General features: G+C 61.5%; 41 protein-coding genes, 2 tRNA genes and 2 pseudogenes (2 of these 45 cut by a window edge). 17 read left to right on the top strand and 28 right to left on the bottom strand.

Features of this window, described 5'->3' with window-relative positions; genetic code table 11:
- On the bottom strand, nucleotides 1-26 hold the 5' end (the start) of the coding sequence (gene dnaK / locus BW09_RS04230; protein WP_140463885.1) for a molecular chaperone DnaK. 1,867 nt of this gene lie to the left of the window's left edge; only the first 26 of its 1,893 coding nucleotides appear in the window; it begins with the start codon at nucleotides 24-26; its stop codon lies off the left edge, out of view.
- 404 nt (nucleotides 27-430) lie between these two features.
- Between dnaK and BW09_RS04225 the strand changes: the two genes are divergently transcribed.
- Nucleotides 431-2,350 (top strand): ABC transporter ATP-binding protein, encoded by a 1,920-nt coding sequence (locus tag BW09_RS04225; protein WP_140463887.1) that lies wholly within the window; start codon nucleotides 431-433, stop codon nucleotides 2,348-2,350.
- 94 nt (nucleotides 2,351-2,444) lie between these two features.
- Here the strand turns inward: BW09_RS04225 and ilvC (BW09_RS04220) are convergent, their stop codons facing one another.
- The 6 genes from ilvC (BW09_RS04220) to gtfA all read right to left on the bottom strand — a co-directional run bounded on the left by ilvC (BW09_RS04220) (nucleotide 2,445) and on the right by gtfA (nucleotide 12,731).
- Nucleotides 2,445-3,497 carry a ketol-acid reductoisomerase gene (gene ilvC, locus BW09_RS04220; protein ID WP_094667944.1) on the bottom strand — a complete coding sequence of 351 codons (1,053 nt, stop codon included), beginning with the start codon at nucleotides 3,495-3,497 and terminating at the stop codon, nucleotides 2,445-2,447.
- A gap of 813 nt (nucleotides 3,498-4,310) precedes the next feature.
- Nucleotides 4,311-5,363 (bottom strand): ketol-acid reductoisomerase, encoded by a 1,053-nt coding sequence (gene ilvC / locus BW09_RS04215; RefSeq protein ID WP_044089467.1) that lies wholly within the window; start codon nucleotides 5,361-5,363, stop codon nucleotides 4,311-4,313.
- A 670-nt stretch (nucleotides 5,364-6,033) separates the two neighbouring features.
- A complete protein-coding gene (locus tag BW09_RS04210) occupies nucleotides 6,034-7,422 on the bottom strand; it encodes an MFS transporter (protein WP_181162085.1) in 1,389 nt (462 codons plus the stop codon).
- A 425-nt stretch (nucleotides 7,423-7,847) separates the two neighbouring features.
- Nucleotides 7,848-8,981 (bottom strand): LacI family DNA-binding transcriptional regulator, encoded by a 1,134-nt coding sequence (locus BW09_RS04205; protein ID WP_140463889.1) that lies wholly within the window; start codon nucleotides 8,979-8,981, stop codon nucleotides 7,848-7,850.
- A 154-nt stretch (nucleotides 8,982-9,135) separates the two neighbouring features.
- On the bottom strand, nucleotides 9,136-10,791 hold the full coding sequence (locus tag BW09_RS04200; RefSeq protein ID WP_140463891.1) for an MFS transporter: 1,656 nt from the start codon (nucleotides 10,789-10,791) through the stop codon (nucleotides 9,136-9,138).
- Nucleotides 10,792-11,207: 416 nt separating this feature from the next.
- Nucleotides 11,208-12,731 (bottom strand): sucrose phosphorylase, encoded by a 1,524-nt coding sequence (gene gtfA / locus BW09_RS04195; RefSeq protein ID WP_140463893.1) that lies wholly within the window; start codon nucleotides 12,729-12,731, stop codon nucleotides 11,208-11,210.
- A 641-nt stretch (nucleotides 12,732-13,372) separates the two neighbouring features.
- Between gtfA and BW09_RS04190 the strand changes: the two genes are divergently transcribed.
- The 3 genes from BW09_RS04190 to BW09_RS04180 are packed head-to-tail and all read left to right on the top strand — an operon-like array spanning nucleotide 13,373 to nucleotide 16,233.
- The gene (locus BW09_RS04190) at nucleotides 13,373-14,659 is read left to right on the top strand and encodes an adenylosuccinate synthase (protein ID WP_140463895.1); all 1,287 of its coding nucleotides are present in this window, start codon (nucleotides 13,373-13,375) and stop codon (nucleotides 14,657-14,659) included.
- Nucleotides 14,660-14,668: 9 nt separating this feature from the next.
- On the top strand, nucleotides 14,669-15,862 hold the full coding sequence (locus BW09_RS04185; RefSeq protein ID WP_140463897.1) for a CrcB family protein: 1,194 nt from the start codon (nucleotides 14,669-14,671) through the stop codon (nucleotides 15,860-15,862).
- Nucleotides 15,862-16,233 carry a CrcB family protein gene (locus BW09_RS04180; RefSeq protein ID WP_181161771.1) on the top strand — a complete coding sequence of 124 codons (372 nt, stop codon included), beginning with the start codon at nucleotides 15,862-15,864 and terminating at the stop codon, nucleotides 16,231-16,233. The genes BW09_RS04185 and BW09_RS04180 overlap by 1 nt, the downstream gene beginning before the upstream one ends.
- A gap of 70 nt (nucleotides 16,234-16,303) precedes the next feature.
- Here BW09_RS04180 and BW09_RS04175 read toward each other — a convergent pair whose 3' ends face one another.
- The 9 genes from BW09_RS04175 to BW09_RS04135 form a co-directional block, all read right to left on the bottom strand.
- Nucleotides 16,304-17,164, bottom strand: coding sequence for a YwqG family protein (locus tag BW09_RS04175; RefSeq protein WP_181161770.1), 861 nt, complete (start codon nucleotides 17,162-17,164; stop codon nucleotides 16,304-16,306).
- 618 nt (nucleotides 17,165-17,782) lie between these two features.
- Nucleotides 17,783-18,850 (bottom strand): class II fructose-bisphosphate aldolase, encoded by a 1,068-nt coding sequence (gene fbaA / locus BW09_RS04170; protein WP_044089490.1) that lies wholly within the window; start codon nucleotides 18,848-18,850, stop codon nucleotides 17,783-17,785.
- 215 nt (nucleotides 18,851-19,065) lie between these two features.
- Nucleotides 19,066-20,028: a DMT family transporter gene (locus BW09_RS04165; RefSeq protein ID WP_140463904.1), complete on the bottom strand. Its 963-nt coding sequence runs from the start codon at nucleotides 20,026-20,028 to the stop codon at nucleotides 19,066-19,068.
- A gap of 161 nt (nucleotides 20,029-20,189) precedes the next feature.
- Nucleotides 20,190-20,263, bottom strand: a tRNA-Gly gene (locus BW09_RS04160).
- A 263-nt stretch (nucleotides 20,264-20,526) separates the two neighbouring features.
- Nucleotides 20,527-21,468, bottom strand: coding sequence for a zinc metalloprotease HtpX (gene htpX, locus BW09_RS04155; protein WP_181161769.1), 942 nt, complete (start codon nucleotides 21,466-21,468; stop codon nucleotides 20,527-20,529).
- A 238-nt stretch (nucleotides 21,469-21,706) separates the two neighbouring features.
- Entirely contained in the window at nucleotides 21,707-22,765 is a 1,059-nt protein-coding gene (locus tag BW09_RS04150) for a serine hydrolase (RefSeq protein ID WP_140463432.1), read from the bottom strand.
- Nucleotides 22,766-23,521: 756 nt separating this feature from the next.
- Nucleotides 23,522-25,009: an FAD-dependent oxidoreductase gene (locus BW09_RS04145; RefSeq protein WP_375137553.1), complete on the bottom strand. Its 1,488-nt coding sequence runs from the start codon at nucleotides 25,007-25,009 to the stop codon at nucleotides 23,522-23,524.
- 268 nt (nucleotides 25,010-25,277) lie between these two features.
- Complete coding sequence (locus tag BW09_RS04140; RefSeq protein ID WP_258184986.1) at nucleotides 25,278-27,758, bottom strand: HAD-IC family P-type ATPase; 2,481 nt, start codon at nucleotides 27,756-27,758, stop codon at nucleotides 25,278-25,280.
- Nucleotides 27,759-28,461: 703 nt separating this feature from the next.
- Nucleotides 28,462-30,609, bottom strand: coding sequence for a S1C family serine protease (locus BW09_RS04135; protein ID WP_140463429.1), 2,148 nt, complete (start codon nucleotides 30,607-30,609; stop codon nucleotides 28,462-28,464).
- A 514-nt stretch (nucleotides 30,610-31,123) separates the two neighbouring features.
- Between BW09_RS04135 and tgt the strand changes: the two genes are divergently transcribed.
- Together tgt and BW09_RS04125 are read left to right on the top strand one after the other, a co-directional pair.
- The gene (tgt, locus tag BW09_RS04130) at nucleotides 31,124-32,434 is read left to right on the top strand and encodes a tRNA guanosine(34) transglycosylase Tgt (protein WP_140463427.1); all 1,311 of its coding nucleotides are present in this window, start codon (nucleotides 31,124-31,126) and stop codon (nucleotides 32,432-32,434) included.
- Between the two features lie 226 nt (nucleotides 32,435-32,660).
- Nucleotides 32,661-32,743 (top strand) — tRNA-Leu (locus BW09_RS04125).
- Between the two features lie 292 nt (nucleotides 32,744-33,035).
- Here BW09_RS04125 and BW09_RS10865 read toward each other — a convergent pair.
- On the bottom strand, nucleotides 33,036-33,212 hold the full coding sequence (locus tag BW09_RS10865) for a hypothetical protein (protein WP_181162093.1): 177 nt from the start codon (nucleotides 33,210-33,212) through the stop codon (nucleotides 33,036-33,038).
- Between the two features lie 413 nt (nucleotides 33,213-33,625).
- Here BW09_RS10865 and BW09_RS04120 point away from each other — a divergent pair, with 413 nt between their 5' ends.
- Complete coding sequence (locus BW09_RS04120; protein WP_140463425.1) at nucleotides 33,626-34,147, top strand: very short patch repair endonuclease; 522 nt, start codon at nucleotides 33,626-33,628, stop codon at nucleotides 34,145-34,147.
- Between the two features lie 118 nt (nucleotides 34,148-34,265).
- Nucleotides 34,266-35,132 carry a hemolysin III family protein gene (locus BW09_RS04115; protein ID WP_140463423.1) on the top strand — a complete coding sequence of 289 codons (867 nt, stop codon included), beginning with the start codon at nucleotides 34,266-34,268 and terminating at the stop codon, nucleotides 35,130-35,132.
- An 834-nt stretch (nucleotides 35,133-35,966) separates the two neighbouring features.
- On the opposite strand, the gene BW09_RS04110 is transcribed toward BW09_RS04115, so the two are convergent.
- Nucleotides 35,967-37,208, bottom strand: coding sequence for an ATP-binding protein (locus BW09_RS04110; protein ID WP_140463438.1), 1,242 nt, complete (start codon nucleotides 37,206-37,208; stop codon nucleotides 35,967-35,969).
- A gap of 165 nt (nucleotides 37,209-37,373) precedes the next feature.
- On the opposite strand from BW09_RS04110, the gene BW09_RS04105 reads away from it, so the two are divergent.
- From BW09_RS04105 to BW09_RS04090, 4 genes are all read left to right on the top strand, one after another.
- Nucleotides 37,374-38,861 (top strand): Sau3AI family type II restriction endonuclease, encoded by a 1,488-nt coding sequence (locus BW09_RS04105; protein WP_140463421.1) that lies wholly within the window; start codon nucleotides 37,374-37,376, stop codon nucleotides 38,859-38,861.
- Nucleotides 38,862-39,027: 166 nt separating this feature from the next.
- Nucleotides 39,028-40,299 carry a DNA (cytosine-5-)-methyltransferase gene (gene dcm / locus BW09_RS04100; RefSeq protein WP_140463419.1) on the top strand — a complete coding sequence of 424 codons (1,272 nt, stop codon included), beginning with the start codon at nucleotides 39,028-39,030 and terminating at the stop codon, nucleotides 40,297-40,299.
- A gap of 240 nt (nucleotides 40,300-40,539) precedes the next feature.
- On the top strand, nucleotides 40,540-41,115 hold the full coding sequence (locus BW09_RS04095) for a nucleotidyltransferase domain-containing protein (protein WP_140463417.1): 576 nt from the start codon (nucleotides 40,540-40,542) through the stop codon (nucleotides 41,113-41,115).
- Complete coding sequence (locus tag BW09_RS04090) at nucleotides 41,115-41,492, top strand: DUF86 domain-containing protein (protein ID WP_140463416.1); 378 nt, start codon at nucleotides 41,115-41,117, stop codon at nucleotides 41,490-41,492. The genes BW09_RS04095 and BW09_RS04090 overlap by 1 nt, the downstream gene beginning before the upstream one ends.
- A gap of 321 nt (nucleotides 41,493-41,813) precedes the next feature.
- On the opposite strand, the gene msrB is transcribed toward BW09_RS04090, so the two are convergent.
- Nucleotides 41,814-42,842, bottom strand: coding sequence for a peptide-methionine (R)-S-oxide reductase MsrB (msrB, locus tag BW09_RS04085; RefSeq protein ID WP_044089502.1), 1,029 nt, complete (start codon nucleotides 42,840-42,842; stop codon nucleotides 41,814-41,816).
- A gap of 110 nt (nucleotides 42,843-42,952) precedes the next feature.
- Here msrB and BW09_RS04080 point away from each other — a divergent pair, with 110 nt between their 5' ends.
- Complete coding sequence (locus BW09_RS04080) at nucleotides 42,953-43,261, top strand: hypothetical protein (RefSeq protein WP_258184985.1); 309 nt, start codon at nucleotides 42,953-42,955, stop codon at nucleotides 43,259-43,261.
- Nucleotides 43,262-43,418: 157 nt separating this feature from the next.
- Here the strand turns inward: BW09_RS04080 and yddG are convergent, their stop codons facing one another.
- The 9 genes and pseudogenes from yddG to BW09_RS04035 all read right to left on the bottom strand — a co-directional run bounded on the left by yddG (nucleotide 43,419) and on the right by BW09_RS04035 (nucleotide 54,475).
- Nucleotides 43,419-44,366, bottom strand: a complete 948-nt coding sequence (gene yddG / locus BW09_RS04075) for an aromatic amino acid DMT transporter YddG (protein WP_140463414.1) — start codon at nucleotides 44,364-44,366, stop codon at nucleotides 43,419-43,421.
- A gap of 350 nt (nucleotides 44,367-44,716) precedes the next feature.
- Nucleotides 44,717-45,241 (bottom strand): Hsp20/alpha crystallin family protein, encoded by a 525-nt coding sequence (locus BW09_RS04070; RefSeq protein WP_044089505.1) that lies wholly within the window; start codon nucleotides 45,239-45,241, stop codon nucleotides 44,717-44,719.
- 372 nt (nucleotides 45,242-45,613) lie between these two features.
- A complete protein-coding gene (locus BW09_RS04065; RefSeq protein ID WP_238566980.1) occupies nucleotides 45,614-46,795 on the bottom strand; it encodes a toxic anion resistance protein in 1,182 nt (393 codons plus the stop codon).
- Nucleotides 46,796-46,864: 69 nt separating this feature from the next.
- The gene (locus BW09_RS10860; RefSeq protein ID WP_044089506.1) at nucleotides 46,865-47,971 is read right to left on the bottom strand and encodes a substrate-binding domain-containing protein; all 1,107 of its coding nucleotides are present in this window, start codon (nucleotides 47,969-47,971) and stop codon (nucleotides 46,865-46,867) included.
- Nucleotides 47,968-48,765: a hypothetical protein gene (locus BW09_RS04050; protein ID WP_258184984.1), complete on the bottom strand. Its 798-nt coding sequence runs from the start codon at nucleotides 48,763-48,765 to the stop codon at nucleotides 47,968-47,970. Before BW09_RS04050 ends, BW09_RS10860 begins: the two co-directional genes overlap by 4 nt.
- A pseudogene (locus BW09_RS11270) lies at nucleotides 48,765-49,364 on the bottom strand (VWA domain-containing protein); the annotation flags it as partial. The gene BW09_RS04050 and the pseudogene BW09_RS11270, both read right to left, overlap by 1 nt.
- 132 nt (nucleotides 49,365-49,496) lie before the next feature.
- Nucleotides 49,497-50,447, bottom strand: a pseudogene (locus tag BW09_RS11265) (substrate-binding domain-containing protein); the annotation flags it as partial.
- Between the two features lie 174 nt (nucleotides 50,448-50,621).
- Nucleotides 50,622-51,713: an alpha/beta fold hydrolase gene (locus tag BW09_RS04040; protein WP_140463410.1), complete on the bottom strand. Its 1,092-nt coding sequence runs from the start codon at nucleotides 51,711-51,713 to the stop codon at nucleotides 50,622-50,624.
- A gap of 26 nt (nucleotides 51,714-51,739) precedes the next feature.
- Nucleotides 51,740-54,475, bottom strand: a complete 2,736-nt coding sequence (locus BW09_RS04035; RefSeq protein WP_140463408.1) for a prolyl oligopeptidase family serine peptidase — start codon at nucleotides 54,473-54,475, stop codon at nucleotides 51,740-51,742.
- 215 nt (nucleotides 54,476-54,690) lie between these two features.
- Here BW09_RS04035 and BW09_RS04030 point away from each other — a divergent pair, with 215 nt between their 5' ends.
- The 4 genes in view from BW09_RS04030 to BW09_RS04015 are tightly spaced (at most 33 nt apart) and all read left to right on the top strand, a layout consistent with a single transcriptional unit that may run on beyond the window.
- Nucleotides 54,691-55,392 carry a DUF3662 and FHA domain-containing protein gene (locus tag BW09_RS04030; protein WP_044089509.1) on the top strand — a complete coding sequence of 234 codons (702 nt, stop codon included), beginning with the start codon at nucleotides 54,691-54,693 and terminating at the stop codon, nucleotides 55,390-55,392.
- A gap of 33 nt (nucleotides 55,393-55,425) precedes the next feature.
- Nucleotides 55,426-55,959 (top strand): FHA domain-containing protein, encoded by a 534-nt coding sequence (locus tag BW09_RS04025; RefSeq protein ID WP_140463406.1) that lies wholly within the window; start codon nucleotides 55,426-55,428, stop codon nucleotides 55,957-55,959.
- Nucleotides 55,960-55,963: 4 nt separating this feature from the next.
- Nucleotides 55,964-57,619, top strand: a complete 1,656-nt coding sequence (locus BW09_RS04020) for a PP2C family serine/threonine-protein phosphatase (RefSeq protein ID WP_140463404.1) — start codon at nucleotides 55,964-55,966, stop codon at nucleotides 57,617-57,619.
- Nucleotides 57,616-57,671: the 5' portion of an FtsW/RodA/SpoVE family cell cycle protein gene (locus BW09_RS04015; RefSeq protein ID WP_258184982.1), read on the top strand. 1,687 nt of this gene lie beyond the right edge of the window; 56 of the gene's 1,743 nt are visible here — the first part of the coding sequence; the start codon lies at nucleotides 57,616-57,618; the stop codon falls past the right edge of the window. The genes BW09_RS04020 and BW09_RS04015 overlap by 4 nt, the downstream gene beginning before the upstream one ends.

The following is a 57,671-nucleotide window of genomic DNA, read 5'->3' as shown; positions in this document are numbered from 1 at the left end:
AAATCGATACCAACTGCACGTGCCATAATGTGTGCTCCTTTTGTTCTTGTTATTCGTTCTTACGTTCTTCGCTCAAGTTCCTCGGGGAATCGTTCTGCGGATTCCCGGTCGGTTCTCGAACCTTCCAAACTTGAGCCTACATCACTCAACTTCCCGAAGGCAAGTTCTATTCCCAAATTCCCCACAAAAAGTTGAGCGTGTCGCACTCAGGTTTTGAGCGGCGGCAGCGATGTTCCATCAGAGGGGCCAGAAAAAGCACAGTCAATTCCGCTGACAGCCCATTCCGCAAGCAACAGACAACACTGAAACGCGCCCGCTGCGCACCTCGCCGTGCGCCTCGACACAACACTACTAAACCGGTTTTTCTTTTGCATGATTCTTCGATACGCTTGATACGGCATCGCACGCCACGACGTTCAAAGAGGATCTCATGCCCATCGGCAATACCAAGCAAACCAGCGGCCCAACCCCGCGCACCACGGACCATGGCCCAGCGAACCATAGCACCACGGACCACAGTCCAGCGGACCACGGCACCGCCGCGCACACCGCCTCACGCACAGCGGACGTACCACCGGACACGCCCTGGTCGTTCACCGAATACATCAACACCTACCGCAAGCACGCAGGCCACCCCGTGCACATCCTGCTGAGTTTCTTCCGCGGCTCCGGCCGACAGCTCACCGTCGCCACGCTCGCGCTGGTCGCCAAGCAGTCGCCGTGCTGGGTGCTGCCGATCGTCACCAGCAACATCATCAACATCATCACCTATCGTGACCAGCACAACCTCAACGAACTGTGGATCAACCTCATCGTCGCGTTCGTATTCATCTCGCAGAACGTGCTGAGCACCTGGACCGTGGCGCTGCAGCTCGGGCGTGTCAACCGCAACATCGAGCGCAAACTGCGCGGCAGCCTCATCGTCAAGCTGCAGCAGCTGTCCATCCGATTCCATAACGAGACGCAGTCGGGGCGACTGCTCTCGAAAGTCATGCGCGACGTCGAAAACGTCGAAGTGCTTATCGACCAGACATACCGCAACCTGCCGATCATCGCGCTCGACATCACCATCGCCGTCGTGGTCACGGCCATGCACAGCCCGACCGTACTGCTGTTCTTCCTGCTCACCGTACCGGCCGCCGTCATCGCGATCTACGCATTCCGCAAGCCGATCCGCGAACCGAACCGCGACTTCCGCTCCCAGATGGAGCAGACGCAGGCCGCCGTGGCCGAAATGCTCGAGATGATTCCGGTCACACGCGCGCATGGCCTGCAGAACGTCGAGATCGACCATATGAGCAAGCGGCTCAACTACATCCACGACACCGGCCTGCGGCTCGACGTGGTCAATGCGCTGTTCGGCTCGACCGGCTGGGTGCTGTTCCAGCTGTTCCAGCTCGGCTGCCTGGCCTTCACCTCATACCTCGCGCTGAACGGGCGCATCCCGATCGGCGACGTGGTGCTGTTCCAAACGTATTTCGCCCAGATCGTCAACTCGATTTCGGCGCTGATCAACATGTATCCGATCATGACCAAGGGCATGGAGTCGATGTCGTCGATCGGCGAGATCCTGCAGGAGAACGACGTGGAGCACAATACGCGCGACGTGGAGCCCTCGCAGTTGCGCGGCGACGTCGAATACCGCAACGTGAACTTCCGCTATAGTCCCGATTATCCGCTCGTACTGCATGATTTCTCACTCAAAGTGCCGGCCGGGCAGTCGCTGGCGTTCGTGGGCGATTCCGGCTCGGGCAAGTCCACGTTGCTCAAGCTGCTGATCGGCTTCGGCGAGCCGGAAAGCGGCTCGGTATTGGTCGACGGCATCGATCTGAAGGATATGGATCTGGACGCCTACCGCCGGCAGATCGCGGTCGTGCCGCAGAACACGATCCTGTTCTCCGGTACGCTGCGCGACAACATTGCGTACGGACTGGGCCATGTCAGCGACGAGCAGGTCGAGCAGGTGGTACGCGAGGTCGGCCTGGACGATGTCGTCGCCGCGCTGCCCAATGGCCTGGATACGCAGCTCGGCGAGCATGGCGGCACCCTGTCGGGCGGGCAGCGCCAGCGCATCGCGATCGCCCGGGCGCTGATTCGCAAGCCGCGCATCATCATCTTCGACGAGGCGACCAGCGCGCTCGATTCCGCTTCCGAAAAACAGGTGCAGCACGCCATCGAGCATATGATGGGCCAATGCACCACGTTCATGGTGGCGCATCGCCTGTCCACGATCCGCAACGCCGACCGCATCGTGGTGATGGAGCATGGGGCCATCGTCGAGGAAGGCACCTATGACGAGCTGATGGCCGCGCGTGGCAAGTTCTACCAGCTCAAGCGCATGCAGGAGTAGCCGCGTAGCCGCATGTGGGCGAATAAAAAGGGGCCGCTCCCTGATGCATCGGAGTTGCATCGGAGCGGCCGCCCTTATCGCGCTTTAGCCTCGCTCACTGGACCTGGGCGCGAGCGATCTTGCCGGTGAAGGAGTTGGCCTCGTCGGCGTCCTTCACACCGTCCTTGTTCCAGGAGAACATGGCGCGCAGCTTCGGGCCGACGGTCTCGATGCGCTCGTTGGAGTACTTCTCCTGCAGCTCCTTGAAGTGCGGGGCGCCGGCGTCCTGATCGTCGATGAACTCCTTGGCGAAGGAGCCGTCCTGAATGCGCTGGAGGTGGTACTCCATGCGCTTGCGGCAGTCCTCGTTGATGACGGTGTTGGTGTAGTCGCCGTACTGGGCGGTGTCGGAGCAGGACCAACGAGCCTTGTTCAGGCCGCCTTCGTTCATCAGGTCGACGAGCATCTTGAGCTCGTGGCAGACCTCGAAGTAGGCGATCTCCGGCTGGTAGCCGGCGTCGGTGAGGACCTCGAAGCCCATCTCAACGAGCTTGTTCACGCCGCCCATGAGCACGTTCTGCTCGCCGAACAGATCGGTCTCGGTCTCCTCCTTGAACGTGGTCTTGATGGCACCGGCGCGCAGAGCGCCCAGGGCCTTGGCGTAGGCGAGGGTCAGCGCCCAGCCGTCGCCGCGCGGATCCTGCTCGACGGCCACGACCACCGGGACGCCACGGCCGGCGGCGTACTCACGACGCACGATGTGGCCCGGGCCCTTCGGAGCGACCATGAACACCGGATGGTCCTCGGTCGGCTTGATGTAGCCGTAGTGGATGTTGAAGCCGTGGGCGAAGGCGACGGCCGCGCCCGGCTTGATGTTGGGCTCGATGTCGTTGGCCCAAATCGTGCGCTGGTACTGGTCGGGGGCGAGGATCATGATGACGTCGGCCTCGGCGGCGGCCTCGGGCACGGACTTGACTTCGAGGCCCTGCTCCTTGGCGAACTCGACCGACTTGGAGGTCGGGCGAAGACCGACGACCACGTCGACACCCGAGTCGCGCAGGTTCAGCGCGTGGGCGTGGCCCTGGGAGCCGTAACCGATGATGGCGACCTTCTTGCCGTCGAGCACGGAGAGGTCAGCGTCGTTGTCATACCAGATTTGTGCAGCCATGTAAGCACTCCTTGTACTGCTGGCGCACCGGCCCGGAAACTTGCGGCCGGTATGCGGTTGTGTTGTGGTGGTTGCGCGTATGCGGTTGTGCATAGATGCGCGTTTGGGGCGTCCGAGCCAAACCCGGACTGTCTCAAGCGTGGCGGGTGTCGCCTTGTGGGCGCGACTCGCAAAACTGAGGTCTATCCTATCGAGAATCCGGCGGTTTCCCGCCGCCGTCCCACAACGTGAGCTGGGTCACGAATCGACTTTTGCGCGATTATGGACAATGTCTTACAGTTCGGACGATTCGCGCTAGAACGATACGAGATGCCGTACCACGCCAGTGCACAATACGGGAAAATGCAGCCGCGTGGCACGGCACCCCATAGCCCACCACGCCAATCCGCCAAAATATGCGCCACAGCAGCGCAGTAGGGAGTAATTATGCGCTGGCGTGGCACACTCCCCTGCCACACCAGCGCAGGAAGGCCGAAATTGAATCGCCGTGGCACGGAGAAAATGATCCATCGCATTGTTACTCGAACAGGGAGCTCGGCGTCGCATAATGCGCGCAGACACAGCCGGTCACAACTCCAACACGCACTACGCAGCCGCGTCCGCCGATACGAAAAGCCGCCATCCCATTGCGGAATGGCGGCTTTTCATTGCAATCACGCTAGCGTCCCGCCAGAACTGCGTTGACAACATGACTACCCCTCAGTCCCGCTTCGCGAGACAGCTCCCCTGACAAGGGGAGCCGGGAAATACGGTCAACGAATTTCTGACGCAGGATACTAGGCGAGAGCAGACTCGCGACTTACGCGGTTAAAATCACTGAACCTGAGTACGAGCGATCTTGCCGTTGAAGGACTCGGCCTCGTCCTGATCCTTGGCCTCGGCGTTGTTCCAGGAGAACATGGCACGCAGCTTCGGGCCGACGGTCTCGAGGTGCGGGTGGGAGTACTCCTCCTGCAGCTTCTTGAACTTCGGGGCGCCAGCGGCCTGGTCGTCCATGAACTCCTTGGCGAAGGAGCCGTCCTGAATGCGCTTGAGCTGGTACTGCATGCGCTTCTTGGTCTCCTCGGTGATGACCGTGGAGGTGTAGTCGCCGTACTGAGCGGTGTCGGAGCAAGACCAACGAGCCTTGTTCAGACCGCCCTCGTTGGCGAGGTCGACGAGCATCTTCAGCTCGTGGAACACCTCGAAGTAGGCGATCTCCGGCTGGTAGCCAGCCTCGGTCAGCACGTCGAAGCCCATGTCGCACAGGTGGTTGATGCCGCCCATGAGGACATCCTGCTCGCCGAACAGATCGGTCTCGGTCTCCTCGGTGAAGGTGGTCTTGATGGCGCCGGCGCGCAGAGCGCCGAGAGCCTTGGCGTAAGCCAGGCACAGCGGCCAGGTCTTGCCGTCCGGGTCCTGCTCGACAGCGACCACGACCGGGACGCCACGGCCGGCGGCGTACTCACGACGCACGATGTGGCCCGGGCCCTTCGGGGCAACCATGAACACCGGGTGATCCTCGGAAGGCTTGATGTAGCCGTAGTGGATGTTGAAGCCGTGGGCGAAGGCCAGGGCGGCGCCCGGCTTCAGGTTCGGCTCAACGTCCTTCTTGTAGACGGCGGCCTGGTACTGATCAGGCAGAAGGATCATGACGACGTCGGCCTCAGCGACGGCTTCCGGGACGGACTTGACTTCCAGGCCCTGCTCCTTGGCGAACTCCACGGACTTGGAGGTAGGACGCAGGCCGACGACCACGTCGACACCGGAATCACGCAGGTTCAGCGCGTGAGCGTGACCCTGAGAGCCGTAGCCCAGGATGGCGACCTTCTTGCCATCGAACACGGACAGATCGGCGTCCTTCTCGTACCAGATAGTTGCTGCCATTTTTGGCGCTCCTTTATATCTATTGTTGATTTATGGGTTGAGTATCAATGTGTTCTGCTGTGGCGCAGAACCCTACGTGGTTTTTCCTTGTGGGCTTTTCCGAGAGTTAGGTTTAGTCCTGCACCTTCGGAAAAGCTGTGCAAGGGTTCACTACGTGGGATGAATTTTCAGTTATGGATTTTCAGTTATGAAAGACGGTTATGAATGCGGGAATCGTTGCGCAAAGTCGGGCGTCTCTCCCAGTCAGCTCCGCCGACTTACCAGGCTCCCCTTGTCAGGGGAGCTGGCACCGAAGGTGCCTGAGGGGTAGTACACGAGGAGCAATACAAACAACAATCAAGCAATCCAGCTAGTCTCTCCCCCAGTCAGCTCCGCTGACAGCCCGTCCTGCAATAAGGGACGCGCTACGCGCGGCAGTCTGCTGGCTCGCCTGTCGGCTCGCACGTTGCCTACAAACAGCTCCGCTGTTTGCTTCACGGCAACGTCCCATCAGAGGGGGCCAAGAAAGCACAGTCAACTCCGGAGCAGAGCCGGAAACCAGCCGTGGATTTCACTTGGTGAAATCCACGTCCGTGCTGGGCCGTCAAGCAGAAGCCCAGTGGGCTTCTGTAGGCCCAGTGAGCGATTGCAACCGACAGGCAATCGCGAAGCCGAAGGATAGCCGTGGATTTCACTTGGTGAAATCCACGTCCTTGGTTTCCTTGCACGTCAGCACGGAGACCAGGCAGCACACGGCCATCACACCGAGGTAGAGGCCCACGGAGTGGACGCCCCAGTTGTGGGACAGCCAGGTGGCGATGGTCGGCACGAAGGCGGCACCCACGATGGCGGCCAGGTTGTAGCCGATGCCGGAGCCGGAGTAGCGCACGTTGGCGTCGAACAGCTCAGGCAGGAAGGCACCGATCGGGCCGAAGGCGATGCCCATCAGCGCGAAGCCAATGCACAGGAAGGCCATGTTGGCGGCGAAGTTCTTCTGGCCCACGAGCTGACCGTCCAGCAGGAACGGGAAGAGCAGAGCGAAGACCACGAGCGCGCAGGAGGAGAAAGTGAGCACGCGACGGCGGCCGAGCTTATCCGCGTACAGGCAGGAGAGCACGATGAACAGGGCGAACACGCAGATGGAGATCATGAGCATGAGCAGGTACTCCTGGTTGGTGAAGCCCAGGTTGCCGCCGCCGTTCTCGGTGTCCTTGGTGCCCCATGCGAGGGACCAGGTGGCGAGCGTGTAGAACAGCGTGTAGGTCACGGCCACAAGGAAGGTGGCCTGCAGCACCTGACGCCAGGACTTGCGGAACACTTCGGTCAGCGGGGACTTGACGACCTTCTTCTGGGCCTGTGCCATACGGAAGACCGGGGTCTCCTCCATGTGCACGCGGACGACGAGTCCGACGATCACCAGCACTGCGGAGAGCAGGAACGGCACACGCCAGCCCCAGGAGAGCATGGCGGCCTGGTCGTTGAAGGATTCAAGGACGAAGTAGGTGCCGTTGGACAGGAAGAAGCCGATCGGGGCGCCCAGCTCCGGGAAGGAGCCGTAGAGCGCGCGCTTGTCTTCAGGCGCGTTCTCGGTGGCCACCAGAGCGGCGCCGGACCATTCGCCGCCCAGACCGATGCCCTGGATGAAGCGCAGGAGACACAGGATGGCGACGGCGAACACGCCGGCCTGCTCATAGGTGGGCAGGCAGCCGATGAGGAAGGTGCCCACACCCATGGTCATGAGGCTGACGACCAGCGTGGTCTTGCGACCCATGCGGTCGCCGAAGTGGCCGAACACCAGCGAGCCCAGCGGGCGGGCGATGAACGCGATGGCGAAGGTCAGAAGGCTCATCAGCAGGGCGACGGTCGGGTTGGCCTTGTCGGAGAAGAAGATGTGCGGGAAGTAGTTCGCCGCGGCGGTACCGTAGGCGTAGAAGTCATAGAATTCGATGGCGGTGCCGACCATGGATGCGGCGATTACGGTCTTGACCGAATCGCGAACCATGGCAGCGGCCTTGCCAGCCGCTTCGCTTGCTGCACCGGCGGTCTGCTCCAAGCCGGTCTCTTCGAGAGCTGCAGTCATTATTGCTCCTGTTGGTTCTCACCCTGCATCATCACAAACCTCGCGAGGGTGAAGTGTTTCACGTTGCTGTATTGGGTTGTTGCTGTTATCGTCCGCTGGAGTTCCATTTCGCGGGGATTGTCGTAAGCCTTGTGAGCGCAACAAAAAAGCCCCGCACATTGCAGGGCCATCACCGATTGTGTCGGTATCCTCAGCCCTGCCTTCGTTGACGGGGCTTCAAGCATCATGCCGAATTAGTCCGCCAGCGAAGACGGGCTAATAATTCGTGCGGATACAAACGCAGAAGCATTGAATCCAGTCATCGCGTGGCCTCCTTTCGGTGTTACTCGGGTTCGTTCGACCCGAACTGAAACTAGAAGATAGGTTCGTCAGCCCCATCAATCCAGCAGGGGTTCACATAATGAACATCGCATCATGAACATCGGCTACCGGGTGGTTTCGCCGGGGATGAAGGTCACGGGGATGACCACGCCCGGTTCCGCAGATCGGTTCGCCGGCTCGGCAGCATCGTCTTGTTCGACACCAGCGGCGCCGGTGACATTGGCGGCGCCGGCAGCATCGGCGACCACCAAGGAATCCACCGAGGAATCCGCCGACTCCCCGCGCCGCTCCCGCTTGGATGTATCGAAAGCCTCGATCTGCTGGTCCATCTGTTCGGCGAGCGCCGCGGCGATGGCCGGGAAATCCTGACGGACGACGGTGAGTTTCTTGCCGGCGAGATCGGCGGCAAGCGTGCCGTCATAGGCGATGATCTGCAAATCGCCGGGTACTGCGATGCCTCTGCGACCGGCTTCCTGCAATGCCACGGATGCCACCACATCGGAGCCGATGATGGCGTCCACATCCGGATAGCGCTCGAAAAAAGCGGCTGCTGTGGCTTCATGGGCCACGACGTCGGTGACGGACCCGGCCTCCACATAATCGCAGGCGATGCCGGCCTCCGCCAGCATATGCTCCACGGTGAGGTGATAGCGGACCGTGGGGAACGTCATGCTCTGCGTGAACTGGGAGCGCGGGCCGCCGACGAGCACCGCGTGACGCACGCCGGAATCGATCAGCTGTCGCGCGATCATATGGCCGCCGGCCTCATGGTCGGAGTGGACGGCGGGTATGCCGGTGCCGAGAATGCGATCGAACGCTACGATCGGCCTGCGGATGGACGTCCAGTAATCCGGCTGGTGTTCGGTGTGTGCGGCCATGATGATGCCGTCCATCATGTGCCGTTGCAGCATGTTCACGTATTCGCTCTCGCCGGTGGCGACATCGGCGGTGGAGCAGAGCATCGTCTTCAATCCCCGCTTGGCGAGCTCGCGCTGCATATGCGCGGTGAGTGTGGCGAAGAACGGATGGAGGATGGTCGGCACGATGATGCCGATGGTATTGGTGCGATTGCGGTACAGGTTGCGCGCCAGCTCATTGGGAATGTAGTTGAGCTGATGCATGGCCGCCTCGACCCTGGCACGCATGTCATCCGACACGTATCCCGCGTTGTTGACCACCAGCGACACCGTACTGACGGACACCCCCGCCTGCTTGGCTACGTCGCGCATACCTACCATTGTTCGCCTCCATCGGTTCATTCATCGCCCTGCGCATCGCGTCAATCACCCTACGATACGCAAGCGGGGGCGTGCATCTGCTGCACACCCCCGCATTGTTCGCACTGAAACACCAGTGTACTCGAACCGGTTTTACGATTATGGATTATTCGGATTATTCCTTGTCCCCGGCTCCGCGCAGCGTCACGATGCCGGCCAACAGCACCATCACGATAGCCGAGGGGAACAGCAGGTAATAGCCGAAGGAATGCGAGAACGCATTGACCAGAATGGCGCCGATGATGGCCGCGAGCGCCAATCCCGCGGAATTGGCGAGCGCGTAGACGCCGAGGTCGCGCCCGGCAGTGCGCGGGTCGGGTAGCGAATCCATCACCATTTCGAGGCCGAGCGCATCGTACAGGCCGAACGCGAAGCCGGAGATCAGCGCGAACAGCAGCATGCCATTCTCGCGCGCGGCACCGGTGGACCATGCGCCAAGACCCCACGCCAACGCCAAGCCGACCGCATACGTCAGGCATGCGGCGGCCACCACCACGGGCGTGGCGATGCCACGCGACTCAATCGCCTCGGAAATCGGCGCCGCCGACCAGGAGGCGAGCGCGGCACCGATCAGCGTGGCTACCGCCATGCCGGCGATCAGGAAGCCTGCGGGAATGGTCAGCGGCGCGGACGTGAACAGCACCGGCTTGCCGTACACCCAGAAGCGCACCAGATACCACAGGAACACACTGGTCAGTCCCACGCCGGCCATCATGCAGGTGCGGGCCGTGAACGCCAAGGCGAAGGCGGGGGATCCAGCCGGCGGACGCAGCTGGTCAAGGACTTCACCGCTGCTGAATCGCCTGCGCGGCATCTCCTCGCTGGAGGGTTCGCGCGGCAGAATCAGCGCCGCGGCGATGCCGGAAATCGCAAACACCCAGGCAATCGCCTTGAACGGCGCGGACGAACCGAACATCACACCGAATGCGCCGACCAGCACGCCCAGCGTCTGCGCCAGCATCACCCCGATGCCATGCCACCGTTCGATGCGCGGACGGAACTTGTCCGGCACACGTTCGCTGATGGCGGCGGCCAGCGGCGCGGACAGCATCGCGTAGGCGAACTGCATCATCGCCCAGAAGAAGCACAGTACCACCATGCTGGTGTCCTGTCCCAGAATCAGCGTGATCAGCGCGCACAGCAATCCGCCGGCCACCATCCACGGCGTGCGGCGGCCAAGCGGGGTGCGCGTGCGATCGGACAGCGCGGAGACCAGCGGCGTGAACAGGGCGGCGGCCACCACACCGACAATCACCAGCACCGCCAACGGCATGGCCAGTTCGGTGGCCACAGGGAAGGGGCGTCCGGTGGCAGGGTTGATGACGACCTCCAGCATGGCGGTGTCATAGTGGAAAAGCCTGGCCACCGCATTGGGCATGGCGATGGTGTTGAGCGCCACCCATGGGGTGCCGACCAGCATCGAGGCCGCGAAAAAGCCCCAGTTGAGTCGGCTGACCTCGCGCGCGCCCGGCTTTTCGCCGTTGGCTGCGACTACGGGGTCGCGCATGTCGAGATACGCGGACGCCATGTCGGGCGCGGGGGCGTCCACGCTGGCCGCTGCGGCTGCGGCTGCGGCAGACGAGGCCACGGAAGCGGGGGCGGCTGTCACCAGGCGCACGGCCTGGGCTTCCGGCTGATCGGCGGACGCCTCGGGCGGAAGACGATTGCTCTTGATGGCCAGTCGCGCCACCGCCGCCTTGTCTTCGGGGCTGAGGGCCTTGTCCAAGTCCGGGCGATCGTCGATTCCCGGACGCACATATGGGTTCAGCATGGCTTGTTCCTTCTTCTGCTCGTGTTCTGGCTCGTGTCTTGGCTCGTGCTTCTGCTTTGCTCGTCCGCGGTATCGTACGATGCACGATTGCTCCTGCGGCACGGGCCTCCCATGCAAAAACCGCCCGCACGCACTGGCTTCAGTGCACTGCGGACGGTTTGCTTTCCATGAACATAGTGTACGCCGGGAGCGCTACTTGACTCCCTTGATCTGCATGATGAGGAAGGCGGCGATCAGCACCACCCAACAACACCACCCACAACACCCAGCAACACCCAGCGCAAGAAATCCGGGACGAACGGGATTATTATCCAGATTTCTTGCGCCAACGAATGCGCCAACGAATGGAAGGACAGCAAATACAATCAACGAACTAATGGCGCAGCATACTAGAACCCCAATGGGAACCGATGCGACTAGCGGCTCACCACTGGCGGGTTGTTGAGGAGGTCGTGGGTCTCGTGGTCGCCGGCGGCGTCGGTCCACGCGAGACTTGCAACCGGGGTGGTGTTGTCAACGCCAAGTCCGCGGCCGGGCTCGAACGTGAGCTCCGCCCGGCTGCCGCCATCGGCCGCAGCCCAGCGGAAGGTGATGGACGTGTCGCCATCGGCCTCATAGCTGAACTCGCCGTCGAACGCGGGCAGTTCGTTGCGGAATCGAGCCAGCGCGTTCAGCGCGCGCACCACCGGACGCTCGAGGTTCTCGTCGATTTCGGCGACGGAGTAATAGTGGCGGTTGATGTCGCGGCCGTTATTCGTCTTGCGCAGCAGCTCCATATCGTTGCGGCCTGCGAGCGCACCGACGTAGTAGACCTGCGGCACGCCGGGCAGGAAGAACTGCACGGCGCGGGCGGCCAGATAATGCTGGTCGTTGCAGCCGAGCGCGGAATAATACGTGGAATTCACCTGGTAGAGGTCGAGGTTCGACGCGGCGGCACCGGTGGCGGCCTGCGACTCGCCGTGGGTGTTGGCGTGAATGGTCTTGACCATGTTGTCCACATCCTCGTCGGGCACAAGGCCCTTCAGGGAGCGGTCGAGCTGGTCGGAGCCGATGTCGATGACGCCGATGCCGTCGTGCGTGTCGAGCACGGTGACGGCGTTGTTCGGGCGGATCTCGGTCCAGTGGGCCACCGGCTCCACGTGTCCGGTGAACAGGGAGTGCAGGAGCAGCGGCGGCAGCGCGAAGTCGTAGACGCGGTCGACCTTGGAGGCGATCTCCACCTGCTTCTTGTAGTAGCTGTGCACCTCGATGAGGATCTCAAGTCCGCGCTTGACGCCCTCCTCGCGCAGGCGGGAGATGAGCTTGAAGGTCTTCGGGGTCATGAAGCAGCTGGTGCCGGCTTCCTTGGCGCCGTAGCCGACGGCGTCGAGACGGATATAGCTCACGTGGCTGGCGGCCATCTGGTCGAAGATGGACATCAGGTATTCCCAGCCCTTGTCGGAGTCGGTGTCGATATCCACCTGCTGCGGGGTGAAGCTGACCCACACCAGTCGTGTCTTGCCGGCGAACTTGTAGTGGGTGAATGGCAGGCCCGGACGCGGACGGTAGATGCCGGCGAGGTCCTCCTCGGTGGCGCCGTTCGGGAACACGGAGCTCATGGTGAGGAACATCGGGTAGTACTCGGATTCCTCGCCCTTGGCCAACACGTCCTGGAATTGCGCGGATTCCCAGCTCATGTGATTGACGATGGCGTCGACCATGATGTCGTGGGTCTTGGAGAGCTCGGCGACGTCGCCCCAGGAGCCGAGACGGGAATCGACTTTGGTGTGGTCGATCGGGTCGAAACCAGCGTCCGCGCCATCGTACGGGGTGAAGAACGGCAGGATGTGGACGCCATTGTAGACGCCGGCGAAGCGGGTGCGCAGAACGTCGGTCATGCCGGCGATGGTGCCGCCGCCGAGGCGATCCGCGTACGTGATCAGCTGGACTTTGTTTTTCATGGGCAACTCCTGTGTTGTGCAGTGACACTCTGTATCGAACCGGTTCGATACTATCGACGGATGCAACCCGCAGTCCAATCGAATGGCGTGTCGAACGGGTTTGAGATTGGCGTTCAATTCGACGACCGAGACAAGCCTCGCGATGGACATAAGAAACCACGCCCGAATAGGAAGACGGAGGTCGTGGAGGAAACATCCGACGGCTCCGACGCCGGACGTTCGTGTTACTGGGGTCACCGATCACCAATGTCGAAACTCAGCCGTCGATGGCGGTCGATTGCCACCGGCGCCGGCGGGGCGACCGATGTCGCAACCATCGGCGCCAATGCGCGGCAACAAGCGGCGCCGATATGCCACGTCGTAAGTACGTTGATTAATTCACTATCCCTCAGCCCCACCCCCGCAAAGCAGGACTGAGGGGTAGTCTCGTGCAGCACACGAAATCACGAACGCAGGCCACTTGCGGGCGAACCGGCTGAGCAACGTCATACGACCGTCTCCCGCGTGACGTCCGAATAGCAACGAAACAATGGAACATGCCGCGCCCAGGGTAGAGGCCGTACGGTAACCTAGTCCCCGGCGGAAACGTACAAACTTCTTGTGCGCAACCCATTGCGCAACGTGCTAGCGGGGAGGCAGGCATGCCTGGAATTGTTCTTATTGGCGCCCAGTGGGGCGATGAGGGTAAAGGCAAGGCGACCGATCTGATCGGCACCAAGGTGGACTATGTGGCCCGCTTCAACGGCGGCAACAATGCCGGCCATAGCGTCGTGGTCGGCAACGAATCGTACGCACTGCACCTGCTGCCCTCCGGCATAATCAACCCGAATCTGACCCCGGTGATCGGCAATGGCGTGGTGGTCGATCCCGAGGTGCTGTTCCAGGAGATCGACGGCCTTGAGGCCCGCGGCATCGACTGCTCGCATCTGAAGGTGAGCGAGGCCGCGCACATCATCGCCCCTTACCACCGCACGCTCGACAAGGTCACCGAGCGCTTCCTCGGCAAGCATAAGATCGGCACCACCGGCCGTGGCATCGGCCCGGCCTACGCGGACAAGATCAACCGCGTCGGCATCCGCGTGCACGACCTGTTCAACGCGCAGCACCTGCACGACAAGGTCGAGGCCAGCCTGCACCAGAAGAACCAGATGCTGGTCAAGCTGTACAACCGTCGCCCGATTGACGTGGACCAGACCACCGACGAGCTCCTGAAGCTCGGAGAACGCCTCAAGCCGTACGTGGCCAACACCGGCTTGATTCTGAACAAGGCGCTGGACGAGGGCAAGACCGTGCTGTTCGAGGGCGCGCAGGCCACCATGCTCGACGTGGACCACGGCACCTATCCGTTCGTCACCTCCTCCAACCCGACCGCCGGCGGCGCCTGCACCGGCACTGGCGTCGGCCCCACCAAGATCACCCGCGTGGTAGGCGTCTCCAAGGCGTACGTGACGCGCGTGGGCGAGGGCCCGTTCCCCACAGAACTGTTCGACGAGTCCGGCGAATGGCTGCGCCAGCAGGGCCACGAATTCGGCGTGACCACCGGCCGTCCGCGTCGCTGCGGCTGGTTCGACGCCGTGGTGAACCGTTACGCCTCCCAGGTCAACGGCCTGACCGACATCGTGCTCACCAAGCTTGACGTGCTCACCGGCCTCAAGGAGATTCCGATCTGCGTGGCCTATGACGTGGACGGAGAGCGCTACGACGACATGCCCACCGATCAGGCCGCATTCGCCGCCGCCAAGCCTATCTACGAGACCATGCCCGGCTGGGATGAGGACATCTCCTCCTGCCACACGTTCGACGAGCTGCCCGCCACCTGCCAGGCCTATGTGAAGCGTCTGGAGGAGATCAGCAACTGCCGTATCTCCGCGATCGGCACCGGTCCGCAGCGCGATCACATCATTTCCATCCACTCGCTGATCGACTGATTTCCACTCATGGCCGAATCGACCCGAGCGGACGGTGTATCGGAACCGCAGCCCAATACGATGGAGATTTCGGCGGCTCAGGTGCGCGCGCAGTCCACGCCGGTGCCGCAGGGGGCCGCTGCGGCCGCCAATCCGCCGCAGATTCCGCTCGCGCCGATGAAGAAGATCCAGGCCCGCTTCAATCCGCTGGCGGACATTATGGTCTATTGCGTTGTGTTCCTAGGCGGTGCGCTCGGCACTGCCATGCGCTACGGATTGAGCTTGGCACTCCCGCCGACCGCCCAGTCGCAAGGATTCTGGCAATCCTTCCATGTCCCGACGTTCACGGCGAACATGGCCGCCTGCTTCATTTTCGCCGGCCTGTCCGCGTATCTCTCGCAGGCGATCTGGATGCGCAAACGCACGCGTCAACTCGCTTCGCGCGGGTTCGGCATGGGCATGTGCGGCGGGTTCTCGACATTGTCCGCACTAGCCATCGAGGAGCTGCTGTCGCTGCAGGATGGCCACGTCCTCGGCGCGGTGTTCTATCTGCTGGCCAGCTTCGCCGGCGGCCTGATCGTCGCCGCATGCGGCACCAAACTGGGTCTCATGCTGACCGCCAGCAGAACAGGACGCATTGCCGCCGAGGCCTTGCAACGCCAGCAGTCGCAAGGCGGTTCGGGGCGTCACGTCACAGTCGGCGAGACGGTGATTGTGGCTGACGCCGGAAGCACCGGGATGCCGGCCGGCGGATTCAACGCTGGTGCAGCCGACGGATTCAGCGCGGAATCGCACATGGATACGGTCATTGGCGGCGCTGGTGCTTCCAGTGCAACCAATGCAACCCGTACTGTTGGCGCAACTGGCGAAGCTGACACCGGTGTCAGTGCCATTGCCGATGCTGGCACCGGTGCTGATACCAGCGGAGTCGCGAATACCGCTGGCACTGCGTTCTCTGCGCAGTCGGCGGTGGATGCGCCCGCCATGCTTGGCGCATCCGCTGTTTCACCTCAAGCTTCGGAGACGGAACCGGCGGCGGCTTCCGTCTCCACCGCCACTGACGCCACGGGTCTTACCGCATCGCCCTATGTGCCATCGACGGCGGCCACCTCGTCCGTTCCAGCTTCATCGGCTTCTTACGCCATGAGGCCGTCCTTTGAACCGGCACCCATCACCGACGAAATCCCCCTTACCGGAGACCCGACCACAGGGGAGGCCCACTGATGACGTTCATACTGGTGTGCCTGTGCGGCGGCTTGGGTGCCACCGCACGATTCGTGGTGAACACCTCCATTCAGCAGAAATGGAAGCGGCTGTTCCCGTTGTCCACGTTCGTCATCAATGTGGTCGCCACGTTCTGCGCAGGACTGGCGGCCGCCGCCTACGCCCATCAAGTGGTGCCGGAATCGACGTATCTGCTGTTCGTCACCGGATTCCTGGGCGGTTTCTCCACGTTCTCCACGGCGATCAACGAGATGGTCACATTGATTCGCGGACGGCACTTCGGCACGGCACTGATCTATGTGCTGGCCACCATCGTGGTGCCAGTGCTCTGCGTCACCGCCGGCTGGCTCGTCGGCAGCCTGTCGCACTGACCGATCTCTGAGAATCGGCCCCAGCACTAGTGGTCGATTCTCAGAGACAATCTCCTCGAGCCCAATTACTTCAGAGGCAATCCCACGTGTAGAGCACATGGGAGAAATCGAGCTGTTCGAGGTCATTGCGGCGGATGAGGAAGTTCGCGCATCCTGAGTCGCCCCACATCAGCACGTCATCGTAGCTGTCGACCTTCAGCAGCACCAGTTCGTCGTCGTAATCCGCACGCACATCAGACTGGGTGAAGACCGGGTAGCCACCCACCTGAATCCATGACGCGGCGGACTCAGCGGACATGCGGTCGACGACCGCCTGCTCCACATCGCCCAGAACGCTCTCGGCCTCGGCGACCATCTCGGAGTCGAACTGGTTGATGACGCGTTCATACGCCGGATCGAACTCATCACATTCGTTGTTCACAGCCTCTTCGATATGCTCGGCATGCAAGGCGCAGCCGTGGAAATCCTTGTCGAACGGCGTGAATATGTTTCGATCCGGATCTCTGACGATATGCGGAAGCGTCACCACCTCATCAGAGGCGAGAACCTCCGGAACCGTTGGAATATAACGCACACAACGATTACCGTTTTCTGCCTCGCTGTCGTAATCTGCGGACAGATCGCATCCGTACAAGCTATCCGTGCCTATGAGGAACTGCAGTAACCCCTGCGTGGGATACCCAGGGAGATCCAGATCCGAGCAACGAATCTGCGCAAGCGGATACAACGGGGAGCCGTCCTCCGCCGTGACCGGGACGCCACCCGGCGACCAATACGAATCCCCTCCGAGGAAGCTTCCCAGAAGGTCCGGCTTCACGGATTCTTCCGGCACGAATGCGACGGCAGGCTTGCGCGTATCGAACGTTATGCGCCGCACAATCTCCTCCACCAACGCCTGAGCGGTGTTGTCGTTGTCATCTTCTGTTGCCATGCGGCCCTCCATCATCTTCTTTGATACTGTCGTTAGCCAATACGTCAACAATACAGTGGTTTGTCTCGCTAATAACTGAGGATTTTGGCTTCGCGTCTCTCCCCCCAGTCAGCTTCGCTGACAGCCCGTCCCGCAAGTACAGACGCGCTGCGCGCGGCATTCTGCTGGCTCGCCTGTCGGCTCGCACGTTGCCTACAAACAGCTCCGCTGTTTGCTTCACGGCAACGGCCCCGCAATTTCAGACGCGCTGCGCGCGGCAGTTTGCTGGCTCGCCTGTCGGCTCGCACGTTGCCTACAAACAGCTCCGCTGTTTGCTTCACGGCAACGTCCCACCAGAGGGGGCCAGCACCACTCAGACAATTACGAGACGGACCACTAGTTTGACCAGTCACCATTGTGCGGGAATCGGCCGTATGTTCGCGCCCCAACGAGAGTGCCGCGAACATACGGTCTCTCTGCGGCGCGGAATCGGCTACATGTTCGCGGCAGTAGCGTTCACGCGCGAACATACGGTCCCTAAGCGCCACAGAATCGGCTGCATGTTCGCGGCAGTAGCGTTAATGCGCGAACATACGGTCTCTCAGCGCCGCCGAACCCGCACTCGCGCCTCGGCGCAGTCTACTTCAGCGCCTTGCCGGCGGAACCGAGCTGCTGGCAGGCCTCGATGACGCGCTGCGTCATGCCGGCCTCGGCCTTGCGTCCCCACGAACGCGGGTCGTAGAACTTCTTCTCGCCCACCTCGCCGTCAATCTTCAGGACCTTGTCATAGTTCTCGAACACATGGTCGGCGATCGGGCGGGTGAACGCGTACTGGGTGTCGGTGTCGATGTTCATCTTGACCACGCCATAGCTCACCGCTTCGGCGATCTCCTCCGGGCGCGAGCCGGATCCGCCGTGGAACACCAGCTCGAACGGCTTGCCATTGGGGAAGCTCACGCTACCGGCGGCGCTCGGCAGTTCGCCGGAGACCACGGCCTGAGCCACGCGCGACTGAATCTCGCCGAGCAGCGCCGGGCGCAGCTTCACCACGCCAGGCTTGTAGGAGCCGTGCACATTGCCGAACGTGAACGCGGCCATGTAGCGCCCGCGCTCCCCCAGTCCGAGGCGACGGGCAACTTCCAGACCGTCCTCCGGGGTGGAATACAGCTTCTCGTTGATCTCGGCGGAGTGGCCGTCCTCCTCACCGCCGACTGCGCCAATCTCGATCTCCAGCACGGTGTGCGCCTTCTGGGACTTGTCGAGGAGCTCCTCGGCGATGTCCAGGTTCTCTTTGAGCGGCACGGTGGAGCCATCCCACATGTGCGACTGGAACGTCGGCTCCTTGCCGCGCGCGACTTCGTCCGCCTCGTAGGCGAGCAGCGGACGTACCCATTCGTCAAGGTACTGCTTGGCGCAATGGTCAGTGTGCAGGGCGATGGTGATGTTCGGGTACTTCGCCGCCACCACGTGTGCGAACGCGGCCAGCGCGAGCGAGCCGGTGACGCGGTCATTCACCGCCTGACCTGACACGTATGCGGAGCCGCCCACAGAGATCTGGATGATGCCGTCCGATTCGGCATCCGCGAAGCCCTTGAGCGCTGCGTTCAGCGTCTGGGAGCTGGTCACATTGATGGCAGGGTAGGCGTACCCGCCGCGGCGGGCGGCGTCAAGCATTTCAGCATAGCGTTCCGGTGTTGCAATCGTCATGATTTCATTATGTCTCGCGCCCTGCCCGCCCCTATGGTCTGGTGGTTACGCATGGCTGTGCGTTTGGTCACATCTCGGTAAATCTTTGGTTCTGCTGGCCCCTTCGGCCCTGATTCAGCGGATTGGCTGCCGAAATTGCACGCCTCGATTATGACTACCCCTCAGTCAGCTCCCCTGACAGCTCCCCTGACAAGGGGAGCCAAAGACATGATAGGTTACTTGATGAGGAACACCATGATGATGATCATCGCGAAGCCGGCCAGATCGGTGGGCGTGAACACCGCGCCCGCGAACAGTACGCCGGTGATGGTGGCGGTGACCGGCTCGCTGGTGCCGAGCATAGTGGCCCGCATCGCGCCGCATCGCTGCGTGCCGGCGAGGAACAGCCAGAACGCGGCGAATGTGCCGCCGATAATCGTGAACGCCATCAGCGCCCATCCCAGCGTATCAAACGTGGGCGCGGTGGCCCAAGGGCGCACGAACGGCAGCAGCACGATGCCGGAGATCACGAACATGATGCCGTTGATGGTGAAGTTGCCCCATCGGTTCATCAGGGCCAGGGGCGCTATCGCCATCAGCGAGGTGCTCATCGCGTCCGCCAGTCCCCACACGAGGCCCGGCAGCGGCAGACTGAGCTGGGTCAGGTCGCCTCCAGTGGCGATCAGCACGGTGCCGGCAAAAGCGAGCGCCACGCCCACACTCTCCTTGATGCGCGGCAGACGTTGGCTGCGCACGCAGACGATCGCCAAAACGAACAGAAGATTCAGTGTCTGCAACACCGTGGCGGTGCCGGAATTGGTCCAGTCGATGGCTTTCAGATAGGAGACCTGCACCAGCAGCACGCAGACCAGCGAACAGGCGAGCAGGCGCGGATACGATGTACGGTCGCGCAACGCGCCGACCAGCAGTCTCGGTGTGAACACTGCAGAGCATGCGAGGAAAATTACACCGGCCACAAGCTCGCGCACGCACGCGATCCACAATGGATCTGCATGATACACGCCCATCAGAATCTTGGAAACCGTGGCGTTGGCACCCCACAACAGACCGCCCGCAAGCACCAACGCGACACCGATCAGGATGTCGCGCGGGGTGCGTTCGAATGTGGGCGTGCGCTTTGGCTTGCGCGCGGCCTGAGGCGCTGCTTCATCGTTTGAGGATTCCTGTGAGATATGCATCGAGCCTCACAATACGCGCAACCGAACCATACACGCGGAAGCTCACGTTACCCCACGATACGCGCATGCTCGAGGAAGTACAGCCAAATCCGATGATTCCGCGTGATAAGACGGACGCCGCCAATCATCAAGAATGATAGGAATAGGAGAAATCGCTGATATGGAGCGGACGACGGGAGTCGAACCCGCCTCTAAAGCTTGGGAAGCTTTCATTCTACCGATGAACTACGTCCGCGTGTGCGTTTCACCGGGCCGAACACCACCAGCCGCGATAACGCACGAATAGCTATCATACCACGAAAAACAGGAAGAGGCAGCGCGCGCCATGTGAAACATCTCAGACTCTTACGGCGAAGCGGATACCGAGGCGGAATACTCTTTTCAGTCAGCTTCGCTGGCAGCACCTTCTCGGGGAGAAGAACCGGAATGGCTTGGATGCCGCAGTCTCGAAGGGGGTGCCCTTCACCGAGGGTAAGCGCGTATCGCACACCGTCGGCATTACCGCAGCGCGCGCGTGGAATACGGTGCTCCGAGCGGAGCGCCGCCGTTCATCTCCTGGGCCATCTGCATCAGGCGGGCGATGCGCTGATCGGTCGGCGGATGGGTGGAGAACAGTCGCGAAAAACCGACCGAGGAGAACGGGTTGGCGATCATCATCGCGGACACGGACTGGGTTCCTGCGGTTTTCTGCATCGGCGTGGTCTGCGCACCGTACGCGATCTTGTTGAGTGCGGACGCCAACGCTTCGGGATCGCCGGTCAGCAGGCTGCCGTCCTCATCGGCATCGTATTCGCGCGTGCGGGAGATGGCCATCTGAATCAGCGAGGCTGCGATCGGCGCAAGAATCATGCTCAGCAATGCACCGATCAACCCGAGCCCACCTGAGCCGCCCTCGCGATCGTCGCGCGAGCCGCCGCCGAAATACAGCAGCGAATACCCGAGGTAGGTGATCACCGTCGCCATGGCGGAGGCGATGGCGGACGTGAGGATGTCGCGATTGTACACGTGCATCAGCTCATGGCCGAGCACGCCGCGCAATTCGCGGGCGTTGAGGATCTGCAGGATGCCCTGGGTGCAGCAAACGGCCGCGTGACGCTCGTTGCGACCGGTGGCGAACGCGTTCGGGCTCATGGTGGGGGCGATGTAGATGCGCGGCATCGGCTTGCCTGCCTTGGCGCTCAGCTCGCGCACGATCTGGTAGATTTCGGGGGCCTCCTGCTCGCTGACCTCGCGCGCACCCATCGAGGCGATGGCGAGCTTGTCGGAGAACCAGTAAGAGACGAATGTGGTGGCCAGACCGATCATGATATAGATGCCGAGCGTGCCACGGCTGCCGCCCGTGGCCCACCAGATCAGCATGATGATGCCCCACATCAGGGCGAACAGCAGCGTCGTCTTCAGGCCGTTGAAATGGCCATGCACCCGTACCTTGGCATTCATAACGCCCAGCCTAAAGACGGTAGCTGGATGATTGCTGGATATGCCCCGAGAGGAGTGCACCCGAGTGGAGTGCACCCGAGAGGAGTGCACAGCAGAACGCGCAAGTGTGGAGCGGCAATCGATTCGGCCGATTCCCCGGCCGGGCGAGCAGTCGCTGATGCCGCGCAGTCGACCAGGCGCAACCAGCCACGCAGCCGACCATCCACAACCAGTCACGGACAGCCAGCCGTACGGCGAATTAGGCGTGCATCGAGGCGGAGTGAATCTGATCCAGAGTAACAATCAGATCAGCGAGCAGATTGTATTCGCCATAGGCGTCGGTCATCACCGCGAGCACATAATCGCCGGAACCCGAGTGCACGATACCGGCGTCATTCTGGGCCACATAACCTCCCTCATCGATCCAACCAGCCTTGGTGTTCACGGCATACTGATCGCCCAGCGCCATGTGGATCGCGGAATTCAGCGTATCCGAATATTCGGAAGCCAGCCACTGCCGCGCATCGGCGGTGCCGTCGTCGCTGGCGTTCGTGGAGAATAGGTATGTCTGCCCCTTGAGCCACAGGCGCGCGAGGTCGTTGGAGGAGATGTCGTAGTACTTGGTGTCGGTCACGTCGGCGGTGACGCCGAGGCCACTGGCCCACGTGCCGAGCGGAGTGCCGCCATAGGAATCGTGCAGCGCGGCGTAAGCGTCATTGTCGGAGACGGTGATGGTCTGCTCGATGAGATTGCGATCGTCCGCCGCGACCGTGTCGGACGACTGGTATACCGCATTGATGTCGATGGCGCCGGTGGCGGCCAAGGAGAGCACGTAGGGGCCTTTGACGGCGGACGCGGAATAGCGCGCGGTACCACCGTAGGAGCTGAGCGCCGCGCCGGTCGAAACGTCGACCAGCGTGAACGACGCCTGGTAGCCGTAGCTGGCGATGGCGTTCAGCTGCTGCTCGAGCTGGGACTGCTGGTCGGCGCTAAGCTGGAAGCCGACCGCCGAAACCTGGGCGCTGCCGTCCAGGCTACCGACGTTCTGCACCGCCTTCTGCAGTGGGGTCAGCGGTACGGCATCGGACTTTTTCGCTTCGGAGGCGGACTCGGCGCCAGCGCGCGCGGCGGCGATCTCGGACGATACGGCATCCGGTATCGAGGCATCGCCGCCATTCAGCCACCATGGGCTGTGCGCCGTGGTGATCAGGCCGGCGACCATGCATGCCGCGCATACCCCCGCCATCGCGATGCGGCGACGGCGATAGATGCGTTGGCGATGGAGCATGGTGGAGCGTGCACGATATTTGCCAGTCACGAGATTCCTTCATTCCTTACACAGCCGAGTTGCGCAGCCGAATGTACACAGTCGAATCGACGAGCCGAACTGAGCCAAGCCGACGAGCCGAGTCAGCCCAAGCAGTCCGAAGTAAGCCTCCGAAGTAGACCCAGCGAATCCGAACAGGTCCGAACGAAACCTAATCCGAACGAAACCTAATCCGTACGAAACCTGGCAGATTCCAGCAAATCCGGTCAAGACCGAATCCGGACAGGTTGAGACGGGTTCGAGCGGATCCCAGCGAACCGAGATTGTGAGTGCCACATGATCGCGATGTTCCTCGCGAGCATGTGGCACTCACATCACAGGCTCAGTGGCACACACCCGGCCGTCTACAGCGCATTGTAGCGCGGCAAAGCTGAGGGTCGCTCGGCTTTTCGCTCTGCGTATGGTACAGAAACTGTTGAAAGATGCTGAAGAGGATGCCAAAGAGAACGTCATGAAAGTGCCGCGAAGATGCCACGAGGGCCACGAAAGACGGAAAACGGGACGAAACATAACTCTTGCACGGCATGGGTTTATGTTTCGACCCATTTTGCACCACCCAAATGGGGCGAAACATAACCCGATGGCATCGATAACTTATGTTTCGACCCATTTCGCGGTTGTACGGGCGGCCGTAAGGGAAAGATGCCGCCCGAGAGGGGCGATTGCAGTTGTATGGGCGGTTGTGAGGACAGTTCCGAGGGAAGGATGCAGTTCTATGCCGCCCAACCGACGTTACCCAGCCCGACGCTACTCGGCGAGGGCAAGCTCGCGCATCTGGTCGGGCTCGATGACCTTCTTGTGCTCGCGACCTTCCTTCGCGCCCTCGGCGCGCTCGAACGCATCGACCTTCTTCCAGCCGGCGAAGTCGATCGGCCTGATGCCGCGCTCGGCCAGCAGTCGGTCGATGGATTCGGGGTCGCGGTCGGCGGCCACGCGACCACCCTCGGCGGCCTTGGCCAGATCCTCGAGCATGTTGGTCACGATGGCGAGCGCGTCGGACTTGGTGGAGCCGATCAGGCCGACCGGGCCGCGCTTGGCCCAGCCGGTGGCGTACAGGCGCTCACGTACCTCGCCGCCATCAGCCTCGGTGGTGATACGGCCGTCGCCATTGGCGTTGGCCAGATGAGCGCCGTGCTCGTCATAGGCGATGCCCGGCGCCTCGGCCGGCTTGTAGCCGATGGCGTGGTACACGGCCTCGACCGGGTATTCGGTGAACTCGCCGGTGCGGTGCATCTTGCCGTCGGCGCCGGTTTCGGTGCGCTCGACGCGGATGGCCTTGACCTTGCCGTCCTCGCCCAGAATCTCGGTGGGAGCGGAGTTGAAGTGGATGTAGTACTTGCGGTCGGCCGGATTGCCTTCGAAGTCCACGTCGCCGTCGTCTTCCATATCCTCGGCCATCTCGCGCACGGCGAACAGCTCCTCGACCATCTGGCGGGTGAGCTTGTCCTTGCCGGCCACCTCGATGGTCTCGTCATCCAGGTCGAAGTCGTCCTCGTTGATGATGAGCTGCACGCCGGGCAGCTTCTCCATCTCACGCAGCTCCTGCACGCTGAACTTGGCCTGGGCTACGCCACGGCGGATGAACAAGTGCAGCACCTTGGCCTTGTTCTTGCCGATGCCCTCGTACACGTTGTCCGGAATGTCGGTCTTGGCCTTGAGATCGTCGGCGTTGCGCATGAGCTCGCGGGCCACGTCCATGGCCACGTTGCCGCCGCCAATCACGGCCACGTTCTCGGCGGTCAGCGGCCATTCGCGAGCGCCGGTGGGATAGCCGTCGTACCATTCGACGAACTTGGCGGCGCCATAGACGCCCTCGAGGTCGGCACCGGGCAGGTTCAGCGGCTTGTCCTTGACGGCGCCGGTGGCGAACAGCACGGCGTCGTAGCGGGCGAGCAGGTCCTCGAGGGTGACGTCCTTGCCGAACTCCACGTCGCAGTAGAGGTGGATGTCCGGATTGTCGAGCGTCTTCTCGAGTGCGGAGGCGATGAACTTGATGGACGGGTGGTCGGGGGCCACACCGTAGCGCACCAGGCCGAACGGCACCGGCAGCTTTTCGAACAGGTCGATGCGTGCCTTGGTGCCCAAGCCCAGCTCCTCGCCGAGCTTGTTGAGCTGGCGCAGGAAGATGTCGGACGAGTAGACACCGGCAGGGCCAGCGCCGATCACGGCGATGCGGAGTTCGTTGTCTGCGGCGTTAGTAGCGTTGTTTGCAGAAGTATTCACAGATTCAGTCACGCGTTACAGGTTATCGCAAAGCCTTCCGTTGCAACAGGGGGCGAGTAGTGGGAATTCTGTGTGCTTAGCCATAGTCGGTGCGCGTCTCAACAAGATGAACTGCAGGATTATGGGCGTCGCTAATGTCAGATTATGGTTTTCTCTAATGTAGGATTATGGACTTCTCCAATGTAGAATTGCGGTTTTTCTCCCTGGCTGCACCGTGAATCCTTGCACCGGGTGTCGGTCAGTGCAAGGATTCACGGACGACGCCATAGCACCGCCCGCGTCACTCCCGGTCGAGGACGGCGGTGAGGGCCCAGAGGATGCTCACCACGTCGATGGCCTCCTGCAGGAACGCGCCGACGACGACCGGAATCAAGTTGAACGCAGCTGCCACCATGCCAATGACAGCGAGCGTGAGGCCCGCGATCACAGCCTGCAACATGATGCGCTTGGTGCGGCGGGCGATGGCGATGGCGCGCGGCACGGCGGCGATGTCATCGTTCATGATCACCACCTGGGCGCTTTCCGAAGCGGCGGTGGACGTGCCATCGGTCATGGCCACGCCGAGGTCCGCCACGGCGAGCACAGGCGCGTCGTTGACGCCGTCGCCCACCATCATGGTGATTGGTTTCACGCCGTCGTTCTCTGCGGTCGCGGCCTTGACCGCGGCCACCTTGTCTTCCGGGAACAGCTCGGCGTGAACCTCGTCGATGCCGACCTCGCGCGCGATGATCTCGGCCGAGGCACGCTTGTCACCAGTGAGCATCGCAAGCTTGGCGACGCCCAGCTCGTGCAATCGGGCGAGCGCCTCGCGAGCGTTGGTACGAGGCACGTCACGCAGCACGATGCGTGCGATCAGCTGCCCATCCACCGACACATAGGAGGCCATCTCATCCGGCTGCAACCGGCCGAAACGCGTGCGCAGCGATTCGCCGCCTTCCTTGCCGCCCTCTTGCAGAGGGAGCTGGTTGGTGAAGGTGTCAGCGCGCAGCAGCGCCTTCTCGGTGCCCCCTTGCAGGGGGAGCTGGCCGCGAAGCGGACTGAGGGGGTTGGCCGTCAGGACCCCATCATCCCGCGCTGCCGCAAACGACAACCGCCCGACGCGCACCGCGTGCCCGTTCACCTCGCCGGACACTCCCTTGCCGGAATCCTCCTTGATGCTCTTCACCACCGGATAGTCGCGTCCATGCCCCGACCAGCTGGCTTCCGGCTCCGGGCAGAGTCGCTGGCCTTCCTCATAGCGCTCACGCAACCGCCTCATCGCCTCGGCTCCGGCCTTGGCGATGCCCTTGGACAGGATATGCACGGAATAGCTCTCAACCACACCCGCGAACATCAGCACATGGTCTTCGTCCAAGTGCAGGCGCTCGGCTGGCACGGCGTCACCGGCCGGCGGCATGGAAGCGGTCGAAGCGCCGCTGACCGAATCAGAAGACACCGAATCAGAAGAAACCGCACTAAGAGAAGCCGGACTGGAATCAGAAATCCCATCGTACGGCCGCGCGACGCCCGTTTCGGGCAGCATTTCCACGCGCACCACCTGCGGCTGTTTGACGGTGAGCGTGCCGGTCTTATCGAAGAACACCTGTGTCACTTTGCCGAGGTTTTCCAGCACATCCTGCGTCTTGATGAGCACTCCGGCGGCGGCGAGGCGACCGGTGCCGGCGATATACGCCACCGGCGCGGCAATCAGCAGCGGGCAGGGCGTGGCGAGTACCAGCACCTGTGCGAATCGGGTCGATACGCCGGACACGGCCCAGGCGACGCCGGCGATCAGCAAGGCGAGCACGGTGAACGGCACCGCCAGCCGATCGGCGGTCTTCACTACTGCCGGACGTGATTCCTGCGCGGATTCCACGAGCTGCAGAATGCGCTGATACTGTGAGTCAGCGGCCGGTTGCGTGGCGCGCATGGTCAGCGCCGTCGAACCGTTGACCGCGCCGGACATCACGCGCGCGCCGGCGAACAGCGTGCGCGGCATCGGCTCGCCGTTGATGGCGCTCAAATCCAGCGTCGCCTCGCCGGAGAGCAGCTCACCGTCCACCGGCACGGTTTCGCCGGGCAATACCATGAGCACATCGCCCGGCTGCACTTGGCCGACCGGCACAGTTTCATAATGCTGCGCGGCTGCCGCTGCCGGAGCCAAGCCCACACGCCGAAAGCCACCGGATGCGTCGCCCTTATCGGCAGCAAACCTACGGCCCACGCCGGGCAGGTTGACGACGTGCGCAGTTTGCGGGGCAGCGTTCATCAGCGCGGTCAGGTTGCGTTCGGCCTTGCTTTGGGCGTATTCCTCGATGGCCTCGCCCGAGGTAATCATCAGAGTCACCGCCCAGCTCGCCCAGTATTCGTGGACGGCGACAGTGGAGAGCATGGCCATCACCGCGAGCAAATCGACGCCTACCTGACCGTGGCGGATGTCGTCGATCATGCCGCGGACGGTGTCGGCCACGATGACGAGCACCAGCACGATGACGATCCACTGCCCTACGCCGGGGTCTCCAAGCACCGGAATGCGGAGACCTCCGTCCGTGATACCGGCTGTAGTCGTGGCCGCCGACGACACATTGGAATCGATGCTCGCCGCCCCATTGGCAGCACGCCCGGCAACCCCTGCGGCAACCGCGCTGTTCCACGGACGCCAATCGCCGAGCAACGCCAATGGGATGGCCGCGAACACCACAATGGGCAGCATCGGCACCAAGCGGCAGATGCGCACGGCGGCAGTGAGTAATCGTTTGAAGAAACTGATGAGATGCTTCATCTCAGGCTCCTTACGCTGGTATACGGAACCAATCGCGGCGGCATTGCGGGTATACGTGCGTGGCCAGCCGTAATCGGCACTGTGGTCACGCCTTGTTAACCCACCGGCGTCTGTGCCGGACTCATTGTGAGCCCCGCGCGACTTTCCGATACACGGCGTAAAAAATCGGTATTCAGTTATCGCAAATTCTTGCGCCTACCATGTTGCCTGATGCACGGGACTTTCGGCGGATTCTTCGCCGCGCGAAGGGGAAAGCCTGTCAAAACGCGGGAGAAGGCAAGCCTTTCATGAAACATGGCATTGAATCGAACGAAACCAGTGTCTCGAGTCGGTGATCCGTTAACGAATCGACTACCCCTCAGACCCGCCGGGCCAGCTCGTCCTGTAATCAGGGACGCGCTTCGCGCGCGGTTTGCCGGCTCGCCTGTCGGCTCGCACAGCACCTACAAACAGCTCCGCTGTTTGCTTTACGGTGCTGTCCTAACAAGGGGAGCCAGAATAATTAACGCATTTCTGACGCAAGGCACTAGGTCAAGCGAGCGCAGCAACCACAACACACGACATATAACAACAGGACCGTGGGGAATCATCCCCCACGGTCCTTTGATTGTCCGACATGATGCTCGGCGGCGGCCGTCCAGCGTCATGTGACGTGTGTTTGTTCAGTTATGCTGCCCCGGCATGGTCTGCCGGGAACCGGGCTTTACCAGAGGCCGAACGGATCGGTGAAACCACCGTCGTCGCCGGTGCCACCGTCATTGTTGCCGTTCGAATCGCCGTTGGAACCGTTGCCGTTCTGGTCGTTCTGACCATTCTGACCGTTCTGGTCGTTCTGACCATTCTGGTTCTGGTTGTTGTTGTTCGAGTTGGAGCTGGACGAGCCGTTCACCGACGACTCCTCCTTGTCGAGCGTCACGTCGACGTCCATGGTCTTGCCATCGCGCACGATGGTGAGTGTCACCTTGTCGCCCAGCGCGGCGGCGCGAACGAAGCCCAGCAACGAGTAGTTGTTGTTCACCGCATTGCCGTTGAAGGCCACGATGGTGTCGCCCTCCTTGATGCCGGCATTGTCGGCCGGTCCGCCGGACACCACTGCGGAACCGCCGGCGGAAGGCTTGGTGACCGTCGCACCGCCGCGGGTCACGCCGTCCGCCTCGACGGTGTCGGACTTGATGACCACGCCCAGCGCCACATGCTTGGCGGAGCCGTCCTTGATAATCTCGTCAGCCACGCGCTTGACCAGGTTGGACGGAATCGCGAAGCCGATGCCGATGGAGCCTGCGGACTCGGAGGAGGTGGCGGTCGATGCGATCGAGGAGTTGATGCCAATCACCTGACCGGCCGCGTTGAAGGTCGGGCCACCGGAGTTGCCCGGGTTGATGGCGGCGTCGATCTGCACGGCGTTGGTCACAATCTCGTTGTTGTTGTCGTCGGTCACGGTCACCGGGCGGTTGAGGGCGGAAACGATGCCGGTGGTGGCGGTGTCGTCGTAGCCGAGCGGGTTGCCGATGGCCATCACGTTCTCGCCCACCGCGAGCTTGTCGGAATCGGCGAATTCCACGGCCTTGAGGTCGCTCGGCGGGTTGTCGAGCTTGATCACGGCGAGGTCGGTGGTGGTGTCGGTGCCGACGAGCTGCGCGGAGTACATCGTGCCGTTGGCCAGCGTCACCTGAATCTGCTGGGCGCCGGAGATCACGTGGTTGTTGGTCACGATGTAGCCCTCGGTGCTGATGATCGCGCCGGAGCCCTTGGCGGTGCCGTTGCTCAGCTGGGTCTGGATGGAGACCACGGAGCCGGAGACGTCACCAGCCACGGTCTGCCAGTCAGGCGCTTCGCCGGTTTTGGCGGTGGCGGAACCGGAGCCGGACTTGTTCGAGGTCACATTCGCCAGCGAGCTCGAGGTCGGCACGGTCACCCAACCGTAGGTGATGGCTGCATAGCCAAGTCCAAGGCACAGCGCGGCGGCGACCACAGCTGCGACGACAGCCGCGACGATGCTGCTGGCGGTCTTGCTCAGGCCCTTGGACGCAGGCGCGCCGGGCTGTCCCGGCTGGCCGGACTGTCCCGGCTGTCCCGGCTGGGGGAAGCCGGACTGCGGCGGAACCGGACCGTTCGGAGTGCCGTTGGCGTTGGCGTTGTCGGTACCAACGGCACCATTGGCACCATTAGCACCATTGTGCGCACCGAAACCGAAGAGGCCGCCCGCGTTGTTCTGGCCGTTGTTCTGGCCGTTCGGAGTGCTCTGCGGGGCGAACGGATTGCCGTTGGACGGCGCGGTCGGCTGCGGGTTGTTGGTGAAGTACGGGTTGCGGTTGCCCGGCTGGCCCGGCTGCTGCGGAGCGGACTGGCCGAACGGCAGCGGCTGCGTGGGCTGACCGCTGGCGGACGGAGCGCCCTGCTGGTTTGCGGTCGGCACAGGGCCGTAGGCGCCGAATTCGGGAGCCGGGCGGTACAGCGGCTGCGTGGCGGACTGGCCGGCAGACGCGGAAGAAGCGGACGCATCAGTGGACGGCGTCGAAGACACCACCGTGCTTTCGCCCTTGGCGGAAGCGTAATCGGGAACGGGTTCGCTCACCGGAGCCTGCGATGCGGTCGCCGTAGAATCCGGGCCGGGAATCGACTGAGTGGCGGTGGCGTCCACGCCGGTATTGGCGGACGCGGGCGCCTGCGGCTGCGTCACGGATTGCGCCGACGTCTGCGCTGCGGACTGCGCCGCCGCCTGCGAAGTGGACTGCGTAGCGGCATCAGAGGTTTGCGGGACCTGCGCGTCCGGGTTCTGGAACTGTTGCGGATTGCCTTGAGGATCCTGCGGGGTCTGGTCGACGCCCTGCGGGTTGAATTCGTCAGCCATAGCTGCTCCTTAATCATGAAGTTCATATGTTTCGTGGCACCGCGCCAGTCGTTCGCATCGACCAGCCGCGCCCTCGTGCTCTACCTCTGTAGTAAAGGCATTCAATCTGGAGGTTTTCTGAACGTTCATTGAAAGTCTATGCTTAATCTTCGAGGAGTCCGATGGATGTCTCGCGGAGTATCTACGTTACGAGGGGCTGATTGGAGCTTTCCAGAAGGTCTATCGGCGTTACAAGGGGCTACCCGACCAGATAGCCGAACCGCAAAATGCCGGAATGACGGTGAGAGAAAGCCGATTTTCCGCTTGGCTGTCATTTTGGCAGCCCCTCGTAAAGCAGATAGACCTTCCGAAGGGCAGAAATCAGCCCCTCGTAAACGAGTTATAAGCGAATGCCACTCAATCCCGGCCACCCATACACGCACATCCCGCTGTTATGCTGCGCACCCTGCCAGCACTCACCATCGGATGTCAGAATTTCTTCAGTTTTCCCGCCCTTTTGCTTAAAGTGAACACTATGACGAGTCTTTTGGAACATCCCCTCGGCGCGGAGCCCGGTCAGCCAGGCGACCGCAGCGCCTTCAGCTTTGAAACCATCACCCGGCTGCCCTCAACGGCGGACGGTCTCGGTCGGGATGGCGCGCGATACGGCCGCACCGGCATCATCCACACGCCGCACGGCGACATCCGCACACCCGCATTCGTACCGGTGGGCACGCAGGCCGCGATGAAGGCCGTGCTGCCCGAGCAGATGAAGGAGCTCGGCGCGCAATGCCTGCTCGCCAACGCCTTCCACCTGTTCGAGCGTCCCGGCGAGGACGTGTTGGACGCCGCAGGCGGTCTCGCCCGTTTCATGCACTGGGACGGGCCAACGTTCACCGACTCGGGCGGCTTCCAGGTGATGTCCCTAGGCGTCGGCTTCAAGAAGACGCTGGCTATGGACGTGACCGGCATGAAGTCGGACGACATCATCGCCAAAGGCAAGGAGCGTATGGCCTGGGTGGACGAGGATGGCGTGACGTTCAAGTCACCGCTCAACGGCAGCGCGCACCGCTTCTCCGCCGAGATCTCCATGGGCATCCAGCACAAGCTGGGCGCGGACATCATGTTCGCGTTCGACGAGCTCACCACGCTGATGAACACCCGCTCCTATCAGGAGGATTCGGTGGAGCGCACGTTCCGCTGGGCCAAGCGCTGCGTGGCCGAGCACGAGCGCATCACCGCCGAACGGGTCGGCAAACCGTATCAGGCGCTGTATGGCGTGGTGCAGGGCGCGAATTACGAGGATTTACGCCGCAAGGCCGCAGCGCAGATCGCTTCGCTCGACTTCGACGGCGTGGGCATCGGAGGCGCGATCGAGAAGCGCATCATCGGCGACACCTGCGCATGGATCTGCGATGCCATGCCGGAGAACCGTCCGCGTCACGTGCTGGGCATCGCTTCCGTGGACGATATCTTCGCGTGCGTGGAAAACGGCGGCGACACGTTCGACTGCGTGGCCCCCGCGCGCTGCGCCCGCAATGGCGCGATTTTCACGCGCAACGGCCGATACAACATCAAGCGTGCCCAGCATAAGTTCGATTTCGGGCCGCTGGAGGAAGGCTGCGACTGCTACACATGCCGCAATTATTCGCGCGCATATGTGGACCATCTGTTGCGCGCCCGCGAGTTCAACGGGTTCACGCTGGCCACGATCCACAATGAGCACTTCTTCGTGAAACTGCTGGACGACATTCGCGCCTCAATCGACGGCGGCTATTTCAACGAATTCCGCGACGAGGCCCTGGCGAACTTCTACGGCAACGGGTCACGCAAACCCGGGCTGTGATTCCGCCCGCATCAGGCGATGTTAAGCGATGCCACGTCTTGCGCTGTGTGTGCGGGATAACGGCGACGAAACCCGCCATCCCGCACACAGCGCAAGGCGCATGACGACATGCGTTCGACTCTGCACAATAGCTTCCGCACAATCCTCGGTGCGCCACACACGCCACGCGCGCGACACGCCGAAGATTGTGCTATCGCGTCTCCGGGTGTAAGTTAGTCGATTGTCTGCGAGTGTGGCGGAATGGTAGACGCGCTGTCTTCAGGTGGCAGTGAGTATATGCTCGTGGGGGTTCAACTCCCCCCACTCGCACACAGATGATAACCCCGGAGCCGTTGGAATACCAACGGCTCCGGGGTTTTTCGTAACCGCAATGAATGGGAAACCCTACCTAAGACCCTACAATCTCTGATAAGCCCTGTTGACTGGCGTCGATTACAGATTTAGTGTCAAAACGTAGGGTCTTGCTCGCGTGTGTCGTTGGTGTGTCGTCGGTTAGCTTGACGCGAAAGATGCCGTAAATATGCCAGCCTCGATTTCGCGACGCCGGAATGTCGGAAATCGCGTCGCTGAAGCTTTGTCTCGGGCGGGATAAGGAGAGCTTTTACCGAGACGACGACGTAGCCGCATCCTCCACGAGCAGATACATCGCATCGCTCCAGTACTTAGGGCGCGGATTCAACGACTCCCCCACCGCAGCCCCTTCCCAACGCACACGATTGCCGGAAATCAGCAGCGCAATCTCCGCAGCATGCCCTCGCCAATCGCGTGCTTTTCGCAAATGCCACATGAACTTGCGAGCTTGCGAGCGCATTGTCGGCGACTAGCCCGGAAACACTGGTTGCCGCAGGCGGAGCGGATCAGTATGGTGGGAGAGCCGGTAAACGACCAATTGTGCGCACATTATCGGGTACTGCCACGCAGAGGGGAGGTCTGATGAACGTTGCAGACGACGTCCGCAAGCGTATACGGAACAATGCTGATACCTCCATCGCGGCCACCTCCGCATCACCGACGCGACCCGCAGACGCAGAGGCTGCGCCAGCCGAGTCCGCGCAACCCACGCACACCGCACAAGATCGGCAGACCGCACACGACGCAAACACCGCGAGCCCCAGCGTCACACCGCACTCGGTAGGACCAGCACAACCCGCTCGCACCACTCGAACTCGGCAAGTGAGGGTGCTATCACCAATGGCGGCACCCTCGCGCCCGCGCAAGCCCAACAGCGAATCCAACGGCAAATCCAGGAAAACGGCCAAGCGATCAGTCAAGCCAACGACCAAACCGGAGAAGTACGCGCGTGGCACTAGGTCGTACACGATGTCGCACATCCGCGGCAAGGACACGTCGATCGAGGTGGCGGTGCGCAGCTATCTATTCCGGCGCGGCCTGCGATTCCGCAAGAACGACAAGCGCTACCCCGGCCACCCGGACATGGTGCTGCCGAAGTATCACACAATCGTGTTCATCAACGGATGCTTCTGGCATGCGCACAAGAACTGTCCGAAGTACTCGATGCCGAAATCCAATGTGGAATTCTGGACCGCGAAGCTGACGCGCAACCGCGAACGCGACGCCCGTCAGCACGCCGAACTGGAAGCCGCCGGCTGGCGGGTCATCGTGGTGTGGGAATGCGAGCTGGGCAAGGCCACGCGCGAGGAGCGGCTGGCCCGGCTGTATGAGCAGATCATGGGCGACGCCTCCATGGGCTGAGCTCCTCGAGAAATCACAGGATCCCTTCAGCCGCGCCTCATCGAGGCACCTATACTTGGTTACGGTAGCGTAAGTTAATGGCCGGCCAAGCGACGCCGGCCACATCGAGGTGATGAGCATGAGCGTTTCCACCAGCGCACCGGCCACGCGGACGATGGCCTCCGGCACATCGCGTGCGTCTTCTGCGGTCGCAGGCCAAAGGAGCCAAAGGAGTCACGCGCGAACAGACGCTGCCGCATTGGCACGCGCTGCGGCGCGCTACCAAGACGCCCGCGACCGTTACCGTCATGCCAAAGCAGCCCTGAAAGCGGCCAAGCGCCAAATCGTCCTTGTCGACGCATTCGGCAATCGCAAGCCCCGCCTGCGCGGATGGCTACACCTCATCACCTTGCCGCTATGCATCGCGGCTTCCATCGTACTGATCTGCATCGCGCCGGCCGGTCCCGTCAAAGCGGCCTGCGCGGTGTATGGCGCCTCGGCAATACTGCTGTTCGGCAACAGCGCGCTGCTGCACGTCGTATCCTGGCACAGCGCGAAGGTGACCCGCGTGCTGTGCGGCATCGATTACTCGAACATTTTCCTCATCATCGCCGGGACCAATACGCCCGTGCTGTTCGCGCTCAGTCCGGCGATTCGGCGGCCGTACCTCACGGTGATCTGGGCGACCGCCGCAATCGGCACGATACTGCATATCGTCTGGCTTCAGGCCCCGAACTGGGTGTTCACCACCGTCTACGTGGTGCTGGGACTGGCTCCGGTGACGCTCATCCCGCAGCTATGGACAGCGCCTGCGGTGGGGCCGGCGGCGACCGTACTTATCGCTTGCGGCGGTGCCGCGTATATCGCCGGCGCCGTATGTTTCGCGCTGCGCAAGCCGAATCCCGTTCCCGGATGGTTCGAGTTTCACGAAGTGTTTCACGTGGGCACGGTCATTGGGTACGTCTGCCATGTCGTGGCGATTTATCTGATTGTGTGCGCGCTGTAGCGCGGGGGCTTGGTGGGATTGGCGGGACTTGGCGGGACTTGTGGTGCGGCTTGGCGTAGCTTGGTGCGACTTGGTGCGACTTGGCGTAGCTTGGTGCGGCTTGGTGCGGCTTGGCGCAGCTTGGTGTCTTACGTGTCTTGGCGGGGCAAAACCTCGGACCAACCGACAACCTGCTCCACTATCCCATTCTCAGCAGGGCAGAACCTCTAGCCAGCCGACACTTCATCCCACTCACAGCCCGCCAGCGCGGCAAAACCTCGGACCAGCCGACAACCTGCTCCACTACCCCATTCCCAGCGAAGCAAAACCTCTAGCCGCCCAAGAAACAACCCCGCCAATCATCCCTCAGCGAGGCGAAACCTCGGCCCAGCCGACACTTCATCCCACTCACAGCCCGCCAGCGAAGCAAAACCTCGGACCAGCCGACAACCTGCTCCACTATTCCATTCTCAGCAGGGCAGAACCTCTAGCCAGCCGACATTCCACCCCACTCACAACCTGTCAGCGAAGCAAAACCTCGGCCCAGCCATGCATCCGCCCCACTCACAGCCCGCCAGCGAAGCAAAACCTCTAGCCGCCCAAGAAACAACCCCGCCAATCATCCCTCAGCGAGGCGAAACCTCGGACCAGCCGACACTTCATCCCACTCACATCCCGTCAGCGAAGCAAAACCTCTAGCCGCCCAAGAAACAACCCCGCCAATCATCCCTCAGCGCGGCAAAACCTCGACTCGACCGACAGGTCGCCCCGCTTACAACCGATCAGCGAAGCAAAACCTCGGACCAGCTGAGAACCCGCCCCACTCACGCGCCGCCAGCCCGTACCCAGCTACATCTACATCGTCAGCCAGTCGACGGCATTGATGACATCAACTCCGTCATTCGTGGACCCCAAGCCGAACGTATCCAACGTCAACACGATTCGTCGCCCGGATACTCCTGCGCTGCCGAGCCGACGCAGCGGTTCAAGTTCGCGTGCCCGCGTGTGAGTGTCCAGGATACTGGCGCTGACTTGGATGAATAACCGCTCCAACGTAAGGTCGTCACGCGTGCGAGTGGCGACGAAATCAATCTCCAAGCCGTCCATTTTGCCGACCTGAACCTCGTATCCCCGCGTACGCAACTCGTTATGGACGACGTTCTCCAGAAGAAAACCGAAATCCCCCGCCGGGTACCCCAGCAACATGTTTTTGATGCCGAGATCAGCCGGATAGTATTTATTGAGCCCCTGCAGGTAATCCCCGCCCTTCACATTGATGCGCTGGGCCCGATAGAACAGAAATGCGTCCAGCAGTCCGGAGATATATCGCTCGATGGTTTCGTTCGCGGTGGTCCGCCTCGCGCTCTTGAGTCGATGCTCGATTTTGTTGATGGAGACAGGCGAGCCCGCCGTGTCAGCTAGGTAGCGAGCGACATCATTGAACACCATGGGATTGCGAATCTGCAGGTACTGGGCGATATCCCGTACGAGAATCGTGTCGTAGATTCCGGAAAGCACCGTATGTGCCAGTGACTGGTTGGCACCCTGATCCACGACAGGTGGCAGACCGCCGTAACGGGTGTACCGGTCGAAAGCGGAAGCCCGATCGGCCGGAGATGCGCCCACCCCGGTGTACTGCAGAAACTCACTGAACGACAGCGGGAATACACGAATCTCTATGTGGCGGCCGGACAGCAACGTCGCCAATTGGCTGGATAGCAGATGCGCGTTCGAGCCAGTCAGATAGATATCAGCATCCTTATCGACGCGCAACGCGTTGACCGCCTTCTCCCATCCATCGATGAGTTGCACCTCATCGAGCAGCAGATAATATCGGCCGCCGGTTTGCATGAGACCATCAAGATGCCGGTATAGCTGGGCGTAGTCGAACGCACTGTATTGGAAGGATTCGAGATTAATGGAAATGACATGGTCCGCCGGCACACCATCGTCGACAAGCCGCTGGGAGAGAAGCGCGAGAAGCGATGATTTGCCGCATCGCCGCATACCCGTAACGACCTTGATCAGCCCATTGTCTTTGACCGCGAGCAGTTTGTCGAGATACATCGGACGAGCCTTCAATGCCTCAGCCATCATCACCTCCGCACTTTTACTAGTATACTAGTAAAAGTATATCCCAATGAGGAACTTTTACTAGTATGATCGGAAAAGTCATTGATGCACGAGCGCATTCGCACACAATCCAATCAGCGCTACAATGGACACTATCGCAATGACGCAACGTAATTGGAGGACAGCGAGATGGCCGACATCGCACCATTAAATGAAAACCGAGAATATTCGAGTCTCGAAGAAGTAATGACCGCTTTGCTCTCAGCCAAAGATAAATCATTCCGAGAACTCGACAAAACCGGTAGGGCGCTGATTGGCGGGAACAAAGGGTCGCTGGGACAAATCATCGAAGAGTCCGTCCTCGGATATTCCATCAATTCCGATGCGGAGCCAGATATTCGCATCGGCAACTCACGTTATGAGTTGAAGGTCACTCCGCTCAAGCACATCAATAAGGGAAAAGAAACCTCCGCAAAAGAGCGCCTCGTCATTGACATCATAAATTATCTTCACCTTGCCGAAGAAAGCGATTTTGAATCGTCAACAATGTGGGACAAGGCAAGAAACATCATTCTCGTCTACTATTACGACGACCGCACCGACACAAAGAAAGAGCTACGAATTGACTGCAGGGTGTTAGCCGCTTATCTGCTCCAGTATCAAGAAAATGATTTAGCGACCATCAAGGAAGACTGGGAAACCATTCGCAATAAGGTGGCCAGCGGACACGCAGATGAGCTCAGCGAATCGGATACCAACTATTTGGCGGCATGCACGAAAGGCGCCAGCGCAAAACAGTTGAGAGAAGCCCCATCCCCTTCCGGCTCTTCTGCACCAACCATCCGCGCCAAGCAACGAGCTTTTAGCTTCAAACCGTCGTATATGACCACCGTCGCCCGTCGGCTGTTATCGCAACCAGCAGAATTGCATCACCTTCCTCTTGTCCAACATCAAAGCCTTAACGCCTATATCACTAGCCACTTTGCGCCATTTATCGGGAAAGCCGCAGGAGATATCGCCTCGGAACTGGGACTTACGATTTCACCAAAAGCGAATCAATACAATGCGAGCATCGCACGCGCAATGCTCGGTATCCAAAACAGCAATATTCTCAAGACCGAGGAGTTCTATAAGGCAAATATCAGCATGGTAAAAACTGTGACAATGTATCCAGATGGCATGCCTCAGCAACATATGTCTTTCAAAGCTCTAACTGATGACCAATGGGCAGAATGGGCCAACCCTGAAATCGATTGGGAGCAGTCGTTCCTGTATGACTTCTTTGAAACTAACAGACTTCTTATCACAGTCTCGCAATCACCAATTCCTTATCAGGAAGGACACAACAAGACCAAAGACATATTCCGTGGAGGGTTCCTATGGAATATGCCAGCCGAAGATGTCGAACGATACATCAGGCCGGCATGGGAATACGTCCATGAACTCCTCACCCATAAGACATGGCTAGGCTATGGCGAACGCGGAAAGAACAAACTTCCTGGGTCGAATTTCAACAAAGTGTTCCACTTACGCCCCCACACCAAAAAAGGGAAGGACGCAGGACGATCCTCAGACATCACCATCCTTCCCAACGGAGAGGAAATCACCAAACAAAGCTTCTGGCTTGATCGACGCTATATTGCCAAAATCGTCACAGCGCACAAACTGCTGGAATAATATCAATCGGCATTTGCAGTTTGAGGCTACCTCAAACCCGCCATTCAATCAACCAAACAGCCCCAACAACCAACACGAAAACACCCCTTCAAGTTGATCTCATCGCGATTTTCTTGTATAATCCAGTTTAGTTTATAGAACGTATGTTCGGATCGAAAGGAATATCGTGGCTGCCAAGATAAGGGTTGCGGAGCTGTTCGCGGGTGTGGGCGGTTTCCGTCTAGGACTTGACGGCTACGGAAAGCCTGGCGATAAATTCTACATGAAACCTGCAGGCCCATTCCATACCATATGGGCAAACCAATGGGAACCCATGGGACAGGAGTCCAAGCAGTTCGCTTGGCGCTGCTACGAGCAGCGCTTCGGCAAGGGATCCTGCGTAAATCAGGACATTGCCAAAGTTTTGGATGAAGTCGAAGCCGGCAAACAATCCATCCCCGACTTTGACATGGCTGTCGGCGGCTTCCCCTGTCAGGACTACAGCGTCGCAAAGCCTCTAGCATTGGCCGAAGGCATTGAAGGACGCAAAGGCGTACTGTGGTGGAGCATCAACCGCCTGTTGGAAATGCGCCATCCCAAACTCGTTTTGTTGGAAAACGTAGACAGACTGCTCAAGTCCCCCGCCAGTCAACGGGGTCGGGATTTTGCCATCATCCTATGCTGCCTGAATCGCTTGGGGTACAACGTTGAATGGCATGTGGTGAACGCCGCCGAGTACGGCATGCCGCAACGTAGACGCCGCGTCTATATTTATGCGGAAAGGGACGCCGACTGGGGCGATTCGGAAGAACGTTTGCTGTCTACCGGGGTAATGACTCGCGCGTTTCCAATCCGGCCCAACGCTAAAAATCCTGCACGAATCCGCTTCGCCATTGGCAACGACCCCTATGACATCACCCAAAGCTTCGGCAAGGGCGACAAGGTGAGCGCATTCCGCAACATCGGAGTCATGGTTGACGGGCAAGTCATCACTATGAAAGCTGACGCAAATTACACAGGACCGCACACAACGCTCGGAGACGTTCTCGTCCCTGATTCCGAAGTGCCCGAACAGTTCTGGATTGACGAAGCAAAATTGCCGTCATGGACCTATCTCAAGGGCGGCAAAAAAGAAGAACGCACCAGCGCCAACGGATACGCCTACACATATTCCGAAGGACCAGTCGCCTTCCCCGACCCTCTTACCTCGCCAAGTCGCACTATTCTGACCGGCGAGGGCGGAGCAGGAGCCAGCCGCACCAAGCATGTAGTCGAACAAAATGGGCGTCTACGCCGATTGGTGCCGGACGAACTTGATCAACTGCAGATGTTCCCGAAAGGCTGGACCGACACCGACATGAGCGACGGACATCGCGCCTTCTGCATGGGTAATGCCTTGGTAACAGGCATCCCCCATCGCATTGGCGAGGTGATTGCCAACGATTTCAAGGATAAATAACCAAACGCGGACGGGACCGGCACGGTGAAGGTCACGCTGTCCACGCTGCGGCTGGCGCGGTCGCTCGACCCGGAACTATACCGGCATCTGGCGGGGTGAGCAGGGACCGATCGACGCGGTTTCCGTGCTGGTTCCCGCATCATCGTCGGTCTCGCACGTCGTTTCAAAGCAAATGATGCAGAAAACCGCATAGACTCCGGAGACACCGCCACATATAGCATATATGCTATAATCCGATGTATGAAGTCAATTGCCGAGTTGCGCGAGGAGCGCGTGCGCTCACACATTAGCCAGAGCGCTGCAGCACAGTCGATGGGAACCACCCAGTCGGCACTTTCCCGAGCGGAACGCGAGGGCAACCCAACTCAGGATTTTCTACAACGCTATGAACGCGCATTAGCGGCATTGATTTCCGACAATCCTTCGAATAACGCAACGAACGCCGGCAGCGGCGATGCAGCCGATATCGGAAACCTATCGTCAGCCGGTTCCGGCAGCCCTCTGGAGATTGCGACGCTGAAGCTCATCGTGGCCCAGCTCGCAGAGCGACATCATATCGACGAAATGTATGTATACGGATCGGTGGCGCGAGGAGACGCAAGGCCGGACTCGGACGTGGACCTCATCTATCGCCTCAAACCCGGTGCCTCCTACTCGATAATGGAAAAGCAACAGCTCGTCGACGACTTGGAATCCCTGCTCAGACGAAAAGTATCCCTTATCTCCTACGACTCCTTGCTCCGCCACGCTAAACGAAGCCGCTCCAGCAAACGTTTTCTTGACCACATCACTCCCGACCTGATCAAGGTGGCATAATGCCGACAGCCCATCACCATCACCAAGACCAAGCATTCCGCGATCGAAGCACACTGATCCGACTGTTGGAGCATCTCGAGAACGCCGTCACCGACATCAGCGGCATACCGTCACCTGCAGCACTGGACGACAACCGCATACTCTTCAATTCCGTGGCGATGGAAATGACACAAGTGCAGGAGTGCGCCCGCAACCTTTCAGACGGCTTCCGTGACACCATGCCGAGTCTACCTTGGAAAGAACTGCGTGCATTACGCAATGTTATCGTCCACGATTATGACGAAATCGACGTCGAATCACTGTACGACACCGTAACCAGGGATGCACCACGTCTTGTCACACAATTGCAGCCATTGGTCGACGCGATTGACGACTAATCCATCAATCCAGCGCTGCATCATTTTCTGCATCATTTACTGCATCATCGCAAGTTTTCTGCATCATTCTGACATGATATGATGCAGAAAATCGGAACATGAGGCAGAAAACACTGCAGCGAAACCACGGTAGAGCGAGCTTTGCGAGCGCTGGTAAGCTCAGGCGCGATCATCAAAATCGGCGCTGGACGCAGTACGCGCTACATCAAGCAACGGTAACGTCAGCAGCTAGTGGTCTGTCTCGTACATAATTGAGCACTGCATATTCTGTCTCTCCCCCAGTCAGCTTCGCTGACAGCCCGTCCTGCAATCAGGGAAGCGCTACGCGCAATAGTCAGCCGGTTCGCCAGCCTCACCGTCCACCGCCGGAATCCAGGCGCCGTAGCCCTCAGCCTCCATCTGCGAGCGCGGCACGAACCGGAGCGCGGCGGAATTCATGCAGTAGCGCAGGCCGCCGCGATCCGCAGGACCGTCCTCGAACACATGGCCCAAATGAATCTGCGTTTCGGATGTGCGCACCTCGATACGGTCGCGCCCAGGGATGCGATGGTCCTCGTGCTCGGTGAGTAGCGAGGCCTTGAGCGGTTTCGAGAACGCCGGCCAGCCGCAGCCGGAATCGAACTTGTCGCGCGAGGAGAACAGCGGTTCCCCGCTGACGATATCCACGTAGATGCCCGGCTCGAACTCATGGTCGTATTCGTTGACGAACGGGCGTTCGGTGGCCGCGTGCTGCGTGACCGCGAACTGTTCGAGCGTCAGGTCCCAGATCCGTTCCACATACTTCTGCCGGCGCTTCACGTTCGCGATGGCGGCGATAGGCACATGGCAGTAGCCGCCGGGATTGTTGATGAGGTAGTCCTGATGGTAGTCCTCGGCTGGGTAGAAGTTGCGCAGCGGCTCGACCAGGACCGCCGGGCGCTGCGGCTGGCGGTCCACCAGCTGCTCGAGCGCCGCGATATACACGGCCTTCTGCGCGGCTCTCTGCGCTTCGCCGGAGTCGCCCTCTGCATCGCTCGCATAGAACAATCCAGTGCGATACTGCCGTCCGCGATCCTCGCCCTGCTGATTCACGGAGAACGGGTCGATGACCTCGAGGAACAGCAGCGTCAGCGTGCGCAGGCTCACCCGAGCCGGGTCGAACGTGACCTTCACGGTCTCGGCCGCATCCGTGGCCCCGGAACAAACCTGCTCATACGTGGGGTTCTCGATATTCGACTGCGCGTAGCCGACCGTGGTGTCGATGACGCCGTCGACATTCTGGAAGTAACGTTCGAGACCCCAGAAGCAGCCGCCTGCAAAATATGCAGTCTGGGCGTTCGCATCGTTCGCATTATTCACGTTCTCATCCATATGTCTTACGCTACTACCTTCCGGTGCCCTTCACTCGAATCATGCGAATCCGTTCCGTCACCACGGACAATGGCGCGCGCGAATACCGACAACTGGCATATGCTGAACGTATGACTCAAGCATCGCAAGAACCGAAACCGGCGCGCACCTCATGGCTGAAGGTCTCAGGACGCAGACAGGCATGGGCGACCATCATCGGCACTGTCATCGTGGTGGCGCTGATTACGCTTGCCCTCGGATTCTTCGTGAGTTGGGGGCTTGCCGCGATTGCGGTGATCATCATGGTGCCGGGAGCGATTTCTTTGGCGATTCTGGCGCGTCACCCGGAATCCACCGGCGGGCGCAGCATGTTCGGCATTTCCGACCCGGCCACACTGCTCGACCCGTTACGCCGCCCCGGCGAGCGCCGCGGCAAATAACCGTCGACCGACCGGCTGCATCAGACTTGGCCGCTGGCCCATCACTGTCTCTGTACGCCGGCGAATCCACCTTCCGCAGCCCGCAACCCCCCAGACCCGTCAGGCCCCTCAAACCTGTTTCACGGGAACACCAAGTGGTCGCGGCCGGTCGCGCGGCCTACTTGCGCGCAGTGACCAGATAGTTGAGCACCGAGCCGGCGGCCACCAGCAGCGCACCCACCCAGAACGGCAACGACAGCGCCAAACCAAGCAACACCGCACTTGCAGCAGTGGACAGCACCGGCGTGGCATACGAGGCGATGGCCAGACGTTCCATCGAACCGTGCAGGATACCATAACCCCAACAAGCATAGCCGCCTGCAATCACCGCCGCACAAACCACCACGAACACCCATGATTCCAAGCTCGGCATCTGCTCCGGCCAGCCCTGGCCGGATGCGAAATGGATAATCCACAATGCCACAGCCACACACGGGAAGAACAACGACGTGCCATCCACGCCCTGCGACCATGCCGGTGTGAACACCGCGTACACGGACCATGCCAACGCCCCGAAGAACGCCAGCGCATACGGCAACGGATCCGCCGCAATATGCGCCACCGCCGCATTCCAGTCCAGCCCGGAATTACCGCCCACGGCGAGCGCCACACCAGCCGTGGCCACGACCGCGCCCGGCAGCACCCTGGCTATCGCGTGGCGGCGATGCGAGACACCGGCTGCGAGCAGCACCATCATCGTGGGCCATAGGTAATTGACCAGACTCACTTCCACTGCGGACGCATCAGTCGAGGCGAGCCCAAGCGACAAGGAAATCGAGGACTCGTAGAACACGAATAGCAGACCGCCGACGATCAGGTACTTGCGCGGGAATTGCTTCAGTGGCGCCGGTCGGCGGAATATCAGCAGCAGTACTCCGCCAACGGTATAAATCAGCGCCGAACCAAGCGTGGCGCCGAAACCGTCGGAGACGATGCGCACGGTGCCGGCCATGAAACTCCACAGCACAATGGCCATGAGGCCCACCGCTGTGGCGCGCGCGGACACCACATGACCGCCGGCGAGGTTCGCCGCCGCGCTCTCTCGTTTGCTGCCGTTATTCGCCATGGCCGCACCTCCCCGCGCCTTTCCCAGTTTCCGGTCCAGTTCCCGGTCCTGTTTCCGGTTCCGGGGCCACTCTACCTGCTCCAAGATACGAAAATGCCGGGCAAGGTATTCGCCTTGCCCGGCATGTCATTGGCTCTGTTTCCCGCCGCCCATCGGCTAGTCAGCGTAGAAAACGTAGGATGGGCAGCGCAGGAAGCAGGTCATCGTTAGTCGCTATTCCATTCCATACACCCAGTCGGATGCCTCCTCGTTCAGGAGGCCGGCCCAACGGATGTATGCCGTTGGGCATCAACTCTCGGCACTGGGCTTCGGAACGAGCTTACGACTCGGAATCGAAGCAACCTGTGGAATCAGCCCTCAATAGCGATCTGGTGCTTGGTCTCGACCTGCGGCTGAGCCTGCATCTTCGGAACCTGGATGCACAGCATGCCGTTGCTGTAGCTGGCATGAATGTCGGATTCCTTCACATCGTCGCCGACGTAGAAGCTGCGAGAGCAGGTGCCCATGTAGCGTTCGCGACGCAGCCAGCGACCGGATTCGTTCGTGCCGCATGCGCACTGCTCACTGGAATCCTTGGAAGCGGAAGCCGAGGCGTCCGCGGACTCAGGGGCCTTGTCCTCATGCTCGCTGCTGCGCGAGGCGGACACGGTCAGATAGCCGTTGTTGAGCTCGAGCTTGATATCGTCCTTCTTGAAGCCAGGCATGTCGATATCGACGTCGTAGCCCTTGGCGGTCTCACGAACATCCGTGTTCATCATGTTCGCCGGCATGGCCGCAGCCACCTGACTGTCCATGTTGCGCCAGCCCTCGAAGAACGGGTCATCGAACATATCAGAGAACATCGTGTCATTCATCAAAGCCGGAAACATTGCCATAATCGGTACTCCTTGAATAGGAGAGAACCTGCTTGGCTTGCCGCCGCACTCCCCGCGCTGGCGGGGAGGCGACAGCTATCGTGGCCGGTTCCGGAACCCTCCCGGGCTCTCAACCTTTGACCTTCACTTCATCCAATTCCCTGGGCGGGCAATCATTCCACAATTATGCTCACAGAGAAATAACGCTGGAATCCGCGAAATTCCGCCGTTTTGCATCAGCCGGCGTATTCCTGGAGATGCACTCAGTGTCCCGCGTCGGAAACTCGTTGACGAACTACCCCTCAGTCCCGCTTCGCGGGCCAGCTCCCCTGACAAGGGGAGCCGACGATAATCAACGAACTTCTGACGCGACATACTGGGAACGCGCCAGGCTCACATCTGCTGGGCGTTTTCGATCAGGGCGTTCTTGAGGTCGGCCTCAATCTGGCGCATCTTGACCTGCGCGGCCTCGCGGTTGGCCTTGCCTTCCTTCTGAATCTGCACGGTCTCCTTCAGGGTGGCGATGAGCTCGGAGTTGATCTTCTCCAACGTGTCGATCTCCACCACGGAGCGCTGGTTGGCCTTCTCGGCGTCCACCGCGCCCTTGTGCAGGGCGGCCGCGTTCTTCTGCAGCAGCTTGTTGGTCACGTCGTCCGCCTTGTTCTGCAGGTCCAACGCCTTGCGCTGGTTGGACAGACCCAGCGCGATCACCATCTGGCTCTTCCACACCGGGATGGTGGTGGAGATGGTGGTGTCGATCTTGTCCACGATGGTCTGGTCGGCGTTCTGGATGATCTTGATCTGCGGCGCGGTCTGCAGCGTCACCACGGAGATGCGGTCCAGATCGTCGAGTCGCTTCTCGAAACGGTCCAGCTTGGCCTTGAAGTCCTTGAGCAGCTGCGCCTGCATCGGGTCGCCGCTCTTCTGCGCTTCGGCCTCCAGCGCCGGCAGCTGAGTCGCGCGGAAGTCGGCGAGCGCCTTCTTGCCGGCCAGCACGGTGATCTTGAGTTCGCGGTACTGCTGGGCGTTCTGCGCGTACATCGTGTCGTACATGGAGATGTCCGCGACCAGTCGCGCCTGCGCGCGCTCGAGCTTGGTGATGATCTCGTCGATCTGCGAATCGACCTTCTGGTAGCGGCGGCGCAGCTTGTCGATGGAGACGGCCACCTGTCCGATGATCGGAATCTTGCGGAATCCGCCAAGTTCGGCCTCATCGATGGTCACGAGCATGGTGTTGAGCAGCTCGCCGGCCTCGCCGGTGTCCTTGGAGCGGGTTTCGGAGAGGATCTCGTCGGCGAAGGTGGAGGTGGCGCGCTGGGCGTCCTTGCCGTACGACGATTCGATGCCGTCGCGCGTGAAGTCGATCTGCGCGGCGAGCTGGTTGACCGACTGCTGGTCGTCGGCCGGCAGCTTGGCGATCTGCTGGTCCGGGGTCAGCGAGGCGACCGCCTCGGCTTCGGCGGCCGTGGGTACCAGAGCGCCATTCGCAGCGCCGGCGCCGGTGCCGAGCGACGGGTTGGTGACTGCCGCGGTGCCGCCTTTGGCAAGGTCCGCAAGGGTGATTGTGTTGGCCATGATGATTCCTTTCGTAACAGGTGTGACAGATGTGAGAGGTTATGGACGATGGTGTACCGCGATGATTGTCTACTGCTGCGGCTGCACGCCTTGGAGCGCGGTGATGAGCTGCTGCATGGCGTCGTTGTTGGGCAATTCGGAGACGGCCGGGATCTGGTCGAGCGTGCCGGGCACGCCGAACCGCTTGATCGGATCGGTGCCGGCGAAGTTGGCCGCGCGGAAGCCGTGACGCTCCCATGCCAGTTTCTGCACCTTCTGGCTCTTAAGCAGATCCAGAAGCTTCACTCCCTTGTCATCCAGCGCCATCAGCGTATGCGTGCTCCACACGGTCGGCGTCGGGTAGACGATCACCACGTCGTCCTTGATCTGCTTGAACGCGTCCGGCTGGTTCACCGCGAGGTCCAGCAGCTGCGATTCATAGCCGACCATCATCGGCTTCGAGCCGACGCCCAGTGTCAGGAACTGGTTGAACGAATCCTCGGAGGAGGTCTCCATCCAGCCCGACTTGGCGAAAATAGCCTTGATAGTCTCGCCGTCGCGCGCCACTGATTCGGTGGTGGCCGGCTGGCCGCCGTTCAAGACGGTGGCGATCAGCGCCGCGTATTCGTTGCCTGAGTTCGACTGCACCGGGTCGGTGGAGTCGATACGGAACTGTCCGTAGCCGGCCGCATAGCCGACGTCCGCCCAGGTCTTGCTGTTGACCATCGCGTCCACGGCCTTGGCCATGTCCATGTGGTAGGCGCCGGAATCGTCTTTGGTGATCAGCCCACCGGAGACCAGCCCCTCGGCGACCGCCTTATGCGTATACAGTACGATTGGCGAGTTGAAGACGATGTCGCTCTGGGTGGCCTTCACACCTTTGGCCTTGCCATATTCCACGGCGGCGCGCGACGAGGGGAACAGGTAATCCATGCCATTGGCATCCGCGTCCATCATGGCCAGAGATCCGGCCTTGCGATAGTCGACGTTGAGCCCCTGCTCCGCTGCGAGTTCCTTGAATTTGGCGTCATCGAACAGGCCAATCTTCTCGCCGCCGAGGTAGCCGGTGACGCTGACTTTCTCGACCGGGGCCGCCGGTTTGGGCTGCGCCTGGCGCCATACGAAGGCACCTCCCACGATCGCCACTACCGCGAGCAGGGCGATTAGGCCGATGATTTTCGATTTTGATAGGTTCATTGCTGCTTGTGCTGCCCTTCTTGATTCCGCTGATCAGCTGCCATCGGCCGAACCGCGACCGGTTGCGCCTGCTGCTTGCCGACGAGCCCCTGCGGCAATCCTGTAACCCCATGGATTCCCGCAGCGTTCGCGCCGGAAGTCAACGCCGGCGCTGACGTGGCTTCAGACGCCGCCGCAGCCGCTGTCTCAGTGTCGTATCCGTCCATGCGGGCCAGATGCTGGATGGCGTCGGAATCAGCCGCAATACCCAACGTCTTGCTGCTGACCGCACGACTGAGCTCGCCCGCTGCCGTGCGTTCGAGCACCTGCAGCGCCTCGATGGTTTCCGTGCGCGCCTTGGCGATCTGATCGTGTGCGCCGGAGCTTTCCACATCGATGTAGGAACGCAGCAATTGCTCGGTCTGCTCGCCGTACACGGTGATGTAATGGCGCAGTGTCTGGTAGGCGGAGGTGTCGCGGGTTACGTAGTTCACCAGATCGCGCGTGGCCACGATGAAATCGTTGGCCTCGGCGCGTACATATGGATCGCGCACCTGAGCGGTCAGTGCGGAGATCGACTTCAGCCGGGCATTGGCGGCGTCAATGGTATCGGCCGCCTTCTGGCCGTTGGGTAATGCGGAGGCCAGCATCTTGCCGATGCGACGCTCGGGCTCGGTCAGCGTGGACGCGGCCACATAGCCGAGTCCGGCCAACACCACAGCCACGCCGACACCGACCACACCACCGCCGGCTACCCAGAAGCCAAGCCCCGCGAACGCAAGTCCTACGATGAATCCGCAAATCACCTGAAGCATCAGTTGAACCCCTTGACCTGACGGAACACGGACGCCAAGTCGCCGGAGCGGCCATCGAACACCTTGGCATTGCTCAGCGTGGCGAGCGACTTCAGCTGGCTGGGGTCGGCATCGCCGAACATGATGGAGAAGACCGGCACATCGCGGCCCGAGGACTTGTAATCGCGCTCGAAGTTGGATTGATTGTCGGTCGTGGAGCGGCCGTCCGTCATCAGTACGATGGCCACCGTGTACTTGGACGCCTCGGATTCGGTCGGCAGCTGGCCGAGTGCGGATTCAAGGCCCTGATAGATGTCGGTGCCACCGCTGGCTTCAGTGCTCTGGGCCTGGCTCAGCAGGGTGCCGGTATTGGCGCCGTTGGCCACGATGGGCGCATGCGCCTCGGATTCAAAGGGGATGAGGATGTTCACATCCTCATCGCCGGGTTCGATGTAGGAGGCTTTGGCTTCTTCCGGGCTGAGAGCGGCATTGAGTCCCTTGACCACGCCATCCTTGCCTTCTCCCGACATGGAGCCGGAGTAGTCAACCACCCAAATGGTCCAACTCGGCTTGCGCAGCGCGGTCTGGTAGACGTTGAGCGCACTGTTGATCACCGATGCGGCGGGCAGCGGGATGGTCTTCAGCGTGGAGGCATCGGTGTTGACGCCCCATTCGGAGCGGAAGGATTCCTTCACCTGACTGTCTGACGCATAGGCGAGGGCGCCGCCCAGGCCTGTACGGCGTCCGGCGCGCTCGAATTCGATCTTCGTCTCCTTGGCGCTCAGGGCCTTGGCGAAGCTGTCGAATGCGTCCTTGAGGTTCTGCCCGCGATCCACGTAGCCGAGCGGCGAATCGGACACGGCGATGCCGTCGGACGGGTACACGGTGAGCAGCGGGTCGTGACCGTTCTTGGCCAGGGTCTTATCGGCCTGGATGACCAGCGATTCGTAGTTGACCATCGAGTCGAATCGATCCGGATTGGCCACCACCATGTCCTTGAGCCAATCCGAGGAGCCGGAGGAGCGGTCCACGCCGGACAGCAGCTTGGCCACGGACTCTTTGAGCTGGGCGTTGTCGAGATCCTGTTCGCTCAGCGGCTGGTCGCCGCCGCGCAGTGCGGTCATGAAGGCCAGATAGGCGGATGCGCCCGAGTTCGACTGGGTGGCTGAGGTCATCGAGAACTTAAGATTGCCGTCGCTGACCGCCTTGAGAATGTCCGCGGTGGAGACCGGCTTGGTCTTGCCGGAATCGTCGGCCCATCCCAGGGAGATGGCCTTGGATTTCGCGATGCCGAACACGATGGGAGTGGTGGATGTGCTGGTGGCATCCTTGACGATGTGCTTGGTGTCTCCCATCGAGATCCACATCGAGGAGGCGGGCCAGACGGCGTCGAAGTTCTCGCCACCCTTCTTGAGCGCGTTCATGATTTCGAGCGAGCCCATGTAATGCATGGTGATAGTCACATTGGATTGGTCGGCGGCCTTTTGGATGGCGGCGGCCACCTCTTTGTTCTCCGAACCGGACGCGATGTTCAGCGTGGCGGTGGATTTGCCGCCCGACGGCGTGAACGTCTGCGTATTGGAGTCGGAGGCCCCCGAATCGCCGTTATTTACCTTGACGCTCGACGAGCAGCCGGCCAGCGCGAGCGCGCTGGCGCACACGATTGCCGCTACCGCTGCGGCGCGGCGACGAAGAGAAGACATTATGCCCATAATTTCATTGTTCTCCTGCCGGATAAAATCGGGTGGAGATGAAGATGACACCAGAGTGAACTCTAGATGAACAGCAACATTCAGCTACGTAGTCAATACGTAATCAATGGGATAATAGCGAACTCTGGTCAAAGCCCAGCGCCAGCGGCAGCACACAGCGTCGGATCAGTACGAGGCGCTGGCGATCATCGGATCGTCGTAGAAGCTGAGGATCTTCTCCAGATACGGCTTGTACACGGCATTCGGCATCGAGAAGATCTCATGGCGGGATTCGTTGAATCGCACCAATGTGGCTTCGTCGCCACCGTCCTTGATCAGTTGGATGAAACGGTTTTGGGGCTTGTTGAGCACCCAGATGTCGCGCCCGGACTGGAACAGCAGCACCGGAGCCTCCACTTCGGCGCAGGCCGCAGGGCTCAGGATGGCTCTGCTGAGTTTGAGCGCCTGACGCACCCATTCAAAAGACGCGCAATAGGTCTGATATTCCGGATGCTCGCAGCGCAGCTTGAAATACCAGCGTTCGCGCGCTTCGGAAGCCCCCTCGTTGCCTTGCATCGAGAACTCAGGGGTGAAGTCGCTCTGGCCGAACACGCGCTTCTTCCCGAAGCCCAGACCGCAGAGCGCCCCCACCAGTATGCGCGTCAATGGCAGCGGCATGCCGGTGGCGGGAGCGATCATCGGCGCGGACAGCACGGCCTTGTCGAACAAGGACGGGTATTGCTCGAGCACCGCGGCCCCGATGCCGCCGCCCATCGAATGGCAGAACAGGTTGATCGGCATGCCGGCCGCGTACCGCTGGCCAATGGTCTGGGCGAATCCGGCGAGATCGGCCACATAGCGCTTCCAATCGTCGATCCATACCATGCAGTGGTTGTCCACGTCGCGCGAGGATTTGCCGTGTCCGCGATGCTCGAGCACGCACACCGAGTATCCGGCGAGCAGGAAGTACCAGACCAGTTCGTCGTATTTTTCGGCGAACTCGGTGAAACCGTGGCTGATGACGATGGCACCGCGGAATGTGGCCGTGGCGCCCGCCTCGCGGATGGCGTCGAACTTGCCGGCGTCATAGCACACATAGTGCAGCTGCCCGGATCGGCCGCCGGTGTCCATCAGACCGGGCAATGGTTCGAGGCCCGCCGACCGTTCGGCGGCGGACGGGTCGAACCATCCTTCTTCGCGGCATTGATGGAGCGCCGGCACCACCGTGCGCTCCATCGTCTCGGCGTATGTGCTCTCGTCGATCATCGTCACCTGCATGCCACCCATCTTAGGGCAACCGCAGCTCAGGCCAGTGCGTCCTTGAGGAAGTCGCGCTGGAGCGTGAGCAGGTTTTCGGCCACGGTCTCGTCGTTGGTCATATGGGTGATGCCGGTCAGCGGCAGGTATGTGTGCGGTCGGCCGGCCGCCATCAGCGCCTGGGACAGCTTGAGGCTGTGGGCGATGGTGACGTTGTCGTCCGCGAATCCGTGGATGAGCATCAGCGGGCGCTCCAGCTTGGGCGCGTCCTGGATGATGCCGTTGCGGTAGTAGACATCCGGGTCGAGGCCGAGATAGCGCTCGGTGTAATGGGTGTCGTACAGCGTCCACTCGGTGGGCGGGGCGCCGGCGCAAGCGGCCTTGAACACGTTCGGGGCATCCAGCACGGCGAGCGCGGAAAGGAATCCGCCGTACGACCAGCCGATCATGCACACCTTATCGAGGTCGGGCGCGGGAATCGCGGCGTTCAGACCGGCCACCGCCGCGGGCAAGGCGTTGACTGCCTCGATCTGGTCAGCGAGGGTGATGTCCTTCATGTTCTCGAAGATCGCGCGGTCCCACGCCGGTCCGCGACCGGTGGTGCCGCGGCCGTCGGCAGTGACCACCAGGAATCCCTGGTCGGCCCACCACTGGCCCTCCCAGTAGAAGGACTGCGCATCCACGACCTGTTGGAATCCGGGGCCACCGTACGGCTTCATCAGCACCGGCAGCTTCTCGGCATTGGCATACGGGCTTTCGGGGCTTGGCGCGATGATCGCCGTGTAGAGGCGATGCTCCCCCAACCGCACGAAATGCAGGTTCGGCGTGAAACCGGGCTCGGCGGCGTAGCTGGCGATGGCGGCGGAACCGGGTTGGGACGTCACGACATGGGTCATCTGGACACCGGCGTGAGCGAGGTCGCGGCCGGAAATCACGCCGCCGCGCTCACCCCAGGATGCTGTCCAGACACCGGGCATGGTGGTAATCGGAACAGGCAGGGAGGCTCCGGCAGCTCCCGCAGCTCCGGCAGCACCGAAATCGAACAGCACGACGTCGAAGCTGCGGGCGTCGTGCTCGCCGCCCTGCGCCTTCCATACGGCCGGAACATCGGGCGCGAGGTCGGGCTCACGCTGCACCACCGCAACGACACCGTCATCACCGACATGCAACACTTCACGCACGTTCCAGCCTGCGGGAGTGAACGGGCGACCGTCCACGGTCAGACGATTGGTATCCGCCGCCATATCGTTGAGCGAGCACACCAGATGACCGTCCGGCGTGTAGGCGGGAGTGCCCGGCACCAGATCGATCCACTGGTCGTTGGCATGTTCCTCGAGCACGCGGGTCGAGCCGAACGCCGGCCATACCAGATGCGGCTCGGCTGTGGCGTCGTCATCCGCAGCTGTGGCGGCGGCATCAGCGGCATCGGTGTCAGCGAGCCCGCCCTCGATTTCGGCGAAGTCCGCGGATTCCTCGGCGGCGGATATCGCCACTTCCAGCACCTGATCGGCGCTTTGGCGGCGGTTCTGCACCAATACCAGCGGGTCGTGCTCGCCGGTCCAGCTCACGGCTGCGACATATTCATAGGCCTTGCGATCCCAATCCACATCGGCGTTGGCGGTGATGCCGAGGTAGCGTTCATCATCGTCGAACGCCAGGGTGATCGCCGTCAGGTAGACATCGGCGTTCTGGGTCAGTGCGCGAGGATAGCGACGGCCCTCAGCCGGATGTTCCGGGTTGGCCGGGTCGCTGATGTACCACACCGGCTCATTAGCGGTATCGAAAGATTCGAACAGTACATGACGGGAGTCGGGCGACCACCAGAAGCCGTCGTACCTGTTCATCTCCTCGCCGGCCACGAATTCGGCCAGACCGATCTTCCACGTGTTCTCGGCGGGATTGCCGTCCTCGTCCTCCACGCTCACGCCATAGATGGCGGTAATGCGGTCGGCAAGCGGCTCCTCGTCCTCGAATTCGTCGGCGTCAATGTCGATGTCTGCGTCGGCGTCGCCATACAGTCCCTCGCTCAGCGCCTCCTCCACGGCGTCGGACTCCACATCGACCCCATCGGACAGTTCGCCGGCCGGTTCCTCGTGCAGCACGTCCGCAGCGCCCCCGGCAACGCCCGCATCGAGTTCGGGCCAATCGCCGATATCCACCAGCATCAGATGCGTGCCCGTGGTGTACAGCACATGGTTGCCGTCCGGGGAGATGCGTGGGTTCAGCACCGGCGTGTAGGCGGCCGGATCGCCGTCCAGCCATTCGCCGGCAAGCTCGCGGGTATGCGCGACCGGGACATAGCCGGACGCCGATTCAGCGCCCTCGGCATCCGCAGCACCCTCGGCATCCGCAACGTCCGCGGCATCCTCGCCAGATGCCGCAATCCAGTCGATTTCAGTCAGATACAGGCGTCCATTGATGGTGAACACCACGCAATCGCCAGCCTCATCCACCGAATAGCTCACGATGCCGGCGCCGCCTTCGCGCGCACGTTCGCGGCGGGCGCGCTCCTCGGCCGGCACATCCTCACTGTCCGCGGCGGCACCGAGCAGTTCGCGCGGATCGGCGAGTTTCGTCTCATGATGTTCGCCGGCAGCATCGAACCAGCTCAGCCACAGCGCCGTCACCAGATCCTCGGGACCGTCCGAGCGCAGGAACAATGCCTGCGAACCGTCGCCCACGACTTTCGCCGAGCGCGGTGCGCCGCCGTTGAATCGCAGGGTACGCGCGCGCAAACGGGGAAATACCTTGATTGCTTCGTTGACATCAGTGTTTTCGCTCATGTCTCTAACCTACGCGCCCGTCCAGTCAGCGCCCGTTCAGCCGAGGCAAGTCCAGTCAGCGCAGCGCACCCCGCACAACACGCCCAGTGGGGCTTCGCACCTATTTTTCCCCTGGTTTTTTGGAAATTCTGCACTCATCGGCGGTCAAATGGCACCTTTTTGCACTGTATTCCCCACTGCCGCGTAGGATAGGTGACGATTAGAAAGGGAGGACTATGAGCGTTCTCGACCGTTTTGAAAAAAGCGTGGAGGGTGCAGTCAACGGAGTGTTCGCCAAGTTCGGCTCCAAGGACCTGCAGCCTGTTGATCTTTCCAGCGCCCTGGAGCGCGAGATCGACGCCGAAGCCATGCCGGTGGGCCGCGACCGCACGGTGGCCCCGAACGAATACCGTTTCAAGCTCAGCACCCCGGACTTCGACCGCATCGAGGCATGGGGCAGCGAGACCCTCGCCAACGAGCTCGCCGACAACCTCACCGAATACGCCAAGAGCCAGCATTACGCCTTCGTCGGCCCGGTGGTGGTGATCTTCGAGGAGGACCTGAACCTCACCAAGGGCAACTTCAACCTCACTTCCGAATCCGTGCAAGGCAATGCGGTGCCGGTCACCACGGACGCCCAGACCGAAGACAGCCCGGTTCTCGAGGTCAATGGCAACCAGTACCTGCTCACCAAGGAGAAGACCGTGATCGGCCGCGGCTCCGGCTGCGACATCGTAATCGATGATCCGGGCATCTCCCGCAAGCACCTGGAAATCGACATCACGCCGAACGGTGTCATCGCCCGCGACCTGGGATCGACCAACGGCACGTACGTGGAGGGCCATCAGGTGCCCGCCGCCACGCTGCTCGACGGCAATACGATCACCATCGGCCGCACGCGCATCCTGTTCTGGGCCTCCGCCCAGGCGCAGGAGTAGCCAAGGCGTCGCCACGCGCAAAGGTCCTGCGTCATGACCGAATTAACTTTTGCCCTGCTGAAGTATGGTTTTCTGGCCCTACTGTGGGTGTTCATATGGCTGGCGATACGTTCGCTGCGCCAGGACATCGAGACGTTCAGCCCACGTCCATCGCGTTCCCGCCGCAAGCGCGAGCGTGAGGCGCACAAGGTGAAGTCCGAGACTCCCCAGACGCCGGCCGTGCGTAGCGCAGGCACATCCAACGCAGCCGCGTCCGGCGGCCGCCATGCCCAGCAGCCCACGCTGCTGGTGATCATCGACGGCCCCTTGGCCGGCAGCTCGGTCCCGCTGGCCGAGTCCGAGATTACACTGGGCCGCTCGGCTTCCAACACCGTAGTGCTTGACGACGAGTTCGTCTCCTCCCATCACGCCCGCGTCTACCTCGACGCAGCCTCCGGCCAATGGGCCATCGAGGACCTTCATTCCACCAACGGAACCGTGGTGAATCAGCAGCGCATCAACCGCCCGACGATTCTGCCCGCCCGTATTCCCGTGCGCATCGGCGCCACAACCTTTGAATTGAGGTAGCCGTATGCCCAATTCCGCCGCTTCACAACCGCTGTACCTATACTCCACCACCGTGTCCGACGTGGGCACGGTGCGCGCGAACAATCAGGATTCATCGTTCGCCGGCGAGCATCTGATCGCCATCTGCGACGGTATGGGCGGTCATGCAGGCGGCGACACGGCATCCACCATCGCCATCCGGTCCCTCGCCCACATCGAGCAGGACGATACCGGCGGCGACATCCAGGCCATCTCCAAGATGATGGAGACATCGGTGATGGCCGCGCACGACGCCATCGTGGGCAAGGCCAAGCGCGAACGCAAGCTGGCGGGCATGGGCACCACAGTCACCGCCGTGGCTCTGGTCGCCGGGTACTGGGTGCTCACGCACATCGGCGATTCGCGCGCCTATCTGCTGCGCGACGGCCACCTGAGCCGCATCACCACCGATCACAGCTATGTGCAACACCTCATCGACACCGGACGCATCACACCTGCCGAGGCGAAGAACCATCCGCAGCGCAATGTGGTGATGCGCGTGCTCGGCGACTTCGACATCGACCCGCATCCGGACATCTCCATCCGCCGTGCGCACCCGGCCGACCGCTGGCTGCTGTGCTCGGACGGCCTGTGCGGCGTGCTCGAGGATTCCACCATCGAAGAGACGATGATGGCGCTCTCCGATCAGGGCGAGTGCGCGCAGAATCTGGTGCAGATGGCGTTGCGCGCGGGCAGCACCGACAACGTGACCGCCGTTATCGCGGACGCCACACTGGCCTTGGACGCCAACGCGTTCGATCTGCCGCACCAGACGCCGCTGGTCGGCGGCGCGGCGAGCAACAGCCTGGAGACCATCGCCGACATCGTCAACGCGCCCGTGGCCGCCGCGCCTGCACTGCGCGCCGACAATTCCCCGGCTCAACGCGCGGCAGCGCTGATACAGCCGGCCAGCGCGCATGAGCCTGCTCCGGAATCGGATGCCACTGCGCAGCCGTCTGGAACACGGGTCGCGCAGCCGTCCGTCGTGCGTGAGGAGACCGGCGAGCGCGCCAATCCCGATACCGGCGAGATTCCTATTGTGCAGCGTCCGGACGGCCGTATTTCCGCCGATCCGAACGACCCGGTCGTGCAGCAGGCCATCCGCGACGAGCATGTGCAGCAGACCAAGGCCACGCGGGTGAGGAAGCGCAGGGTCCGCTATGCACTGATTCTCACGGTGATCATCGTGGTCGCCGCGCTGTTCGGCATCGGCGGCGGCACGTACCTGTGGAGCCAGTCCCGCTACTATGTCGGCAACAGCAACGGCAAGGTGGCGATCTATCAGGGCGTGCCCACGAACATCTTCGGCATGGAACTCTCACATGAGGTCAGCAGCACCACGATTTCACTCGACGAGCTGCCGCAGACATGGCGCGATCAGATCAATCAGGGCATCGCCGTCGACTCGTTGGACGAGGCGCAGTCCCATGTGGGCATCATCCGCTCGGAGATGAACAAGTTCCTGGCGCAGCAGGAGAAGGACGCCGCCAAGAAGTCCGATTCCTCCAGCAACAGCTCCAACAGCAACTCGGACACCAGTTCCAACGCCGGCAATACCGACAACGCCAACGGCTCGGACGCCTCTGCCGACCAGCCGAGCATCGGCGCCGCGAACGACGCCACATCGGGAGGCACTCAATGATCGCCACCCGTCTGCGCCAGATCGGCCTGTTGCTCGTCGCCCTCGCGATCAG

Origin of the sequence: Bifidobacterium sp. UTCIF-1 (assembly GCF_006408915.1) — a bacterium.
In the GTDB taxonomy this organism is placed as follows: domain Bacteria; phylum Actinomycetota; class Actinomycetes; order Actinomycetales; family Bifidobacteriaceae; genus Bifidobacterium; species Bifidobacterium reuteri.
Note: the sequence above shows the minus strand (reverse complement) of the source record. Positions and strands in the feature narration are given on the sequence as shown.

Excerpts from the sequence above, each read along its gene's own strand:
- BW09_RS04225 (WP_140463887.1), top strand. The coding sequence starts at position 431 with ATGCCCATCGGCAATACCAAGCAAACCAGCGGCCCAACCCCGCGCACC.
- ilvC (WP_094667944.1), bottom strand. The coding sequence starts at position 3,497 with ATGGCTGCACAAATCTGGTATGACAACGACGCTGACCTCTCCGTGCTC.
- ilvC (WP_044089467.1), bottom strand. The coding sequence starts at position 5,363 with ATGGCAGCAACTATCTGGTACGAGAAGGACGCCGATCTGTCCGTGTTC.
- BW09_RS04210 (WP_181162085.1), bottom strand. The coding sequence starts at position 7,422 with ATGACTGCAGCTCTCGAAGAGACCGGCTTGGAGCAGACCGCCGGTGCA.
- BW09_RS04205 (WP_140463889.1), bottom strand. The coding sequence starts at position 8,981 with ATGGTAGGTATGCGCGACGTAGCCAAGCAGGCGGGGGTGTCCGTCAGT.
- BW09_RS04200 (WP_140463891.1), bottom strand. The coding sequence starts at position 10,791 with ATGCTGAACCCATATGTGCGTCCGGGAATCGACGATCGCCCGGACTTG.
- gtfA (WP_140463893.1), bottom strand. The coding sequence starts at position 12,731 with ATGAAAAACAAAGTCCAGCTGATCACGTACGCGGATCGCCTCGGCGGC.
- BW09_RS04190 (WP_140463895.1), top strand. The coding sequence starts at position 13,373 with ATGCCTGGAATTGTTCTTATTGGCGCCCAGTGGGGCGATGAGGGTAAA.
- BW09_RS04185 (WP_140463897.1), top strand. The coding sequence starts at position 14,669 with ATGGCCGAATCGACCCGAGCGGACGGTGTATCGGAACCGCAGCCCAAT.
- BW09_RS04180 (WP_181161771.1), top strand. The coding sequence starts at position 15,862 with ATGACGTTCATACTGGTGTGCCTGTGCGGCGGCTTGGGTGCCACCGCA.
- BW09_RS04175 (WP_181161770.1), bottom strand. The coding sequence starts at position 17,164 with ATGGCAACAGAAGATGACAACGACAACACCGCTCAGGCGTTGGTGGAG.
- fbaA (WP_044089490.1), bottom strand. The coding sequence starts at position 18,850 with ATGACGATTGCAACACCGGAACGCTATGCTGAAATGCTTGACGCCGCC.
- BW09_RS04165 (WP_140463904.1), bottom strand. The coding sequence starts at position 20,028 with ATGCATATCTCACAGGAATCCTCAAACGATGAAGCAGCGCCTCAGGCC.
- htpX (WP_181161769.1), bottom strand. The coding sequence starts at position 21,468 with ATGAATGCCAAGGTACGGGTGCATGGCCATTTCAACGGCCTGAAGACG.
- BW09_RS04140 (WP_258184986.1), bottom strand. The coding sequence starts at position 27,758 with ATGAAGCATCTCATCAGTTTCTTCAAACGATTACTCACTGCCGCCGTG.
- BW09_RS04135 (WP_140463429.1), bottom strand. The coding sequence starts at position 30,609 with ATGGCTGACGAATTCAACCCGCAGGGCGTCGACCAGACCCCGCAGGAT.
- tgt (WP_140463427.1), top strand. The coding sequence starts at position 31,124 with ATGACGAGTCTTTTGGAACATCCCCTCGGCGCGGAGCCCGGTCAGCCA.
- BW09_RS04120 (WP_140463425.1), top strand. The coding sequence starts at position 33,626 with ATGGCGGCACCCTCGCGCCCGCGCAAGCCCAACAGCGAATCCAACGGC.
- BW09_RS04115 (WP_140463423.1), top strand. The coding sequence starts at position 34,266 with ATGAGCGTTTCCACCAGCGCACCGGCCACGCGGACGATGGCCTCCGGC.
- BW09_RS04110 (WP_140463438.1), bottom strand. The coding sequence starts at position 37,208 with ATGATGGCTGAGGCATTGAAGGCTCGTCCGATGTATCTCGACAAACTG.
- BW09_RS04105 (WP_140463421.1), top strand. The coding sequence starts at position 37,374 with ATGGCCGACATCGCACCATTAAATGAAAACCGAGAATATTCGAGTCTC.
- BW09_RS04095 (WP_140463417.1), top strand. The coding sequence starts at position 40,540 with ATGAAGTCAATTGCCGAGTTGCGCGAGGAGCGCGTGCGCTCACACATT.
- BW09_RS04090 (WP_140463416.1), top strand. The coding sequence starts at position 41,115 with ATGCCGACAGCCCATCACCATCACCAAGACCAAGCATTCCGCGATCGA.
- msrB (WP_044089502.1), bottom strand. The coding sequence starts at position 42,842 with ATGGATGAGAACGTGAATAATGCGAACGATGCGAACGCCCAGACTGCA.
- BW09_RS04080 (WP_258184985.1), top strand. The coding sequence starts at position 42,953 with ATGACTCAAGCATCGCAAGAACCGAAACCGGCGCGCACCTCATGGCTG.
- yddG (WP_140463414.1), bottom strand. The coding sequence starts at position 44,366 with ATGGCGAATAACGGCAGCAAACGAGAGAGCGCGGCGGCGAACCTCGCC.
- BW09_RS04070 (WP_044089505.1), bottom strand. The coding sequence starts at position 45,241 with ATGGCAATGTTTCCGGCTTTGATGAATGACACGATGTTCTCTGATATG.
- BW09_RS04065 (WP_238566980.1), bottom strand. The coding sequence starts at position 46,795 with ATGGCCAACACAATCACCCTTGCGGACCTTGCCAAAGGCGGCACCGCG.
- BW09_RS10860 (WP_044089506.1), bottom strand. The coding sequence starts at position 47,971 with ATGAACCTATCAAAATCGAAAATCATCGGCCTAATCGCCCTGCTCGCG.
- BW09_RS04050 (WP_258184984.1), bottom strand. The coding sequence starts at position 48,765 with ATGCTTCAGGTGATTTGCGGATTCATCGTAGGACTTGCGTTCGCGGGG.
- BW09_RS04040 (WP_140463410.1), bottom strand. The coding sequence starts at position 51,713 with ATGCAGGTGACGATGATCGACGAGAGCACATACGCCGAGACGATGGAG.
- BW09_RS04035 (WP_140463408.1), bottom strand. The coding sequence starts at position 54,475 with ATGAGCGAAAACACTGATGTCAACGAAGCAATCAAGGTATTTCCCCGT.
- BW09_RS04030 (WP_044089509.1), top strand. The coding sequence starts at position 54,691 with ATGAGCGTTCTCGACCGTTTTGAAAAAAGCGTGGAGGGTGCAGTCAAC.
- BW09_RS04025 (WP_140463406.1), top strand. The coding sequence starts at position 55,426 with ATGACCGAATTAACTTTTGCCCTGCTGAAGTATGGTTTTCTGGCCCTA.
- BW09_RS04020 (WP_140463404.1), top strand. The coding sequence starts at position 55,964 with ATGCCCAATTCCGCCGCTTCACAACCGCTGTACCTATACTCCACCACC.